This window comes from Pseudomonas sp. RGB (assembly GCF_007713445.1).
Lineage (GTDB): Bacteria > Pseudomonadota > Gammaproteobacteria > Pseudomonadales > Pseudomonadaceae > Aquipseudomonas.
Genome location: NZ_VMSH01000003.1, coordinates 460,767 through 516,675, shown reverse-complemented (window position 1 = coordinate 516,675; position 55,909 = coordinate 460,767). Strand labels below are relative to the sequence as shown.

The 55,909-nt window shown below is 61.1% G+C and carries 53 protein-coding genes and 2 pseudogenes (2 of these 55 only partly in view); 23 read left to right on the top strand and 32 right to left on the bottom strand.

Annotated elements, in window-relative coordinates; all coding sequences use genetic code 11:
- From urtD to ureC, 8 genes are all read left to right on the top strand, one after another.
- Nucleotides 1–813, top strand: the 3' portion of a protein-coding gene (urtD, locus tag FPT15_RS09370) for an urea ABC transporter ATP-binding protein UrtD (protein ID WP_145160253.1). Its footprint begins 48 nt before the window's first position; only the last 813 of its 861 coding nucleotides appear in the window; its start codon lies beyond the left edge, outside the window; its stop codon occupies nucleotides 811–813.
- 163 nt (nucleotides 814–976) lie between these two features.
- Nucleotides 977–1,675 (top strand): urea ABC transporter ATP-binding subunit UrtE, encoded by a 699-nt coding sequence (gene urtE / locus FPT15_RS09365; RefSeq protein WP_145160251.1) that lies wholly within the window; start codon nucleotides 977–979, stop codon nucleotides 1,673–1,675.
- Nucleotides 1,676–1,706: 31 nt separating this feature from the next.
- Nucleotides 1,707–2,546, top strand: a complete 840-nt coding sequence (locus tag FPT15_RS09360) for an urease accessory protein UreD (RefSeq protein WP_145160249.1) — start codon at nucleotides 1,707–1,709, stop codon at nucleotides 2,544–2,546.
- A 91-nt stretch (nucleotides 2,547–2,637) separates the two neighbouring features.
- A complete protein-coding gene (gene ureA / locus FPT15_RS09355; protein ID WP_003171437.1) occupies nucleotides 2,638–2,940 on the top strand; it encodes an urease subunit gamma in 303 nt (100 codons plus the stop codon).
- Between the two features lie 8 nt (nucleotides 2,941–2,948).
- Nucleotides 2,949–3,461, top strand: coding sequence for a GNAT family N-acetyltransferase (locus tag FPT15_RS09350; protein ID WP_145160247.1), 513 nt, complete (start codon nucleotides 2,949–2,951; stop codon nucleotides 3,459–3,461).
- A gap of 5 nt (nucleotides 3,462–3,466) precedes the next feature.
- Nucleotides 3,467–4,000 (top strand): GNAT family N-acetyltransferase, encoded by a 534-nt coding sequence (locus FPT15_RS09345; protein ID WP_145160245.1) that lies wholly within the window; start codon nucleotides 3,467–3,469, stop codon nucleotides 3,998–4,000.
- On the top strand, nucleotides 3,997–4,302 hold the full coding sequence (locus tag FPT15_RS09340; RefSeq protein ID WP_145160242.1) for an urease subunit beta: 306 nt from the start codon (nucleotides 3,997–3,999) through the stop codon (nucleotides 4,300–4,302). The genes FPT15_RS09345 and FPT15_RS09340 overlap by 4 nt, the downstream gene beginning before the upstream one ends.
- Before the next feature lie 117 nt (nucleotides 4,303–4,419).
- Nucleotides 4,420–6,120, top strand: coding sequence for an urease subunit alpha (gene ureC, locus FPT15_RS09335; protein WP_145160240.1), 1,701 nt, complete (start codon nucleotides 4,420–4,422; stop codon nucleotides 6,118–6,120).
- Between the two features lie 255 nt (nucleotides 6,121–6,375).
- Here the strand turns inward: ureC and FPT15_RS09330 are convergent, their stop codons facing one another.
- Entirely contained in the window at nucleotides 6,376–7,320 is a 945-nt protein-coding gene (locus tag FPT15_RS09330; RefSeq protein WP_145160238.1) for a DnaJ C-terminal domain-containing protein, read from the bottom strand.
- Nucleotides 7,321–7,558: 238 nt separating this feature from the next.
- Here FPT15_RS09330 and FPT15_RS09325 point away from each other — a divergent pair, with 238 nt between their 5' ends.
- Complete coding sequence (locus FPT15_RS09325; protein ID WP_145160236.1) at nucleotides 7,559–8,827, top strand: Hsp70 family protein; 1,269 nt, start codon at nucleotides 7,559–7,561, stop codon at nucleotides 8,825–8,827.
- 135 nt (nucleotides 8,828–8,962) lie between these two features.
- Here FPT15_RS09325 and FPT15_RS09320 read toward each other — a convergent pair whose 3' ends face one another.
- The 3 genes from FPT15_RS09320 to FPT15_RS09310 all read right to left on the bottom strand — a co-directional run bounded on the left by FPT15_RS09320 (nucleotide 8,963) and on the right by FPT15_RS09310 (nucleotide 11,350).
- Complete coding sequence (locus FPT15_RS09320) at nucleotides 8,963–9,976, bottom strand: AI-2E family transporter (protein WP_145160234.1); 1,014 nt, start codon at nucleotides 9,974–9,976, stop codon at nucleotides 8,963–8,965.
- 205 nt (nucleotides 9,977–10,181) lie between these two features.
- Nucleotides 10,182–10,490 (bottom strand): PsiF family protein, encoded by a 309-nt coding sequence (locus FPT15_RS09315; RefSeq protein WP_145160232.1) that lies wholly within the window; start codon nucleotides 10,488–10,490, stop codon nucleotides 10,182–10,184.
- A 71-nt stretch (nucleotides 10,491–10,561) separates the two neighbouring features.
- The gene (locus FPT15_RS09310; protein ID WP_145160230.1) at nucleotides 10,562–11,350 is read right to left on the bottom strand and encodes a helix-turn-helix transcriptional regulator; all 789 of its coding nucleotides are present in this window, start codon (nucleotides 11,348–11,350) and stop codon (nucleotides 10,562–10,564) included.
- A gap of 97 nt (nucleotides 11,351–11,447) precedes the next feature.
- Between FPT15_RS09310 and FPT15_RS09305 the strand changes: the two genes are divergently transcribed.
- Nucleotides 11,448–12,335, top strand: coding sequence for a DMT family transporter (locus tag FPT15_RS09305; RefSeq protein WP_145160227.1), 888 nt, complete (start codon nucleotides 11,448–11,450; stop codon nucleotides 12,333–12,335).
- Between the two features lie 113 nt (nucleotides 12,336–12,448).
- Here FPT15_RS09305 and FPT15_RS09300 read toward each other — a convergent pair whose 3' ends face one another.
- Together FPT15_RS09300 and FPT15_RS09295 are read right to left on the bottom strand one after the other, a co-directional pair.
- Nucleotides 12,449–13,339: a triacylglycerol lipase gene (locus FPT15_RS09300; protein WP_145160225.1), complete on the bottom strand. Its 891-nt coding sequence runs from the start codon at nucleotides 13,337–13,339 to the stop codon at nucleotides 12,449–12,451.
- 78 nt (nucleotides 13,340–13,417) lie between these two features.
- A pseudogene (locus FPT15_RS09295) lies at nucleotides 13,418–13,633 on the bottom strand (NAD(P)H-dependent oxidoreductase); the annotation flags it as partial.
- Here FPT15_RS09295 and FPT15_RS09290 point away from each other — a divergent pair.
- Nucleotides 13,622–13,882: pseudogene (locus FPT15_RS09290) on the top strand (LysR family transcriptional regulator); the annotation flags it as partial. The pseudogenes FPT15_RS09295 and FPT15_RS09290 sit on opposite strands and share 12 nt — an antisense overlap.
- 98 nt (nucleotides 13,883–13,980) lie before the next feature.
- Nucleotides 13,981–14,511 (top strand): bacterioferritin, encoded by a 531-nt coding sequence (locus FPT15_RS09285; protein WP_106577657.1) that lies wholly within the window; start codon nucleotides 13,981–13,983, stop codon nucleotides 14,509–14,511.
- Nucleotides 14,512–15,196: 685 nt separating this feature from the next.
- Here the strand turns inward: FPT15_RS09285 and FPT15_RS09280 are convergent.
- On the bottom strand, nucleotides 15,197–17,263 hold the full coding sequence (locus FPT15_RS09280; RefSeq protein WP_145160223.1) for an AsmA family protein: 2,067 nt from the start codon (nucleotides 17,261–17,263) through the stop codon (nucleotides 15,197–15,199).
- 368 nt (nucleotides 17,264–17,631) lie between these two features.
- Here FPT15_RS09280 and FPT15_RS09275 point away from each other — a divergent pair, with 368 nt between their 5' ends.
- Together FPT15_RS09275 and FPT15_RS09270 are read left to right on the top strand one after the other, a co-directional pair.
- On the top strand, nucleotides 17,632–18,003 hold the full coding sequence (locus tag FPT15_RS09275) for a hypothetical protein (RefSeq protein WP_106577655.1): 372 nt from the start codon (nucleotides 17,632–17,634) through the stop codon (nucleotides 18,001–18,003).
- A gap of 151 nt (nucleotides 18,004–18,154) precedes the next feature.
- Complete coding sequence (locus FPT15_RS09270) at nucleotides 18,155–18,787, top strand: TetR family transcriptional regulator (protein ID WP_145160221.1); 633 nt, start codon at nucleotides 18,155–18,157, stop codon at nucleotides 18,785–18,787.
- A 5-nt stretch (nucleotides 18,788–18,792) separates the two neighbouring features.
- Here FPT15_RS09270 and FPT15_RS09265 read toward each other — a convergent pair whose 3' ends face one another.
- The gene (locus FPT15_RS09265; protein ID WP_145160217.1) at nucleotides 18,793–19,263 is read right to left on the bottom strand and encodes a C40 family peptidase; all 471 of its coding nucleotides are present in this window, start codon (nucleotides 19,261–19,263) and stop codon (nucleotides 18,793–18,795) included.
- 339 nt (nucleotides 19,264–19,602) lie between these two features.
- Here FPT15_RS09265 and ureE point away from each other — a divergent pair, with 339 nt between their 5' ends.
- The 5 genes from ureE to FPT15_RS09240 all read left to right on the top strand — a co-directional run bounded on the left by ureE (nucleotide 19,603) and on the right by FPT15_RS09240 (nucleotide 23,316).
- Complete coding sequence (ureE, locus tag FPT15_RS09260) at nucleotides 19,603–20,103, top strand: urease accessory protein UreE (protein ID WP_145160215.1); 501 nt, start codon at nucleotides 19,603–19,605, stop codon at nucleotides 20,101–20,103.
- Nucleotides 20,100–20,774: an urease accessory protein UreF gene (locus tag FPT15_RS09255; RefSeq protein WP_145160213.1), complete on the top strand. Its 675-nt coding sequence runs from the start codon at nucleotides 20,100–20,102 to the stop codon at nucleotides 20,772–20,774. Before ureE ends, FPT15_RS09255 begins: the two co-directional genes overlap by 4 nt.
- A 26-nt stretch (nucleotides 20,775–20,800) precedes the next feature.
- Complete coding sequence (gene ureG / locus FPT15_RS09250) at nucleotides 20,801–21,415, top strand: urease accessory protein UreG (protein ID WP_017849719.1); 615 nt, start codon at nucleotides 20,801–20,803, stop codon at nucleotides 21,413–21,415.
- 25 nt (nucleotides 21,416–21,440) lie between these two features.
- Nucleotides 21,441–22,013, top strand: coding sequence for a HupE/UreJ family protein (locus tag FPT15_RS09245; protein ID WP_145160211.1), 573 nt, complete (start codon nucleotides 21,441–21,443; stop codon nucleotides 22,011–22,013).
- A gap of 181 nt (nucleotides 22,014–22,194) precedes the next feature.
- Entirely contained in the window at nucleotides 22,195–23,316 is a 1,122-nt protein-coding gene (locus tag FPT15_RS09240; protein ID WP_145160209.1) for an AGE family epimerase/isomerase, read from the top strand.
- Between the two features lie 111 nt (nucleotides 23,317–23,427).
- Here the strand turns inward: FPT15_RS09240 and FPT15_RS09235 are convergent, their stop codons facing one another.
- From FPT15_RS09235 to FPT15_RS09190, 9 genes are all read right to left on the bottom strand, one after another.
- Nucleotides 23,428–24,333 carry a cation diffusion facilitator family transporter gene (locus FPT15_RS09235; RefSeq protein ID WP_145160207.1) on the bottom strand — a complete coding sequence of 302 codons (906 nt, stop codon included), beginning with the start codon at nucleotides 24,331–24,333 and terminating at the stop codon, nucleotides 23,428–23,430.
- A 197-nt stretch (nucleotides 24,334–24,530) separates the two neighbouring features.
- Nucleotides 24,531–25,295 (bottom strand): SDR family oxidoreductase, encoded by a 765-nt coding sequence (locus tag FPT15_RS09230; protein ID WP_064450434.1) that lies wholly within the window; start codon nucleotides 25,293–25,295, stop codon nucleotides 24,531–24,533.
- Between the two features lie 824 nt (nucleotides 25,296–26,119).
- Complete coding sequence (locus FPT15_RS09220) at nucleotides 26,120–26,836, bottom strand: ABC transporter ATP-binding protein (protein ID WP_145160205.1); 717 nt, start codon at nucleotides 26,834–26,836, stop codon at nucleotides 26,120–26,122.
- Nucleotides 26,833–27,708 carry an ABC transporter ATP-binding protein gene (locus FPT15_RS09215; RefSeq protein WP_145160203.1) on the bottom strand — a complete coding sequence of 292 codons (876 nt, stop codon included), beginning with the start codon at nucleotides 27,706–27,708 and terminating at the stop codon, nucleotides 26,833–26,835. The genes FPT15_RS09220 and FPT15_RS09215 overlap by 4 nt, the downstream gene beginning before the upstream one ends.
- Nucleotides 27,705–28,982 carry a high-affinity branched-chain amino acid ABC transporter permease LivM gene (gene livM, locus FPT15_RS09210; RefSeq protein WP_145160201.1) on the bottom strand — a complete coding sequence of 426 codons (1,278 nt, stop codon included), beginning with the start codon at nucleotides 28,980–28,982 and terminating at the stop codon, nucleotides 27,705–27,707. The genes FPT15_RS09215 and livM overlap by 4 nt, the downstream gene beginning before the upstream one ends.
- Before the next feature lie 2 nt (nucleotides 28,983–28,984).
- Nucleotides 28,985–29,899, bottom strand: a complete 915-nt coding sequence (locus FPT15_RS09205) for a branched-chain amino acid ABC transporter permease (RefSeq protein ID WP_053254074.1) — start codon at nucleotides 29,897–29,899, stop codon at nucleotides 28,985–28,987.
- A gap of 232 nt (nucleotides 29,900–30,131) precedes the next feature.
- The gene (locus tag FPT15_RS09200) at nucleotides 30,132–31,268 is read right to left on the bottom strand and encodes a branched-chain amino acid ABC transporter substrate-binding protein (RefSeq protein ID WP_145160199.1); all 1,137 of its coding nucleotides are present in this window, start codon (nucleotides 31,266–31,268) and stop codon (nucleotides 30,132–30,134) included.
- A 386-nt stretch (nucleotides 31,269–31,654) separates the two neighbouring features.
- Nucleotides 31,655–32,938 (bottom strand): FAD-binding oxidoreductase, encoded by a 1,284-nt coding sequence (locus tag FPT15_RS09195; RefSeq protein ID WP_145160197.1) that lies wholly within the window; start codon nucleotides 32,936–32,938, stop codon nucleotides 31,655–31,657.
- A gap of 171 nt (nucleotides 32,939–33,109) precedes the next feature.
- Complete coding sequence (locus tag FPT15_RS09190; protein ID WP_145160195.1) at nucleotides 33,110–34,600, bottom strand: aldehyde dehydrogenase family protein; 1,491 nt, start codon at nucleotides 34,598–34,600, stop codon at nucleotides 33,110–33,112.
- 153 nt (nucleotides 34,601–34,753) lie between these two features.
- Here FPT15_RS09190 and FPT15_RS09185 point away from each other — a divergent pair, with 153 nt between their 5' ends.
- The 3 genes from FPT15_RS09185 to nadE all read left to right on the top strand — a co-directional run bounded on the left by FPT15_RS09185 (nucleotide 34,754) and on the right by nadE (nucleotide 37,901).
- Nucleotides 34,754–35,641 (top strand): LysR family transcriptional regulator, encoded by an 888-nt coding sequence (locus tag FPT15_RS09185; protein ID WP_145160193.1) that lies wholly within the window; start codon nucleotides 34,754–34,756, stop codon nucleotides 35,639–35,641.
- Nucleotides 35,642–35,855: 214 nt separating this feature from the next.
- Nucleotides 35,856–37,070, top strand: a complete 1,215-nt coding sequence (gene pncB / locus FPT15_RS09180; protein ID WP_065900159.1) for a nicotinate phosphoribosyltransferase — start codon at nucleotides 35,856–35,858, stop codon at nucleotides 37,068–37,070.
- 3 nt (nucleotides 37,071–37,073) lie between these two features.
- Nucleotides 37,074–37,901 (top strand): ammonia-dependent NAD(+) synthetase, encoded by an 828-nt coding sequence (gene nadE / locus FPT15_RS09175; RefSeq protein ID WP_145160191.1) that lies wholly within the window; start codon nucleotides 37,074–37,076, stop codon nucleotides 37,899–37,901.
- A gap of 239 nt (nucleotides 37,902–38,140) precedes the next feature.
- Here the strand turns inward: nadE and azu are convergent, their stop codons facing one another.
- Nucleotides 38,141–38,587: an azurin gene (gene azu / locus FPT15_RS09170; RefSeq protein ID WP_119737895.1), complete on the bottom strand. Its 447-nt coding sequence runs from the start codon at nucleotides 38,585–38,587 to the stop codon at nucleotides 38,141–38,143.
- Between the two features lie 331 nt (nucleotides 38,588–38,918).
- Between azu and FPT15_RS09160 the strand changes: the two genes are divergently transcribed.
- A complete protein-coding gene (locus FPT15_RS09160; protein WP_106577640.1) occupies nucleotides 38,919–39,101 on the top strand; it encodes a hypothetical protein in 183 nt (60 codons plus the stop codon).
- A 46-nt stretch (nucleotides 39,102–39,147) separates the two neighbouring features.
- On the opposite strand, the gene FPT15_RS09155 is transcribed toward FPT15_RS09160, so the two are convergent.
- From FPT15_RS09155 to rlmB, 14 genes are all read right to left on the bottom strand, one after another.
- A complete protein-coding gene (locus tag FPT15_RS09155; RefSeq protein ID WP_145160189.1) occupies nucleotides 39,148–40,038 on the bottom strand; it encodes a transglutaminase family protein in 891 nt (296 codons plus the stop codon).
- Nucleotides 40,038–42,524: a circularly permuted type 2 ATP-grasp protein gene (locus FPT15_RS09150; RefSeq protein ID WP_145160187.1), complete on the bottom strand. Its 2,487-nt coding sequence runs from the start codon at nucleotides 42,522–42,524 to the stop codon at nucleotides 40,038–40,040. Before FPT15_RS09150 ends, FPT15_RS09155 begins: the two co-directional genes overlap by 1 nt.
- 148 nt (nucleotides 42,525–42,672) lie before the next feature.
- Nucleotides 42,673–45,963, bottom strand: a complete 3,291-nt coding sequence (locus tag FPT15_RS09145; RefSeq protein ID WP_145160185.1) for a DUF2126 domain-containing protein — start codon at nucleotides 45,961–45,963, stop codon at nucleotides 42,673–42,675.
- A 188-nt stretch (nucleotides 45,964–46,151) separates the two neighbouring features.
- Nucleotides 46,152–46,589, bottom strand: coding sequence for a hypothetical protein (locus FPT15_RS09140; RefSeq protein WP_145160183.1), 438 nt, complete (start codon nucleotides 46,587–46,589; stop codon nucleotides 46,152–46,154).
- On the bottom strand, nucleotides 46,589–47,515 hold the full coding sequence (locus tag FPT15_RS09135; RefSeq protein WP_145160181.1) for an NAD synthetase: 927 nt from the start codon (nucleotides 47,513–47,515) through the stop codon (nucleotides 46,589–46,591). The genes FPT15_RS09140 and FPT15_RS09135 overlap by 1 nt, the downstream gene beginning before the upstream one ends.
- 369 nt (nucleotides 47,516–47,884) lie before the next feature.
- Entirely contained in the window at nucleotides 47,885–48,328 is a 444-nt protein-coding gene (locus FPT15_RS09130; protein ID WP_145160179.1) for a hypothetical protein, read from the bottom strand.
- Complete coding sequence (locus FPT15_RS09125; RefSeq protein ID WP_145160177.1) at nucleotides 48,328–49,245, bottom strand: NAD synthetase; 918 nt, start codon at nucleotides 49,243–49,245, stop codon at nucleotides 48,328–48,330. Before FPT15_RS09125 ends, FPT15_RS09130 begins: the two co-directional genes overlap by 1 nt.
- Before the next feature lie 222 nt (nucleotides 49,246–49,467).
- Nucleotides 49,468–51,771 carry a YgiQ family radical SAM protein gene (locus tag FPT15_RS09120; protein WP_145160175.1) on the bottom strand — a complete coding sequence of 768 codons (2,304 nt, stop codon included), beginning with the start codon at nucleotides 51,769–51,771 and terminating at the stop codon, nucleotides 49,468–49,470.
- Nucleotides 51,772–51,962: 191 nt separating this feature from the next.
- Nucleotides 51,963–53,360, bottom strand: a complete 1,398-nt coding sequence (gene dnaB, locus FPT15_RS09115; RefSeq protein WP_017526410.1) for a replicative DNA helicase — start codon at nucleotides 53,358–53,360, stop codon at nucleotides 51,963–51,965.
- A gap of 109 nt (nucleotides 53,361–53,469) precedes the next feature.
- Nucleotides 53,470–53,916: a 50S ribosomal protein L9 gene (gene rplI, locus FPT15_RS09110; RefSeq protein WP_003171376.1), complete on the bottom strand. Its 447-nt coding sequence runs from the start codon at nucleotides 53,914–53,916 to the stop codon at nucleotides 53,470–53,472.
- 18 nt (nucleotides 53,917–53,934) lie between these two features.
- Entirely contained in the window at nucleotides 53,935–54,828 is an 894-nt protein-coding gene (locus tag FPT15_RS09105) for a hypothetical protein (protein WP_145160173.1), read from the bottom strand.
- 36 nt (nucleotides 54,829–54,864) lie between these two features.
- Entirely contained in the window at nucleotides 54,865–55,095 is a 231-nt protein-coding gene (gene rpsR, locus FPT15_RS09100; protein ID WP_002551829.1) for a 30S ribosomal protein S18, read from the bottom strand.
- Between the two features lie 28 nt (nucleotides 55,096–55,123).
- Nucleotides 55,124–55,546 carry a 30S ribosomal protein S6 gene (gene rpsF / locus FPT15_RS09095; protein WP_003217491.1) on the bottom strand — a complete coding sequence of 141 codons (423 nt, stop codon included), beginning with the start codon at nucleotides 55,544–55,546 and terminating at the stop codon, nucleotides 55,124–55,126.
- Between the two features lie 307 nt (nucleotides 55,547–55,853).
- Nucleotides 55,854–55,909: the 3' end of a 23S rRNA (guanosine(2251)-2'-O)-methyltransferase RlmB gene (gene rlmB, locus FPT15_RS09090; protein ID WP_010213600.1), read on the bottom strand. 700 nt of this gene lie beyond the right edge of the window; 56 of the gene's 756 nt are visible here — the last part of the coding sequence; its start codon lies off the right edge, out of view; the stop codon is at nucleotides 55,854–55,856.

Here is a 55,909-nt window from a genome sequence, read left to right as displayed (position 1 = left end):
CCAAACAAAGACGCGGGCAGCAGCCGCGATGCAATCGGCCTCGGCCAGGCCGCCGGCAAGGGCCTGAACACCCGCCACGGCACCATCCTGACCCTGGAAGACATCAGCGTCAGCTTCGACGGTTTCAAGGCGCTCAACGACTTGAACCTGTACATCGGCGTCGGCGAGTTGCGCTGCATCATCGGCCCCAACGGCGCAGGCAAGACCACGCTGATGGACGTGATCACTGGCAAGACCCGCCCCAGCCACGGCAAGGCCTGGTTCGGCGAAACCCTCGACCTGACAGGCATGAGCGAAGTGCAGATCGCCCAGGCCGGCATCGGCCGCAAGTTCCAGAAACCCACGGTATTCGAAGCCCTCAGCGTGTTCGAAAACCTGGAGCTGGCGCAGAAAACCGATAAATCCGTGTGGGCCAGCCTGCGCGCCCGCTTGAGCGGCGAGCAAAAAGACCGCATCGATGAAGTGCTCGACACCCTCCGCCTGAGCGCCTCGGCGCAGCGCCCGGCGGGCTTGCTGTCACACGGGCAAAAGCAGTTCCTGGAAATCGGCATGCTGCTCATGCAAGACCCGCAGCTGTTGCTGCTGGATGAACCCGTGGCGGGCATGACCGACGCCGAAACCGAGTTCACCGCCGAACTGTTCAAGCGCCTGGCAGGCAAACATTCGCTGATGGTGGTGGAGCACGACATGGGCTTTGTCGGCTCGATTGCCGACCATGTCACCGTGCTGCACCAGGGCAGCGTGCTGGCTGAAGGCTCGCTGGCACAGGTGCAGGAAAACGAGCGGGTGATCGAGGTTTACCTCGGTCGCTGAGCCAGACAGAGCGCTTACTGTGGGAACCGAATCAATGTGGGAGCTGGCTTGCCTGCGATGGCATCACCTGGGTCCATCAGGCATACCGAGTTGTCTGCATCGCAGGCAAGCCAGCTCCCACAGTTGATCCGGTTCCTACAAGGGAATTGAGGAGAATTTGAACATGCTGCAAGTCGACACGCTGCATCAGTACTACGGCGGTAGCCACATCCTGCGCGGGCTGTCCTTTGACGTGAAGATCGGCGAAGTCACCTGCCTGCTCGGCCGTAACGGTGTGGGCAAGACCACGCTGCTCAAGTGCCTGATGGGCTTGCTGCCGGCCAAAGAGGGCGCGGTGAACTGGGAAGGCAAGGCCATCACCGGGTTCAAGCCACATCAACGCGTGCACGCAGGTATCGCCTATGTGCCTCAGGGCCGCGAGATTTTCGGGCGGCTCACCGTGGAAGAAAACCTGTTGATGGGGCTGTCGCGCTTTCCGGGCTCCGAGGCCAAGGAAGTGCCGGCATTTATCTACGAATTGTTCCCGGTCTTGCTGCAAATGAAACATCGGCGCGGCGGCGATTTGTCCGGTGGCCAGCAGCAACAGCTGGCAATCGGCCGCGCCCTGGCCAGCCGCCCACGCTTGTTGATTCTGGATGAACCCACCGAAGGCATCCAGCCGTCGGTGATCAAGGAAATCGGCATGGTGATCAAGAAGCTCGCCGCCCGCGGCGATATGGCGATCCTGCTGGTGGAGCAGTTCTATGACTTCGCCGCCGAGCTGGCGGATCAGTACCTGGTGATGTCACGCGGCGAAATCGTCCAGCAAGGCCGCGGTGAAAATATGGAAAGTGAAGGTGTACGCGGGCTGGTTACCATCTAATCTGTAGCGTCCTGACGATAAGCACTCAACCATGAACCTGCCCGTTTCCCCCGCCCTGTTCACCCCCAGCTGGCATGCCGAGCTGGACCTCGGCTACGCGCGTTTCGGCGACACCACGCGCCCGGTGATGCGCCGCCACCTCGGCCCGCTGCGCGTGCAAAAGCACCTGTACGCCGAAGGCCCCCAGGTGTGCCAGCACATCATCGTGCACCCGCCCGGCGGGATTGCCGGCGGTGATCGCCTGGACATCCGCGCCCATGTTGGCGCCGGTGCCTGGGCGCAATTGACCAGCCCCGGCGCAGCCAAATGGTACCGCGCCAGCGGCCCGGCCTTTCAACAGCTTGAATTGACCGTGGAAGCGGGCGCCACGCTGGAATGGCTGCCCCAGGAAACCATCGTGTTCAGCGCCGCCCAGGCCGAACTCACCACCCGCATTGACCTGCAAGGCGATGCCCGGCTGTTCTACTGGGATGTAGTCGCGCTCGGCCGACCCGCCAGTGGCGAGCGTTTTGACCTGGGCCACTTTCAGGCGCACCTGGATATCCGCCGCGACGGTCAGTTGCTCTGGCATGAGCGCCAGCGCATTGTAGGCGCCGACGGGTTGCTCGACTCGCCCATCGGGCTGGACGGGCAACCGGTGTTCGCCACGCTGTTGCTCACTGGCGATATCGAGCCTGAGTTACTGGAAAGCTGCCGCGCCCTGCCCCATGCGGTGCGCGGCGACCTGACCCAACTGCCCGGGCTGCTGGTGGCCCGCTGCCTGGCCAGTGAAGCACTGCTGGCACGGGGCTGGTTGATTGATTTATGGCGGTTGTTGCGCCCGGCGGTGCTGGGGCGAGAAGCTGTTTCACCGAGAATCTGGAGCACATGAAGATCTGAAGTGGAACCAGCTCCCACACAAGCCCTTTCCCACATTGATCTTCAGTGTTTTTAAGAATGTTGTTTATGAAGGACCTTGAACCATGGATTTGACCCCACGGGAAAAAGACAAACTGCTGATCTTCACCGCAGGCCTGGTCGCCGAACGTCGCCTGGCACGTGGCGTGAAGCTCAACTACCCGGAAACCATCGCCTACATTTCCGCCGCCTTGATGGAAGGCGCCCGCGATGGCCGCACCGTCGCCGATTTGATGCACTACGGCACCACCCTGCTCAGCCGTGAGCAAGTGATGGAAGGCATCCCGGAAATGATCCCGGATATCCAGGTTGAAGCCACCTTTCCCGACGGCACCAAGCTGGTCACCGTCCACCAGCCTATCGCGTGAGGCCGATCATGATTCGTGATGCAACCGAGCAAGACCTGCCGGCCATTCGAGCCATCTACAACGACGCGGTGCTCAACACCACCGCGATCTGGAACGAACAACCCGTCGACCTGGCCAACCGTCAGGCCTGGTTCACGGCGCGTCAGGCCCAGGCGTACCCGATTCTGGTGGCGGTGGAAAACGATGAAGTCACCGGCTACGCCTCGTTCGGCGACTGGCGACCCTTCGAAGGCTTTCGCTACAGCGTCGAGCACTCGGTGTATGTGCGCAATGACCAGCGCGGCAAAGGCCTCGGCCAGCGCCTGATGCAAGCGCTGATCGAGCGTGCCCGCAGCGCCGGCAAACACGTGATGGTCGCGGCCATCGAAAGCGGCAACCAGGCGTCTGTTCGCCTTCACGAGCGCCAGGGTTTCATCATCACCGGGCAAATGCCGCAAGTGGGCATCAAGTTCGGCCGCTGGCTGGACCTGACCTTTATGCAACTGACATTGAATCCGGGCGCTGAACCGCCCAAGGAGTGAGATCGATGAACACGGCTCAACTGCGTCGAGTGAATGCTGAAAGTTTTGCCCATTACCGCCTGGGCTTGATCGAGCTGTTGCTGGACGCGGTGAAGCATGGTGCGTCGGTCGGCTTCATGGCGGACTTCGACGAAGCCCAGGCCCGCGACTATCTGAAGGGCGTACAGGCCAGTATCGAAGACGCCAGCCTGCTGCTGTGGGTGGTGGTGCGCGATGAACAGGTGATCGCCAGCGTGCAATTGGCGCTGTGCCAGAAAGCCAATGGCCTCAACCGCGCCGAAGTGCAAAAACTGTTGGTACACAGCAGCGCCCGCCGCCATGGCCTGGGCCAGCAATTGATGAACACCCTGGAACTCGCCGCGCGCCAGCACAAGCGCGGCCTGCTGTACCTGGACACCGAAGCCGGCTCCGGTGCCGAAGCCTTCTACCAGTCGCTGCGCTACACCAAAATCGGTGAATTGCCCGACTACTGCCAAAGCCCGGACGGACGCTACAGCCCGACCGCCATCTACTTCAAGACCCTGGGGCAACCTGCATGATTCCTGGTGAATATCAGATCCAGCCTGGCGATATCGAACTGAATGTCGGCCGGCGTACCGTCACCCTCAGCGTGGCCAACAGCGGCGACCGGCCGATCCAGGTCGGCTCGCATTACCATTTTTTCGAGACTAATGACGCGCTGACGTTTGACCGCGCGGCGAGCCGTGGCATGCGCCTGAATATTCCGGCCGGGACGGCGGTGCGGTTTGAGCCGGGGCAGAGTCGCGACATCGAGTTGGTGGATTTGAGCGGCGGGCGGCGGGTGTTTGGGTTTGCCGGACGGATCATGGGCGACCTTTAGGGCCTCATCGGGGGCAAGCCCCCTCCCACATTTGAATGCGTTCACACATCAAAGGTGGGAGGGGGCTTGCCCCCGATAGCAATTTCACATTCAACACAAATATTTCAGGGCACACACATGAAAATCAGCCGCCAAGCCTACGCCGACATGTACGGCCCCACCGTCGGTGACAAGGTCCGCCTGGCGGACACCGAGCTGTTCGTCGAAGTCGAAAAAGACTTCACTGTTTATGGCGAGGAAGTGAAGTTCGGCGGCGGAAAAGTCATCCGCGACGGCCAGGGCCAGAGCCAGTTGCTCGCCCATGAGGTCGTGGACACGCTGATCACCAACGCGCTGATCATCGACCACTGGGGCATCGTCAAGGCCGACGTCGGCCTGAAGAATGGCCGCATTCACGCGATCGGCAAAGCCGGCAACCCGGATATCCAGCCGGGCGTGACCATGGCCATCGGCGCCAGCACCGAAGTGATCGCCGGTGAAGGCATGATCCTCACCGCCGGCGGCATCGACTCCCACGTGCATTTCATCTGCCCGCAGCAGATCGAAGAAGCACTGACCAGCGGCGTCACCACCATGATTGGCGGCGGCACCGGCCCGGCCACCGGCACCAACGCCACCACCTGTACGTCAGGGCCGTGGCACCTGGCGCGCATGCTTCAGGCCAGCGACTCGTTCCCGATGAACATTGGCTTCACCGGCAAGGGCAACGCCAGTTTGCCGCAGCCCTTGATCGAACAGGTCAAGGCCGGCGCCATCGGTTTGAAGCTGCACGAAGACTGGGGCACCACGCCTGCGAGCATTGATAACTGCCTGAGCGTGGCCGACGAGTATGACGTGCAGGTCGCCATCCACAGCGACACGCTCAATGAATCCGGCTTCGTCGAAACCACGCTCGCCGCGCTCAAGGGCCGCACCATTCACACCTACCACACCGAAGGCGCCGGAGGCGGCCATGCGCCAGACATCATCAAGGCCTGCGGCTTCCCGAATGTGCTGCCCAGTTCCACCAACCCGACCCGGCCGTTCACCCGCAATACCATCGACGAGCACCTGGACATGCTGATGGTCTGCCATCACCTGGACCCCAGCATTGCCGAAGACGTGGCCTTCGCCGAAAGCCGCATCCGCCGCGAGACCATCGCCGCCGAAGACATCCTGCACGACCTCGGCGCGTTCTCGATGATCAGCTCGGACAGCCAGGCCATGGGCCGCGTCGGTGAAGTCATCACGCGCACCTGGCAGACCGCCGACAAAATGAAAAAACAGCGCGGCCCGTTGCCGGGTGACGGCGAAGGCAACGACAACTTCCGCGCCAAGCGCTACATCGCCAAGTACACCATCAACCCGGCGATCACCCACGGCATCAGCCATATCGTCGGCTCTATCGAAGTCGGCAAGTGGGCCGACCTGGTGCTGTGGCGCCCCGCATTTTTTGGTATCAAACCGACCCTGATTCTCAAAGGCGGCGCGATTGCCTCAAGCCTGATGGGCGACGCCAATGCGTCAATTCCCACGCCGCAGCCGGTGCACTACCGCCCCATGTTCGCCAGCTTCGGCAGTTCGTTGCATGCCACCAGCCTGACCTTTATCAGCCAAGCCGCGCAGGCAGCCGGATTGCCCGAAGCCCTGGGCCTGAAAAAGCAGATTGCGGTGGTCAAGGGGTGTCGCGACGTGCAGAAAACCGACCTGATCCACAACGACTACCTGCCGGATATCGAAGTGGACCCACAGACCTATCAGGTCAAGGCCGACGGCGTTCTGCTGTGGTGCGAACCCGCCGACGTGCTGCCAATGGCGCAGCGTTACTTCCTGTTCTGATGCCTCGGCGGCCTAGTCATGGGGTTCTGCGTGGACGTCTGCCAGAGACGGGGGAATGACAGAGGACAGAAACGCGGATGCTGCCCCTGATTCCCCGGCAGCGCTAGCGCCGGGGGAAGGGTGATGTGAAGGCCCATGGTGGGTTCCCTTGGGCGGTGATAAAGCGCTGGAGCTTTTCACCACCCGCCATTGGCCGGGCCTATCTACGCAGTGCTGCCCTGCAGTGCTCGGCGCCTGAACGCGAGCGGCCCGGCGTCAGCTGTTCCAGTTTTCTCGCGGATCAAACGCGGCCTTTTTCGCCAGCTCCTGCCACAACGCCTTGACCTCATCGTCGCTGGTTTTCGGCATCACGGCCTTGAGCTGCACGAACAGGTAACCGCGCTGCCCGGCCTTGTTCAGCAGGCCATGGCCCTTGGCGCGCATGCGTTGGCCGTTCTGGCTGCCGGCCGGCACCTTGAGGTTGATCTTGCCGGTGAGGGTCGGTACGGCCACTTCCGTGCCCAAGGCCAATTCCCACGGCGCCAGGGGCAGGTTGATGATCAGGTTTTCGCCGTCCACTTCAAAGCGTGGGTGCGGCGCAAACTTGATGATCAGGTACAGATCGCCATTGGCACCGCCGCCAATGCCCGGCGCCCCCTGGCCCTTGAGGCGGATGCGCTCGCCGTCGGCCACGCCGGCGGGGATCTTCACGTTCAGGCTCTTGGTGGTGTTGCTGACGTGACGACCCGAGGCGTCGTATTGCGGCACCTGGAAGCTGATCTGCTTGGACTCGGTGGACAGCGTCTCTTCAAGGAATACCGACAGCTGCATTTCCACGTCCTGGCCCTTGCGCCCGGTTGGACGGCGCTGACCGCCGCCAAACGCGTCGCCGCGCGAGCCGAAGATCGAACTGAAGAAGTCCGAAAAGTCGCCCGCGTCCTGGCCGCCACCAAAGCCGCCACGGCTCTGCCAGCCCGGTGGCCCCTGGAACGGCTGGCCATGTTGGCCGTATTTGCGCAGTTCGTCGTATTCCGCGCGCTTATCGGCGCTTTTAAGCGCTTCATAGGCTTCGGACGCGTCCTTGAATTTCTCTTCGGCGTCTTTTTCCTTGCTCACGTCCGGGTGATATTTGCGTGCGAGCTTGCGATAGGCGGCCTTGATTTCCTTGTCATCGGCGCTCGGCTCGACACCCAGAATCTTGTAGTAGTCTTTGAAATCCATCGGCGGTTCACCATCCTTAATCGAGATCGCACAGCCCGGGGCACAACGTGCGCTGCATTGCACCTGTTGAATGATGTGGCCTGGGGGTGCGTCAAAGTGTTATCGGCACTAGCCGTATGCAACAGATGTGGGGGCAAATCCCGCACTTTCAAGCACGATTTAACGGATGGTCGGCCTACGCATCCGTGCCCGACTGGCATACACTGCGCGGCCGTTTTTCAACCGGAACCCGATAGACATGAAAAACCCATCCCCAGCCCGTGCCTGCGGTATCGACTTCGGCACGTCCAACTCCACCGTCGGCTGGATCCGCCCCGGCATGGAAACGCTTATTGCGCTGGAGGACGACAAGATCACGTTGCCGTCGGTGGTGTTCTTCAACTTCGAGGAGCGTCGCCCGGTGTACGGTCGCCTGGCCCTGCACGAGTACCTGGAAAACTACGAAGGCCGGCTGATGCGCTCGCTCAAGAGCCTGCTGGGTTCCAAGCTGATCAAGCACGACACCAGCGTACTCGGCACGGCGATGCCGTTCACCGACCTGCTGGCGCTGTTTATCGGCCAGCTCAAGAGCCGCGCCGAAACCAACGCCGGCCGTGAATTCGAAGAAGTGGTCCTGGGCCGCCCGGTGTTCTTCGTCGATGACGACCCGATGGCCGACCAGGAAGCGGAAAACACCCTGGTCGATGTGGCCCGCAAAATCGGTTTCAAGGATATCTCCTTTCAGTACGAACCGATTGCAGCGGCGTTCGACTATGAGTCCACCATTGAGAAGGAAGAGTTGGTACTGATCGTCGACATCGGCGGTGGTACGTCCGACTTCTCGCTGGTGCGCCTGTCACCGGATCGCCGTCACAATGACAACCGTCACGACGACATCCTTGCCACCGGCGGCGTGCACATCGGCGGTACCGACTTTGACAAACAGCTCAGCCTGCAAGGCATGATGCCGCTGTTCGGCTACGGCAGCCGCATGAAAAGCGGCGCCTACATGCCCACCAGCCACCACATGAACCTGGCCACCTGGCACACCATCAACTCGGTGTACTCGCAAAAATCCCAGCTGGCCCTGGGCAGCATGCGCTACGACATCGAAGACACCGGCGGCATCGACCGCCTGTTCAAGCTGATCGAACAGCGCGCCGGGCACTGGCTGGCCATGGAAGTGGAAGAAACCAAGATCCAGCTGACCCACGAGGACAGCCGCCACGTGCTGCTCGATCGCGTTGAGCCAGGGCTGAGCGTGGAGCTGAGCCGCGCGCTGTTCGAGTCGGCCATCGATGGCTTGCTCGAGCGCGTGCGCAACAGCGTCACGCAGCTGCTGACCGATGCGTCGGTCAGTGTCGCGCAGGTGGACACGGTGTTCTTTACCGGGGGTTCCAGCGGCATTCCGGCACTGCGCCAAAGCATTTCGGCGATGTTGCCGAATGCGCGGCACGTGGAAGGCAACATCTTCGGCAGTATCGGCAGCGGTTTGGCGATCGAGGCCAGCAAGCGTTACGGCAGCTGAGTTTCTGCCCGCCCCGCGTCGCGCCCATCGCGGGCAAGCCCGGCTCCCACATTCATGCGTGTTTTACCTTTGGGATACCTTTGAATGTGGCAGCGGGCGGGCTCGCGAAGGGGCCAGCCCAGGCACCCTCAAGCGCTAGACCATGCCCGCCAGCTTCAGCTCACTCTTCAAATACGCATAGTAGATCGGCCCCGCCACCACACCCGGCAGGCCGAATGCGGCTTCGAACACCAGCATCGCCAGCAACAATTCCCACGACTTGGCACTGATCTGCCCGCCGACGATGCGCGCGTTGAGGAAGTACTCGACCTTGTGGATCACGATCAAGTACCCCAGCGCCGCCACCGCGACCCAAATCGACAGCGACAGCGCGACGATGGTGATCAGCGTATTGGAGATCAGGTTGCCGATCACCGGCAGCAGGCCGACCAGGAAGGTCAGCACGATCAGGGTCTTGGTCAGCGGCAGGTGAATCCCGCACAGCGGCAGCACGATCCCGAGGAAGATCGCAGTGAACACGGTGTTGAGCGCGGCGATCTTGATCTGGGCGAAGACGATATTGCGAAACGCCTGGACCAGCAGGTGCAGGCGGTCGAACAGGGCGGCGGCCAGGGGTTTGCGTTTGGTCAGGTCGGGCACGCGCTGCAGGGCGATGATCGCGCCCAGCACCATACCGATGAGCAGGGTGACGAACATGTGGGCAGCGTCTTTGCCGACCAGTTGCAGTTCGCTCAGGTGCTTGCTCAGCCAGTCGCCGATGGCCACGCGAAACTCGGCGGCGCTGGCGGGCAGGTAGGCGTCGAGGAACGGCGGCAGCTGGCCGCGCGCGCGATCGACCACGCCCATGAATTTGTCGAGGGAGGCCCCGGGATTTTCCGCTTCGTGGAGCAGGAAACTGATGGCGCCGGCGAAGATCAGGGCCAGCACGCTGACGATCAAGGTGCCGAGCAACGCCACAGCGAGCCAGCGCGCGCGCCGACCTTCGATCAGCCGCTGCAACTGCGGGGTGAGCATGTTGACCAGTTCATAAACCAACAGGCCGGCCAGCAGGCTGGGCAGCAGCTTGAGCGGCAGGACCAGCAGTAATCCACCGAAAATGATGATGCAACTGACCAGCAACAACACGTGACGCTGAGAAAACGTTGGCATACAGCCTCAAAACGAACGGCGTTAAAGGATGGGCAGTCTGCCAGCCTTGAGGGAATCAAGCGAGAGGCCAGGGTGTGAATGCGATCAACTGTGGGAGCCGGGCTTGCCCGCGATGCAGGCGCCTCGGTGCAGCAAACTTACCGAGGTGATGCTATCGCAGGCAAGCCAGCTCCCACATTGAGCTCCAGCGTTGGCAAAATCGTGATCAGCCTTTGAGGCAAGTGCTCATAAAGGTCTTGCGTGCATCGCCGGTCAACGCCTTGGTTTTCGCCGTGGCATTGCAGTCTTTCATCTTCTGCTGCTGCGGCGTCAGGGTCTTGGCGTCGTTGGCTGCGGGAGCGGCCTTGAGGCAAGTGCTCATGAATGTTTTGCGCTCGTCGCCGGTCTTGCCTTTGGCTTCGGCGTTGCAGGTGGTCATTTTTTGTTGCTGGGCGGTCTGTGCGGCGGTGGCGGCAAACCCTTGGGAACACAACAGCAGGCCCATCATCAACAGCGGAATACGCAGCATCTTCATGGAGTTTTCTCCCTGTTGCCGTGCCGGGGGGCACGGCCTACGCAGCAGTGTAGTCAAAGCCCGTTACATCTTCATCGGCCACGGATATTAGTTCGACGATACTGCTCCGGCGTACAGCCGGCGTGGCGCTGGAACATCGCGATGAACGCCGAGGCGGTGCTGTAACCGAGGTCAAACGCCACGTGTTGCACGCTGCGCTGGCTGTCGAGGGCTTCGATGGCAGCGAGGTAGCGCAGGCGCTGGCGCCATTCGCCAAAGCTCATGCCCAACTCCCGCACAAATTGCCGCGCCAGGGTGCGTTCGCTCACATGCACGTGCTCGGCCCAGTGCGCCAACGGGCGATTGTCCCCGGGTTCGGCCTGCATGCCCTCAAGCACACCGAGCAGGCCGGGGTGGCGCGCATAGGGCAGGAAACAATCGTGAATCGGCGCTTGCTTGAGCTGGTCCACCAGCACCTGCGCCAGGCGCACGTCCGCTTCGGTCTGCGCAATATTGACGTCGCGCCGGGCAAAGTCGCTGAGAATCGCCTTGAGAATCTCGCTGATCGCCAGGGTGCACGGCGCCTGCGGCAGTTGCTCGCACAGCTGCGGGGCCAGGCCCACCGAGCGATAGACAATTGCCTGGGCGTTGTAGGAACTGTGCTCGGTATTTGGCGGGATCCATACTGCGTATTGCGGCGGCGACATAAAACGGCTGCCCGCCACCTCCATGCGCATGACACCACTCGCCGAATAGTCCAGCGAACCCCAGCCATGCCGGTGCGGCGTGCACTCGGTATCGGGGGCGAAATCGGAGTAACGGAAGTAGACGGGGCTTGGCTGGCTGGGGAAATCGGCCAGGCGTACGGTGTGTCTGGGCATATTGTCTGGATACAAAGGTCGGTTGTCTGGATCGCAGTATAGGCTTCGATCCAGACAGGGGATAATCCCGCCTCATCAACACACCTGGTTTCCTTCAATGCAATACGCGTATCCCCTGCTGGCCATCTTTATCTGGGCCGGTAATACCGTGGTCAATAAACTGGCCGTGGGCACCCTCTTTCCGGCAGAAATCGGCTTTTACCGCTGGTTGCTGGCGGCGCTGCTGTTTACCCCGTTCATGCTCAAGCCGGTGATCGCCAACTGGGCGCTGATCCGCCCGAACCTGGGCAAAATCTTCATCCTCGGCGTGTTGGGCATGGCGGTGTATCAAAGCCTGGCCTACTACGCCGCAGCACTGACCTCGGCGACCAACATGGGCATCATTCTCTCGCTGATGCCGTTGATGGCATTGACCGCCGCCATTATCAGCCTCGGCCAGCGCCTGACCTTTGGCGCGCTGACCGGTGCGGTCCTGTCGTTTGCCGGCGTGGTGGTGGTGGTGTCGGCCGGCAGTCTGGGCGCGTTGCTGCAACACGGGCTCAACTTGGGCGACGCGATGATGCTGATCGCCACCCTGGCCTATGCGGTCTACAGCACGCTGCTGAAAAAATGGCAGTTGCGCCTGCCGCCCCTGGTATTGCTGTATTTGCAGGTGCTGGTGGCGGTGGTGGTGCTGTTTCCATTGTTCCTGTTCTCGAACAAGGCTGGCCTGGGCTGGGCGAATATTCCGCTGGTGCTGTATGCCTGCCTGCTCGCCTCGATGCTCGCGCCGTTGGCGTGGATGCATTCGGTGAAGACCTTGGGGCCAAGCCGCACCACGCTGTTTTTCAACCTGTTGCCGTTGATTACCGCGATGATTGCGGCGGTGGTGCTCAAGGAAAAGTTGGCGATGTACCACTTGGTGGGTGGATTGCTGACGTTGGGCGGGGTGATTTTGTCGGAGCGCTGGACCACGCCGGTGCGCCAAGAGGTCAGTGTGGCCTGATTAACCGCTATCGCAGGCAAGCCAGCTCCCACAGTTGACCGTGTTCCACATTTGGAATGGGGGCGAATGTGGGAGCTGGCTTGCCGGCGATGAACGATAACGCGGTCCGCCTGCTAAACCCCCGCCGCCTTCAGCCGCTGCGCATGCTCCACAAACAACCGAATCGGCTCCGCCCCCTTGCCCACCAGCCCCATCGACTGGTTGACGATGTCAAAGTGGTCCAGCGGGTAGTCATCGCCAATCACCAGCCCCAGGTGTGAGCTGTAGCGCCCGACCATGCCGTCGCACTGGCCTTTTTCGCGCACAAAACTGCGCGCAAACAACCGACAACTGCGGTTCGTGCCGTCCAGCAGGTTACGTCCGCGATCGGTCTTGCCCGGCTGCAAGGTGCCGGACCACGAGTAATAACGCACGCCGTTGACCACCTCGGCGCCCTGCCCGCCCCACGTCGACGGCAAACCCTGGGGAAACTGACGGTTGAACAGCGCCACACCTTCGCAGGTCAGGGATTGGTGCGAGGCCTGCACATCCACCTTGAAGCGCGGCCCGCGATATCCGGTCTCAAGCACGCCCATCACCCAGGCCGCCACATGCAGCACCGCGCTCACGAGCCGGCCCTTCCAATGGTCTGCGGGGTAATGAACCTGGAAGTGGTCTGCCAATTCCGAGCCATGGTTAGGCCCGGCCACCGATGTCACCGACGCCACCCATTCCGGACGCCTGGCCGCCGCATAACGCGCCGTCAGCGAGCCCTGGCTGTGCCCGATCAGGTTGACCTTTTCGGCGCCTGTTTCCCGGCGAATGCGCTCGATCTGGGCCAGCAATTGCTCACCGCGCACCTCACTGGCGTTCAGCGGCGCCACCTGCACCGGGAACACCTGCGCGCCGCCCGCCCGCAGCGCCGGAACAATGCCATACCAGTAAGGGAACAGCCCCAGGCGCACAAAGCCCAGCATGCCGGGCACCAACACAAGCGGGTAACGCGTGGCGAGGGAGTCGTCCATGCAGCGGATATCCTGATCGGAGAGGCGATACGGTCATCCTAGACCACACGAGATGACCGCCCCATGACCGCTGGCGCTTTAGAAATGCCCCGCCAGGTCGCGCAGCTGGCGCTCGGCTTCCTCACAGGCACGCAGGAACACGCTTTTGTCCGACTCTTCACCTTCGGCAGCGATCACCCGAATGTCATCGATGCCGATGTAACCCAGGGCCGTGCGCAAGTGCGGGTCGGCATGGTTCATCGCCTCGTTTTCGCCACCGGGGCCAAACCCGTTGCCGCCGCGGCGGGTATCGATCTGGTGATTCGCTACAGCCTCGGCGACTACCCGAACCTTTACGGCCAGTGTCTGCTCGATGAGTGCTTTGCGGTGTATGGCGCGCCTGACGTGGTCGCGCGGGCCAGCGCCGACGTGCCGACGCTGATCAGCGTGCAAGGGGCCGGTTACAGTACGCTCTGCGTGCCGGGCCGTGAGCGGCATCCGCCGGAGCGCGCGTTTTTCCAGTGGGTGCAGGCGCAAGCGGAGCTGTCCGGCCAGGCACTTTAAAATCCGATAAAACTTTTTGCGTCGCGCAGCACTCACAACTTGGAGCGATCACGCCGGCAGAGCGTGGCGTAAAACCGGATTAGCACCAGGAGATTGAGATGACTGAAGCACATTTGACTGACGTTGCGACGCTGCGCTCACGCGCCCGCCAGAACGTCGAAAACGGCGCCGTCACCGAAGGCTACGACGCTGACCGCGAAGAAATCATTCGCCTGCTCAACGCGTCGCTGGCCACCGAGCTGGTGTGCGTGCTGCGCTACAAACGCCACTACTTCATGGCCACCGGCCTGAAAGCCAGCGTCGCGGCCGACGAGTTCCTGGAGCACGCCACCCAGGAAGCCGAGCACGCCGACAAACTGGCCGAGCGCATCGTGCAACTGGGCGGCGAGCCGGAATTCAACCCCGACCTGCTGTCGAAAAACTCCCACGCTCAATACGTGGCCGGCAACAACCTGAAGGAAATGGTCTACGAAGACCTGGTAGCCGAGCGCATTGCGGTGGACAGCTACCGCGAAATCATCCAATACATCGGCGACAAAGACCCGACCACGCGTCGCATCTTTGAAGAAATCCTGGCCCAGGAAGAAGAACACGCCGACGACATGGCGGATATTCTGCAGGACCTGTAACGCCATACCGCTGAACCCTTGTGGGAGCGGGCTTGCTTGCGATAGTGCTGTGTCAGTTGATGAAGATGTTGACTGACTTACCGCTATCGCAGGCAAGCCAGCTCCCACATTTGGTTTTGGGTCTTGGCAGTTACTTTTTCACTGTCTTCAGGGCCTGACGGGGCGGTTTTTTGCCAGCCCTGTAACCCGCCACACCGCCGAACACTGTGGGAGCGGGCTTGCCCGCGAAAGCGCTGTGTCAGTTGATGAAGATCTCGACTGATCTACAGCTATCGCAGGCAAGCCAGCTCCCACATTTTAGTTTTGTGTTTTGGCAGTTATTTTTTCACTGTCTTCAGGGCCTGGCAGGGCGAGTATTTGTCAGCCCTGTAACCCGCCACACCGCCGAACTCCTGTGGGAGCGGGCTTGCTCGCGAAAGCGCTGTGTCAGTTGATGAAGATATCGACTGACTTACCGCTATCGCAGGCAAGCCAGCTCCCACATTTGGTTTTGGGTTTTAGCAGTTACTTCTTCACAGTCTTCAGCGCCTGACGGGGCGGTTCTTTGCCAGCCCTGTAACCCGCCACACCGCCGCCCCCCTGTGGGAGCGGGCTTGCCCGCGAAAGCGGTGGACCAGTCAACAAAGATATCGACTCAACCACCGCCATCGCCGGCAACCCCGCTCCCACATTTGGGTTTCCTCAGCTACTTCACAGTTTTCGGTGCTTTGCCTTCCTTCATCTGCTGCAGCAACGGTGCGCACTGGTTCGGCTCATCGCCGCTCGGTGCTACCAATGCCAGCAACCCGGCGGCTGGGCCGGCGATGACGCCCAGTGCGACCATGCCGGCGCCGCGCAGGGCCAGAGGAATGGCTTTCACGCCCGCATTGGGCTTGATGAACGGCCCGTTGACGTACAGCGGTGAACGCAGGGAGAACAGGCGAAAGCCCTTCGACTCCGGCGTGATAGTGAGATCCAGCTGTTCGGTCGCCATGTTCGCAGTGCCGTCGATGTAGATGATCGCGTTTTCGGTATCGAACACAAACAAGCGAGTCGTGGCCAGGCCGGTCTTGATGCCGAAGTCTGCCGCCGCACAGTTGATCTTCACTTCCTTGTCGCCAAACAGGCGGCCCACCACGTAGTTGCCCACGTTAAGCCCGGCAATTTCCATCAGCCCACGGCTGATCGCGCCATCGTTAATGAGCATTTTCAGGTCGCCGTTGGACGTGCCCAGCAGCGCCGCCACGGAATTGCCGCGCCCGGAAATGTCCGCGTCGCCGTTGAGTTCACCGAAGCTGGTTTTCATCGGCTCGAAGGTTGGGAACAACTGCTTGAGCTTGAAGTTACGCGCGGTGAGTTTGGCGCGACCTTCCATCGGTACGGTGCGGCCGTTCAAGCGAATCTGCGCATCCAGCTTGCCGCCGGCGACGCCGAAACGCAGGGGTTCCAGGCTGAGTTCGCCGTCATTGAGCACCAAGTGGGTGTAGAGATCGGTGAACGGCAATTCGGCGCTGTGCACGATGCGCTTGCCGGTGAACTCCACGTCAGCGTCCATCTCGCGCCAGCGCTCGGTGCGGAACTCTTCCACCGGCAGCACTTTGGTGGCCGGTTGCTTGCTTTCACCACCGCGGGCTTTTTGCTTGGCGTTGGAGTCGGCGCCGATCAAGGGCGCAAGGTCCGCCATCAGCAGCTGGTTGGAAACCAACGCGCCACTGAGCTTGGGCCGTGGCTGGCTGGCGACGTAGGCCAGGTTGCCATGGATGTCGCTGTCGCCGATCTTGCCGTTGAAGTTCTCGTAGCGGAATGACGCGCCGCTGGCTTCATGCAGTTTGGCAATCAGGTGGCCGTCAGTGGAATAAGCCGGCGAGTCTGGCAGCGTCACGCCGGTCAGTGGGTACAGGTTGCCCAGGCTGCTGCCGGCGAGTTTCAGGCGCAGGTCCAGGGCGCCAAGGTTCAGCGGGTCGGTCAGGGTGCCGGCCAGCGCGATGCTGGTGTCGGCGATTTTCACCTGGGCTTGCAGCGGGAACGGCTTGGCCGCGTCCTGCAAGGCGAGCAGGCCGCCGATCTTGCCAGTGCCCTCGAGTTTCTGGCCGTGGTACTGGCCTTTGACCTTGAGGCCGAACGCGTAGTCCTGTGGCGCCGAACCTTTTTCCAGGGCCTTCTTGGCATCGGCGTCGCCGACGATTTCGCCGAAGGGAATCGGTTTACCCAGTGGGTCAATGATGACGTCCAACTGACTCTTGAGCGTCTGGTCGTCCAGGGTCACGTGGCCCTTGTCGAAGCCGATGGCACCGATGTCCACCACCCAGCTGGACGGCTCGGCGTTGGGGTCTTTGGGATCGAACTTGAAGGTCCAGTTGGCGCGACCGTCGGCCAGGCGCTGCAGGTCTGCACTCGGTTCGGTGAGGTCGATACGTGGAATCACCACACGCTGCGCCAGCAGCGCCAGCGGTGAAATGCGCAGTTCCACGCGTTTGAGCGTGACCATCTGCGGCTTTTCCGACCAGTCCGGGTTGCCCAGCGTCAGGTCTTCAGCGATCACGTGCGGCCATGGCACCCAGGCACGCCAGCCGCCTTCATCGGGCTCACGCGCCCACACCACCGCCAGGTTGCCATTGATGGCAAAGGGGCGATGCAGCTCTTCGGAGACCTTGGCATTGATCGGCGGTTTTAGGCGGTTCCAGTCAAAGAACACCAGCACCAAGACCACCACGGCGATTAACAGAACGAAGCTGGCGCAGCTCCAAGCGACGATTTTACGAGTGCGCGTCATTGCACAGGACTCCTGGTTACGACTGAGGGTGCGCGTTGCCACGCACCTTTTGACTACAGCTTATAAGGCTACGACTGACAAATGGCGTGGGGGTTTAGCCCAAGTACGAATTCCTAGCAAAAAAAGCGACTCCTCCTACAGCTCGAATCGACCAAACCATCAACAATGCACCGGTGTTACCCATGAACGGGTCGAAAATACCCACCACGGTGCAAAACCGCGGGCTTGAGAGGCGCGTTCTAGAGCCTCTGATGGGAACAATCAATTCTGTTGATTATTACCATTGTGTTTATGAACTTTTATATCGACTTATCGAGAGTAGCATTAGCCCTGTACCCACTTTATCGCCCTCCCAAGGAGCAACCCTCATGAAACGTCAAATACTCGCTACCGTTCTGCTGTCTGTCCTGGCTTCCAGCGCCTTTGCCCTGCCCGCCACTGAACAAGCCACCCCACAGAACAAAGCTCAAGCCGTTCAATCCAGCCAAACCCTGGCTCGCAGCGGTTCGCAAGAAGACGAAAACCGTGACTACGCCAAAGGCGCCGTTGCAGAAAATGGTTCGGAACACGCCAACAAACGTGCTTACACCGAAGGCGTTGCTGAAGGTGGCCGTGATCGCCTGGAACAGAAAGGTCTGGTAGAAGGCGGTGCTGAACAAGCCAACAAACGCGCCTACACCGATGGCGTTGCCGAAGGCGGTGCTGATCGTCTGCAAGAACTGCATCAAGCACAGAGCTAAGCCCGTGGTGGCCGAGAAAAAAGCCCGATCAGCCGATCGGGCTTTTGCTTTTTTATAGACTGCCTCACGCTTCACTCCCGCCAAGTTCGACGCCGACGAAGCTGTTTTGCTAGAGTGCGTCGCTGTACTTGCCGACAAAGTCCGCCCGCCGATGCTGCCCCGCGCTGAACAGAAGCAACAGACCCGCCTCGCCTTGATGGACGCAGCCCGCCATCTGATGGAGTGTGGCCGCGGGTTCGGCAGCCTGAGCCTGCGCGAAGTGGCCAAGACCGCCGGCATTGTGCCAACCGGCTTCTATCGCCATTTTGACGACATGGATCAGCTGGGCCTGGTGCTGGTAAGTGAAGTCGGCCAAACCTTCCGCGCCACGATTCGCCTGGTACGCCACAACGAGTTCGTGATGGGCGGCATCATTGATGCGTCCGTGCGGATTTTTCTGGATGTGGTGTCGGCCAACCGATCGCAATTCCTGTTCCTGGCCCGCGAGCAATACGGGGGCTGCCTGGCCGTGCGCCAAGCCATCGCCGCCTTGCGCGAAGACATCACCAGTGACCTGGCGGCTGACCTCACGCTGATGCCCAAGCTCCAGCACCTGGACGCCGAAGGCCTGCACGTGATGGCCGACCTGATCGTCAAAAGTGTATTCGCCACCCTGCCCGACATCATCGACCCGCCGGCCCATGCCCTGCCCGCCCACCTCACGCCCCAGGCGAAAATCACCCAGCAATTGCGCTTTATCTTCATCGGCCTCAAGCATTGGCAAGGCCTGGGCAGCACCGAGTAAGCCGATCAGCCCGCCGCGTGAAAGCGTTTGGCGGTGGTGTAGTGCTTTTTCCAATAGCGGCTGCTCAATGAATCGATGCGCACGCGTTTGCCGGTGCTGGGCGAATGGATAAATTTGCCTTTGCCCACATACAGGCCGACATGGCTGACCTGCCCGCTGCCATTGCCCTTGAAAAACACCGCATCGCCCGGCTTGAGCGCGGCTCTCTGAACCGTCGCGGCGCTTGATCGGTGCATCTGCGTTGTCGTGCGCGGCAGGCGGACATTGGCTTGGGTCTTGAACAAATAGACCAGCAAGCCGCTGCAATCGAACCCCTGGCCGACGCTGGTGCCGCTGCCGTTATAGGGTGTACCGAGCAACGCATGGGCGCGGTCAATAACACGCGTGATCGACGCGTCAGGCAGGGCATTGGCCGCAACCGAGTCTGCGGCGCACCACAGACCGAGAATGACCAGACACGTAAAGCCTTTGAACATGATCGACGCCGCGGTGGATTAAGGACGGCGAATATCCTAATGAAACAGCGACGAGCTTCTTGAACGCCATATCCGGCGTTCGTGTAGGTCAATTCCTGGAAAATTCCAGCACGAATCAGATGAAAGAAATTTCATGCGGCGCGCTGCGGATCTCAACGCAAAACGCCCACATCCGGTGCTATAAATCCAGCCACGCACCAATTGAAGGCACTGCCAGAATCGACTGACGCCCTATTCGGTGGCACGCCGCTGCTTGCCTACAAGGATTTCCCACGCGCGTGCGTGATTGGCAAGCACCTTGCTCTAGCACTCTTATCGCTCATAGCTGGAAGCCTCCTGATGCTGGTGATCCACCGCCGAATCGCACCTCAACCTCTCTGGGCCGCTGAGCTGCTGCTGAATTTCGAAGCACGCAGCAAAAGCCGGCTGCGCTGTTTCAGTGCCGACGGCGAAGACGTCGGCCTGTTTCTGGAGCGCGGTCAGCCGCCGTTGCATGATGGTGAGTGCCTACAGGCCGAAGACGGACGCGTCGTACGCGTGGTCGCGCGCCCTGAACAACTGCTGCACGTCACCTGCAGCAGTGCGTTTGAATTGACCCGCGCCGCTTACCACCTCGGCAACCGCCACGTCGCCCTGCAAGTCGGTGACGGCTGGCTACGCCTGCTGGATGACTACGTGCTCAAGGCCATGCTCGAACAGCTCGGCGCGCAGACCGAAACCCTCGAAGCGCCGTTCCAGCCGGAACACGGTGCCTACGGCGGCGGCCATCACCATTCGCGCCATGGCGACGAAGACTTCAACTACCCGCCCAAACTGCACCAGTTCGGCGTACGTCCATGAACCCAGCCTGGGCGCTGTTGCGTCTGGCCAGTCCGCAATTGCCGATTGGCGGCTACAGCTATTCCCAAGGCCTGGAAATGGCCGTGGAAAATGGCCGCGTCAATGATGCCGCCAGTGCCCGACGGTGGATCAGCGACCAGTTGCTGCTCAACCTGGCGCGCTTCGAAGCGCCCTTGCTGCTCGCCCATTGCCGCGCGGCGGCGGACCAGGACTGGCCGCGCCTGACACAGTTGTGCGAAGAACACCGCGCCAGCCGCGAAACCCGCGAGCTGTACCAGGAGAGCCGGCAAATGGGCTACTCCCTGCAGCAACTGCTCAATGGTTTGCCGGAACTGGACGCCGCCGCACGCGCATTTGTAGAAAGCTGCGCCGAACCGCACCTGGCCCTGGGCTGGGCGTTGGCGGCCCGCGCGTGGCAGATCAGCCCGGATGACGCCCTCGCCGCCTGGCTATGGAGCTGGCTGGAAAACCAGCTTGCTGTGCTGATGAAAACGTTGCCGTTGGGCCAGCAGGCCGCCCAGCGCCTGACCAGTGAGCTGCTGCCGTTGCTGCAGCAAGCCCAACAGGACGCCGGCCGCCTGGACTTCAACTCTTTTGGCAGCGCCGCGTTCGGCCTGTCCCTGGCGTGCATGGCCCACGAGCGCCAGTACAGCCGCCTGTTCCGTTCCTAAGCCCTTTTACTTCTGTGGAGAAGCACATGAACACACAACCTTTGCGCGTCGGCATCGGCGGCCCGGTGGGCTCCGGCAAGACGGCCCTGACCCTCGCGCTGTGCCTGGCGCTGCGTGATCGCTACAACCTGGCCGTGGTGACCAACGACATCTACACCCGCGAAGACGCCGACTTTCTGGTGCGCAACCAGGCCCTGGCGCCGGAGCGCATCATCGGCGTGGAAACCGGCGGCTGCCCGCACACGGCGATTCGTGAAGACGCCTCGATCAATCTTGAAGCGGTGGACCAGCTCAACCGCCGCTTTCCCGGCCTGGACCTGATTCTGGTGGAGTCCGGCGGCGACAACCTGTCGGCCACCTTCAGCCCTGAACTGTCAGACCTGACCATCTACGTGATCGATGTGTCGGCCGGCGACAAGCTGCCGCGCAAGGGCGGGCCCGGTATTTGCAAATCCGACCTGCTGGTGATCAACAAGATCGACCTGGCCCCGCTGGTCGGCGCCTCGCTGGAATTGATGAACAGTGACACTCAGCGTATGCGCAACGGTAAGCCCTTTGTGTTCAGCAACCAGAAAACCGGCGTCGGCCTGGATGAAATCGTCGCCTTTATCGAACGTCAGGGCTTGCTGACCGCAGCCTGATACCACCCTGAAAAGGAGCCTGTTCATGGGTCTCAACAAACTTCTCGCCACCGCAGCCTTGCTGCTCACCCCGGCCCTCGCCTTCGCTCACCCCGGGCATGGCGATAATGGGCTGGTCGCCGGCATCAGCCACCCACTGGGCGGCATCGATCACTTACTGGCCATGGTCGCCGTCGGCCTATGGGCGGCGCAGCAAAAAGGCAACGCACGCTGGGCGCTGCCTTGCGCCTTTGTCGGCACCATGCTGATTGGCGGCCTGCTGGGCTTTGAAGGCCTGGAGCTGCCGGCGCTGGAAAGCGGGATCGCGGCTTCGGTGCTGGCGCTGGGCCTGGCCGTGGCACTGGCGGTGCGGCCGCCACTGTTCGTCGCGGTGGCTGCAACAGCGTTGTTTGCCCTGTTCCATGGCGTGGCGCATGGCTTGGAGCTGCCGGACATGTCCAGCCCTTGGGCGTATGCCGCCGGTTTTGTCGGCGCGACGGCGGTGTTGCACGCGGCCGGGTACGCGGTGGTGCGTTTTCTGCCGACGGCGGCTGCGCCATTGGTGCGGGTGGCCGGGGCGGCTTCGGCGGCAACGGGGGTCTGGTTGCTGGCGGGCTGATTTGCGGCGCTGCTGAAGGCCTCTTCGCGAGCAAGCCCGCTCCCACATTCGACCGCATTCCAACGCCAGGACGCGGTTAAATGTGGGAGCGGGCTTGCCCGCGAAAGCGGTCTCAAAACCACCATCCATCCCAAGCCTGCTACCATGCGCGCCTACACCCCTGCCGTGACGACGCCAGCCGATGCCCACCGCTCCAAGTTCCGCCTCCCAGCCTTCGTTGAATGCCGTGCTCACGCACTTCCATGACCTGATCGTGCCGCTGTGGCAGGGCCCGGGCTGGAATGCCGAGCTGGCGTTGCCCTATGAGGCGCTGGACGCCAATCATCAGCCTTTGCCCCCGCAACGCTACCGGGCCATGGCCTGCGCGCGGCAGCTGTACCTGTTCGCCAGCCTGATCGGCGAGCCGCGGGCGGCGTTTGCCGAAGAGCGCGCGGCGGCGCTGTTTCGCTCCCTGCAAAGGCACTTTCACGACGCCGAGCACGGCGGCTGGTTCTACAGCATCGACGCGCACGGCAAGCCGCTGGATAAGCGCAAAGATCTCTACACCCACGCCTTCATCATCTTTGCCTGTGCCCACTACTGGGCCAAAGTGCGTGAGCCATTGGTGGAATCGGTGCTCAATGCGGCGCTGGCCGTGGTCGCCGAACGTTTCGCCACAGGCGACGGCCTGTACGAAGCGGTATTGGAACGCAACTGGTCATCCCTCAAGTCCGGCCCCCTGCAAAACCCGCTGATGCACTTGGCCGAAGGCTTTCTCGCCACCCTGGCCGTGCGTGAAGACGCCGTCACGCAAGACGCACTGCTGGACCTTGCCACGGCCATGCAGAAGCGCTTCATCGACCGCGAGCACGGCGTGATGATGGAGAAACCGCTGGGCGCTGTGGATAACTGGTTTGAGCCCGGCCATCAGTTCGAGTGGTTCTATTTGCTGGAGTCCTCAGACGTGCTTCGCGGCACCGCGCTGCATGCCTCGTTGACGCGGGCGTTTGCCTACGCCGAACTCAAGGGTGTGGATAAATCGAGCGGCGCGGTCAGCGGCATGCTCGCCCTGGACGGCACGGTGCGCGATGGCACTCAACGGATCTGGGCCCAGGCTGAATACCTGCGCGCGCTGACCTTGCGGCCCGCCAGCGAGGCAGTGCTGCAACGCCAATTGCTGGCGCTGCAACAGCACTTTTTGCATGACAAAGGCTGGCATGAATGCCTGGATGCCAAGGGTGTTGTGAGCCGACGGGACATGCCGTCGACCACGCCGTATCACTTGGCGACCTGCTATCAGGGTTTGATCCAGCATTTGGGCTGACTTTCAGGGGCGCATCGCGGGCAAGCCCGCTCCCACACTTGAATGGGTTCACACCTTCAACATGTGGGAGCTGGCTTGCCTGCGATGGCCTCACCTCGGTCTAGCTGACCGTCACGCGATCCACTTGCGATCCCCGGTAAAGCTGATCGTCAGCCAGCGCGCCGCATCCGGCGTGCCCAGCGCTGTGGATATCTCTTCGCGCAGCGCGTCGAGGGTCGCGACATTGCCCACCGGGTAATCCGCCGGCAGCACCACATGAATCTCGATAAACCGCGCCCGCCCGTGCTTTTGCACGTAGGACTCGTAGTCGTCGAAACCATGCTTGGCTTGCGCCGCCTCCATCACTTCGCGCACCTTGTCGTCCAAGTGATCCGGGGCAATCCCCAGCACTTCGCGCAAGGCCGGACGCAGGATCTTGAACGCCGGCGCCAGCATGCTCAGGGCCAACAGGATCAAGATCAGCGGGTCGACATACACCGCCCACTCGTCATACCCCTGAGACTTGAGCAACAGCGCGGCGAGAAAGCTGATCAGCAAACCCACCGAGAGCATCGCGTCCACCAGCCAACTGATGTTGTCGAACTGGATCAGCGAAGATTTCAGCGTGCGATTGCGGTAGCGCACGTAGAAGAAGTAGGCGAATTCGACGACGGTAAACACCGCCGCATAAACGATCACCAGCCCCAACTCGATCTCGCGCCCGCCATTGATAATGCCGAACACGCCGTTGAGAAACGCGTAGATGGCGATCAGCAGCAAAAAGCTGCCTTCGATCAGCAATACCATCGGCTCCAGGTGCCAATAGCCGAACTGGAAACGCTCGTTGCTTTTCTTGGCGATCAGCTTGGCCGTGATCAGCATCAACACCTTGATGGCGGTGGCGATCAGCGAGAAAAAGCCGTCGAACAGAATGGATTGGGCGCCAGATATCACACCCGTGACAATCCCGGCGATCGCTACCGCGAACATCAGGATGGTCGATTGTTTGAGCAGTGCCTGCTCACCTCGGTTACTCACATTTCCTCCCGTCAAAACCTTTAAACCGCACAGTGCGGAGGGGTTTTCAGGGGTGGAGTGTACCTTATGTCGTGTTTTGGCCGATTTGACGCCATCGGGGGCAAGCCCCCTCCCACACTCAACCGAGTTTCAACTTTGAAATGCGGTCAAATGTGGGAGGGGGCTTGCCCCCGATGGCAGCGACTCGGTCTTAAGCCTTACTTGGCCCCACGCTCAATCGCAAACCCAGCCCAGGTCTGGCTCACCGGCATCAGCTCCAAGCGGTTGATATTCACGTGCGCCGGGGTGTTCAGCACCCAGAAGATGGTGTCGGCGATGTCCTGCGGCTGGATCGGCTCAGCACCGGCGTAGGTCGCGTCGTAACGCGCCTGGTCGCCGCCGAAGCGTACCAGCGAGAATTCACTTTCGCACAGGCCTGGTTCGATGTTGGTCACGCGCACGCCGGTGCCTTGCAGGTCGCAACGCAGGTTTAGCGAGAACTGCTTCACGAACGCCTTGGAGCCGCCATACACGTGGCTGCCCGGGTACGGGTAGCTGCCGGCGATGGAGCCCAGGTTGATGATCCCGGCGCCACGGCCGTGAGCGATCAGGCGCGGCAGCAGCAGGCTGGTGGTGGTCAGCAAGCCTTTGATGTTGGTGTCGACCATGGTTTCCCAATCGTCGAGGCTGCACTTGGGCGCAGGGTCAGTGCCCACGGCCAGGCCGGCGTTGTTGATCAGCCCGCGCAGCTTGGCGAACGAAGGCGGCAGGTTGGCGATGGCGTCTTCCATGCCCTTGCGGTCACGTACGTCCACGACCAGCCCGTGCACTTCGGTCTGCTTGGAAAGCTCTTCGACCAGTGCATTCAAACGGTCGGCACGACGGCCGGTGAGCACCAGTTTCCAACCGGCGTCGGCAAAACGGCGGGCGCAGGCTTCGCCGAAACCTGAGGTTGCGCCAGTAATAAACAGCGTGTCGGACATGGTGTTCTCCTTGCGGGCATCTGGGAAAAAAGTTGCCAGCAGAATGCCCTTACGCCGCGATTGCGGCAACCGCTGTGCACACACCTTCATGTACAGCTGGTCAATTTTTAACCATCGCGAGCGAGGCCTTATAAACCGTGGTCTGCAGCCATATGCGCGCAGGTTATCCACAACTGCGCCCACAGTCTTTGGGGGCAAGTGCAAAAAGCCAAAAGCCGCTGTGTACAAGGCCTGCAGGCAGTTTTAGAAAGTTTTTTGCTTGACCTTGGACGGGCCGTATGTAGGCCCGGTTGACAGATGCAAATTCGAACGATGGCTCCAGGCCAGTCATTCCGGCCTCTGCGGCCGTCTTTCCAGAGTTTAGTCACAGACTTATCCACAGGCCCAGACGACATAAATCGGTCATATACCTGTGTCTTTAAACAGGTTGACAAAGCGCTCGACGGGTCCCGAAAAAACCGCTGATCAATAAACAACCACCGCGCTGCAAGCCACGGTTTTAAAGGCGTTCAGCCAGCTACTCCCACGTTACCCACAGCCGGTTCCACAGCGGATGGGGACAAGTCAAAACTGTGACAAAACAGGGATTTGCGGCGGCTATATGTCGCGCTTTGGAAGGTGGCTGGATTTGTTTTCCACAATTTGGCGGGAAGCCTGTGGACACCCCAAAAACAAATGTGGGAACCGCCTTTATGTAGGAGCCTGGCTTGCCCGCGATAGCATCACCTCGGTTTGCCTGACAGACCGAGGTGTTCGTATCGCAGGCAAGCCAGCTCCCACATTAAAGCCGGTTCCCACATGGGTGATTGCATCAAGCCTTCAGATCAGTGCCCACCGAGGTAGGCATTGCGCACTTCCTCGTTCACCAGCAACTCCTTCCCAGTGCCGGTCAGGCGAATCTCGCCGTTGACCATCACATACGCCCGGTCCGACAAGCGCAGCGCATGGTTGGCGTTCTGCTCCACCAGGAAGATGGTCATCCCGGTCGCCGCCAGCTCACGCAAGGTCGCGAAGATCTGCTTCACCACAATCGGCGCCAGGCCCAGGCTCGGTTCGTCGAGCAGCAACAGCTTGGGTCGGCTCATCAGCGCGCGGGCGATGGCGAGCATTTGCTGCTCGCCGCCGGACATGGTCATGGCGCGCTGGGTGCGCCGCTCCTTGAGCCGCGGGAACAACTCGAACATGCGCTGCATGTCTTCCTGCGCGTATTTGTCGCCAATCGGGATGGTGCCCATCAGCAGGTTTTCCTCGACGGTCATGTCGGGGAACACCCGCCGCCCTTCCGGCGACTGCGCAATGCCGTTGGAGGCGATGTAGTGGGACGACTTATGGGTAATGTCGACGCCGTTGTAGAGGATCTGCCCGGACTCGGCACGCGGCTGGCCGAAAATCGACATCAGCAGCGTGGATTTACCCGCGCCGTTGGAGCCGATCAGGCTGACGGTTTCGCCTTCGTTGATGTGCAGCGAGACTTTTTTCAGGGCCTGGATCGGGCCGTAAAACACGTCCAGCTCCTTCATTTCGAGGATAGGTGCACTCATACCAGCTCCTCTTCGTCGGCGCCCAGGTAGGCGGCAATCACTTTCGGGTCGTTGCGGATCGCGTCCGGGCCGCCTTCGGCGATCACGTTGCCGTGGTCGAGCACCACAATGTGGTCGGAAATACTCATCACCATGCCCATGTCGTGTTCGATCAGCACCACCGTGAGGTCGTGTTCGTCGCGCAGCAGGCGAATCATCGCGCTGAGCGCTTCGGTTTCCTGCGGGTTAAGGCCGGCTGCCGGTTCGTCCAGGCAGATAATCTGCGGCCGGGTGCACATGGCACGGGCGATTTCCAGGCGGCGCTGCTGGCCGTAGGAAAGCTCGCCGGCCAGGCGGTTGGCGCAGTCCACCAGGTCGACCACTTCCAGCCAGTAGAAGGCGTGGTCGAGCGCATCGCTTTCGGCCTTGCGGTAGCCCTTGGTGTTGAGGATGCCGGCGAGCATGTTGCGGTTGACCCACATGTGCTGGGCCACCAGCAGGTTCTCCAGCACCGACATTTCCTTGAACAGGCGAATGTTCTGGAAGGTGCGCGCCAGCCCGGCACGGTTGACCAGGTGAGTGCCGCCAAACATCTTGTAGTAAACACGGCTGAAAAAGCTTTTCGGCGACACAAAGTCGGTGACCTTGAAGCGCTCGCCCAACAACTGGATCACGTTGGTCTGCTTGCCGCGGATGTTGAGTTGGATCTTGCCGCCGCTGGCCTTATAGAAACCGGTCAGGCAGTTGAACACCGTGGTCTTACCGGCGCCGTTGGGGCCGATCAGGGCGAAGATCGAGTTGCGTTCGACCTTGAGGCTCACATCGCTCAAGGCCTTGATGCCACCGAAGTGCATCATCAAATGTTCCACGGACAGGACGACTTCCTTGCTCATGGCGCCACTCCTTTACGTGGGGTCACACCGGTACGGCTGATGCGAATCAGGCCGCGCGGCCGCCAGATCATCATCACCACCATCAACACGCCAAACAGCAGCACGCGATACTCCGAGAAGCTGCGCAGCAACTCGGGCGCGACGGTCAATACGAACGCCGCAATCACCACGCCGACCGTCGAGCCCATGCCGCCCAACACCACGATGGCCAGGATCAGCGCCGACTCGAAGAAGGTGAACGAAGACGGGTTGACGAAACCCTGGTAGCTGGCGAAAAACACCCCGGCCAGACCGGCCGTGGACGCGCCGATGGTGAACGCCGAGAGCTTGACCAGCACGTGGTTCAGGCCCATGGAGCGGCAGGCGATTTCATCTTCGCGCAAGGCTTCCCAGGCGCGGCCGACCGGCATGCGGGTCAGGCGATGCTTGATGTACAGCACGGCCAGCACCACCAGGAACAGCACGATGTAGATGAACATGAACTTGATGTTGGGGTTGTAATCGATGCCGAAGAACTCATGGAAAGGTATTCCACCGTCCTTCGCCTTGCGCCCGAATTCCAGGCCGAGGAAGGTCGGCGAAGGCACCGGCATGCCGTTCGGGCCGCCAGTGAACGACAGCCAGTTATTGAGCACCAGGCGAATGATTTCACCGAAGCCCAAGGTCACGATGGCCAAGTAGTCGCCGTGCATTCGCAGCACCGGGAACCCGAGTATGCACCCCGCCAGCGCCGCACAGATGGCCGCCAAGGGCAGCACCGTCCAGAAGCCGAGGCCCAGGTATTGATAACCCAGCGCCAGGCCGTAGGCACCGATGGCGTAGAACGCCACGTAACCCAGGTCGAGCAGCCCGGCCAGGCCCACCACGATGTTCAGGCCCAGGCCGAGCAACACATAAATCAACCCGAGGATGACCACCGTGAGCAGGTACTTGTTGGCGAAGATCGGGAACACGATGGCGATCACGATCAGCGCCGGGATGATCCAGCGCAGGCGTGATTTGTAGTCGGGCGGCAACACGTGCACGCCGGAGCCACTGCTCTCGAAACCCTGCAGAATCTTCAGGCCCTTGGGGGTTTGCAGGAACAGGCTGAGGGCAAAACGCCCGGCCATCACAATGGCAACCAAGACGGCCACGCGCGCCGGTTGCAGGTTGAAGCTGTAGCCGTCGAGGACCACGCCGACGATCGGACCGAACACGATCAACGAAATCAGCCCGGCGAGGACCGTATCGACCACACTTTTTTTGATATCAATCGATTTGGCAGCAGACATGTTTACACCTTCGCCACGAGCGGACGACCAAGCAGGCCCTGAGGACGGAAAATCAGAATCACCACCAGCAGGGAGAAACTGAACACGTCTTTGTAGTCAGAGTTGATCAACCCCGAGAACAGCGACTCGGAGATACCCAGGATGATCCCGCCGAGCATGGCCCCAGGCAGGGAGCCGATGCCGCCGAGTACCGCTGCGGTAAACGCCTTGATGCCGATGATGAAGCCGGCGTAGAAGTCGAACGTGCCGTAGTTGAGGGTAATCAGCACGCCGGCCAGCGCCGCCATCGCTGCACCAATCACGAACACATAAGAGATCACTCGGTCGGTGTTGATGCCCAGGATCGAGGCCATCTTGCGGTCTTGCTGGGTCGCGCGGCACATGCGACCGAGCTTGGTGTACTTGATGATGTAGGTCAGCAGCCCCATGCCCAGAAACGCGGCTACCAGGATGAACACCTTGGTGTAGGTCAGCTGCACGAAACCGCTGCCGATATCGACGCGCCAGGCGCCGGCCAGCAGGGTTGGAATGCCTTGTTGTTTCGCGCCCTGAGCGATCTGCGCATAGTTTTGCAGGATCAGGGAGATACCGATGGCGCTGATCAGCGGTGCCAGTCGGGTGGAGTTGCGCAGCGGTTTGTAGGCGACACGCTCGATGACCCAACCGTAAACGCCGGTGACGACCACGGTGAATATCAGGGTGCCGAGAATGAGCAGCGGGAAGGATTCGATGCCGAAGTAAGCCAGCAGTGCCAGACTGATCGCCGCGAGGTAAGCGGAAATCATATAAACCTCGCCGTGGGCGAAGTTGATCATGCCAATGATGCCGTAGACCATTGTGTAGCCGATGGCGATCAGGCCATAGACCGACCCGAGGGTCAGGCCATTGACCAGTTGCTGCAGGAAAATACCATCCATAACGCAATCTCACGCGGTGAGCACCTGCACACCGGTGGGCGTGCGGCGCTTCTGGAGGAAAAGACAGACTTGTCGCCTGACACGATGGTGCGAGCAACCGCGCCCACTGTGGGAGGCGGGCTTGCCCGCGATGACGGACTGACAACCAACACCTGTGTTGCATGTGAAACCGCTATCGCAGGCAAGCCAGCTCCCACAGGGGATCGAGGCGCTTAAACGATCGTGTTTGTTCTTACTTCTGCTTTTCCAGCTGGTGGTATTTGCCGTCTTTATCCCACTGGTAAACCACGTAGTCGGAGATCTTCAGGTCGCCCTTGGCGTCCCAGTTTTTCTCGCCCATCACGGTTTTGACCGGGTGCGATTTCAGCCACTTGGCGGCGTCTTCGCCTTTATTGGACTTGGCGCCGTTGAAACCGGCGGCCAGGGCCTGGATCGAGGCATAGGCGTACAGGGTGTAGCCTTCAGGCTCGGTGCCGTTTTTGCGGAACTCTTCCACGACGGTCTTGCTGTCTGGCAGCAGGCGCGGGTCGGCGCCGAAGGTCATGTAAACGCCGTCTACGTATTGCGCGCCGCCCGCGGTGGCGACCAGTTCGTCGGTCACGATGCCGTCATCGGACATGAACTTGACGTCCTTGAGGCCCGCTTCACGGATCTGGCGCACCAGTGGACCGGCTTCAGGGTGCAGGCCGCCGAAGTACACCACATCAGCACCGGTGGAGCGGATTTTGGTGACCAGGGCGCTGAAGTCTTTCTCGCCACGGGTCAGGCCTTCTTCCAGCACCGGCTTGACGCCACGTTTGGTCAACTGCTGAGCGGTGGCGTCAGCCAGACCTTTGCCGTAGGTGTCTTTGTCGTTGATCACCGCGACTTTCTTGCCCTTGAGCACATCGACAATGTAGTCGCCGGCGACGATGCCTTGCTGGTCGTCACGCCCGCACATACGGAACACCGCGCCCAGGCCACGTTCGGTCACCTGTGGGTTGGTGGAACCCGGGGTGATCATGATGATGCCGGCTTCGTCGTACACCTCGGAGGCCGGGATGGTGTTGGAGGAGCAGAAGTGCCCGACCACGCCGATCACTTTGTCCTGGTCTGCCAGACGGTTGGCGACGGCCACCGCCTGCTTCGGCTCACAGGCGTCATCGCCGGCCACCAGCTTGAGTTGCTCGCCGTTGATCCCGCCGGCCTTGTTGATCACATCGGCTGCCGCTTGGGCACCCTTCATGTACTGCTCACCGAAAGCTGCGTTGGCGCCCGTCATCGGCCCCGCTACGCCAATCTTCACATCAGCTTGAACAAACGCAGAAACACCCAGCGCCGCTGCAACGGCGAGGGCCAGAAAACCTTTCTTGTAAAACGTCTGGGACATGAGTGGTGCTCCGAGGTTTTTGTTTATTGGCACTACGATTTCACTGCGAACCTTCAACTGAAACTTTCAGGGAAAGCCCAGAGCAAGCCGCGTGCCATTACTTTTTTATTCTTCAAAAAGACACGGTGTCATTGTTATTACAGGCGTTTCGACTCCTTTTGCCAGCACGTGCAACCGTCTAGCACCGAGAGGTGCAACCGATGGAGCAAAAAAGTACAACCCTGGCAGGTCGCACCTGCAACCAGACGGATAAACGACAGTTCCTACGCCTGTAACAATGTGCGTAACGGAACTGCACATTTACAGTGCGTGATTGCTACGACTTGCACCAATACAGATTAGTAGCCTGCTAAGAAAATGCAGGCTTCTGACAGGTATTTCGCTGATCAGATCACGATCCGCAGGCATTGGCCCGCGTGATACAGCGAAAATCCGGCTTCGTACAGGCAACTGCGCAAGCCCACCCCGGCCAGCGGTTGCATCGGTGCGAAGGGAATCGGCAAGGCCTGGGCATTCTGGTGACACAAATAGTCGGCAAATGCCTTGCCCACCACGCTGCCGGTGGTCACGCCGCGCCCGTTATAGCCGGTCACCGCCACCAGGCCCGGCGCGGGTTCGAACAGACGCATCAGGTGATCAGGGGTAAAAGCGATGCAGCCGGTCCAGGTGTATTCCCACTGCACCGATTTGAGGTACGGGAAGTAATGCTGCTGCACCCGATCGGCCCACGCCTTGAGGAACCAGGCGGGTTTCTGACTACCGTTGCCCAGGCTGCCGAGCAACAGGCGGCCGTCTGCATCGCGGCGGATGCTGCTCAACACCTGGCGTGTGTCCCACGAGCCCTGCCCGCCAGGCAGGATCTGTTGGGCAGCGTCGTCCGTCAGCGGCGCCGAGGCGACCTGGTAGTAATAGCCTGGGAAGAAATTGCGCCGCAGCTCAGTCCATTCGCCTTCGGTGTAGGCATTGGAAGCTATCACCACTTGTGCAGCCTGCACCGAGCCCTGCGCGGTTTGCACCGACCAGGTTGCGCCCTGGCGCTCCAGCCGGGTGACCGGGGAATGGTCGAAAAGCTGCCCGCCCAGGCCAACCGCCGCATTCGCCAAACCACTGGTGTAGGCCATCGGGTTCAAGGTGCCCGCGCGCCGATCCAGCAGTGCGGCGGCGATCTTTTTAGTGCCGGTGGCGTGTTCGCAGGCTTGCCCGGTCAGCAATTCAACCGGCGCGCCACGGCGCTTCCATTGTGCTTCACGACTGCGTAAATCCGCCTCGCCACGGGCGTTGTGCGCCATGTGCAAGGTGCCCTCGCGGCGCAGTTGGCAATCGATGCCGTACTTGTCGATCAGGCTGAACACCAGTGACGGCGCTGCGCCCAACATGCGGTTGAGCTGGCTGCCCACCGCCTCGCCGAAACCGGCTTCGATCTCGTCCGGGGGAATCCACATACCGGCATTCACCAGCCCGACGTTACGCCCCGAACCGCCATGGCCGGTGCGATGGGCCTCCAGCACGGCGACGCTTTTACCTTGCTCCAGCAAATGCACGGCTGCCGACAACCCGGTGATCCCGGCGCCGATCACGCACACATCGACCTTGACCTCGCCCTTGAGCGCGGCCCGGTCCGGGCGGCCAGGGGTAAGGTGTTCCCACAAACATGCTTCGCGTAATGCCATTGCCAGACTCCGATGAGACCTAACAAACCACTTTTCCGAACTGCAAATGAGGTCAAATGTGGGAGCGGGCTTGCTCGCGAAAGCGGTGTGTCAGTCAACAGATATACAGCTGATCCACCGCATTCGCGAGCAAGCCCGCTCCCACATTTTTAACCGCGTTTCGACAGGGATTTAGTCGAAGGTAATGCCCTGCGCCAGCGGCAATTCCAGCGAGTAATTCACGGTATTGGTCTGGCGACGCATGTAGCCGCGCCACGCATCCGAACCCGACTCGCGCCCGCCGCCAGTCTCTTTCTCACCGCCAAACGCGCCACCAATCTCCGCGCCACTGGGGCCGATGTTGACGTTGGCAATGCCGCAGTCGCTGCCCACCGCCGACATGAACTGCTCGGCTTCACGCACATCGGTAGTGAAGATGCACGACGACAGGCCTTGCGGCACGGCGTTGTTCAAACGCAGGGCTTCGGCAAAGTCGCTGTAGCCGATCACATACAGAATCGGTGCGAAGGTTTCGGTGAACACCACATCGCTTTGCTCAGGCATTTCCACAATCGCGGGCGACACGTAGTAGGCATTCGGGAATTTATCTTCCAGCTGTCGCTTGCCGCCGAACACCTTGCCGCCTTCGCTCAAGGCCTGCTCCAGGGCGTCCTGCATGTTTTCGAAGCCGTGTTTGTCGATCAGCGGACCGATCAGGTTGCCTTCCAGCGGGTGGCCGATGCGCACCTTGGAATAGGCCGCCTTGAGGCGGGTGACGATTTCTTCTTTGACCGATTCATGCGCGATCAGGCGGCGCAGGCTGGTGCAACGCTGGCCGGCGGTGCCGACGGCGCTGAACAGGATGGCGCGTACGGCCATGTCCAGGTCGGCGCTTGGGCCGAGGATCATTGCGTTGTTGCCGCCCAGTTCGAGAATGCTGCGGGCAAAACGCGCGGCGACTTTGGGCGCCACTTCGCGGCCCATGCGGGTGCTGCCGGTGGCGCTGATCAGTGCCACGCGCGGGTCATCGACCAGCGCGGCGCCAGCGTCGCGGCCGCCGATGATCACCTGGCTCAGGTACTCGGGCGCATCGGTGAATGTTTTCAGCACACGCTCGAACAGCGCCTGGCACGCCAGCGCGGTGAGCGGGGTCTTTTCCGACGGTTTCCAGATCACGGCGTTACCGCACACCAGCGCCAGCGTGGTGTTCCACGCCCACACGGCCACCGGGAAGTTGAAGGCGCTGATCACGCCGACCACGCCCAGCGGGTGCCAGGTTTCACGCATATGGTGGCCCGGGCGCTCAGAGGCGATGGTCAAGCCGTACAACTGGCGGGACAGGCCGACGGCGAAGTCGCAGATGTCGATCATTTCCTGCACTTCACCCAAGCCTTCCTGGGTGATCTTGCCGGCTTCCCAGGACACCAGCTCGCCGAGGTCTGCCTTGTATTCGCGCAATACGTCGCCGAACTGGCGCACCAGCTCGCCACGACGCGGTGCCGGCACCTTGCGCCAAGCCTCGAATGCATGCTCGGCGCGACTGACCTGTTGCTCCACCTCGGCGGCGCCTTCCCAGTGCACACTGCCGATACGGCTGCCGTCGATCGGCGAATGCACGGGTTGTTTACCCGACTGGTATAGCGCCGGGCTCACCCCGAGACGATCAAGCAATGCGGCAACCATGGGTCACTCCTTCAATTTCAAACAGAAAATTCGCGCCGCCACAGACACGGCGATCCAGGCCTTATTTGTAGCTGGCCCAAGACTTGCCAACAAACGACGATTAGGCGAGATATCATTCCGTTTATTCATGCAAAGAATAAAAAGAGGCGTGCCGTGCTGAACAAAAGACATTTGCCCTCGATCACCGCCCTGCAGTGTTTCGAAGCCGCCACCCGCCACCTGAGCTTCACCCGCGCCGCCGAGGAACTGAACCTCACGCAAAGCGCGGTGAGCAAACAGGTCGCGCAGTTGGAAGAGTTGCTGCAACACCTGCTGTTTCGCCGGGTGCGCCGCCGCTTGCAGATGACCCCGGCGGGCGATTTGTACTTGGTGGAAGTGCGAAAAATCCTCACACAGGTGGAGATGTCCACCCATTACCTGCGCTCCTACGGCGGCGAGACCGAAGTGCTGCGGGTGTCCACGCCCTACACCTTCGGCGCGCGCTGGCTGGTGCCGCGCCTCAAGGGCTGGCGTTTGCGCCATCCGCACATCCATTTGGACCTGTGCAACGAGCAGGAGCCGGACGAATTGCTGCAAGGCAAGGCCGACATGGCCTTCTACTTCGGCCAGGGCTCACGGCCCGGCACCGAGAGCCTGAAATTGTTCAGCGAAGAACTGGTGCCGGTGTGCGCGCCGGAAAGCCTCCCTGCGCAGCCGTTCACTGACCCCACGCAACTCAGCGACCTGGTGCTGCTGCAGAACGCCTCGCGGCCCCAAGGCTGGCATGACTGGTTCGCCAGCCAGGGTTTCCACACCGAACACAGCTACCACGGCCCGCGTTTCGACACCTTCTATATGTGTATTCGTGCGGCGCAGGTGGGCTGTGGCGTGGCGCTGCTGCCACGTTTTCTGGTGGAAGAAGAATTGGCGGAAGGCAAGCTGGTGATTCCCTGGCAGCATGCGTTGCCCAGCCAGGATGCGTATTACCTGGCGTATCCGGAGCATTCGGCGGAGGTGCCCAAGGTGCGCGATTTTGTGAAGTGGATGATGGAACAGGGTTAGCGCTTTTTTGGCTGCACCACCGCCATCGCAGGCAAGCCAGCTCCCACATTTGGAATGCATTTCAAGTGTGGGAGCTGGCTTGCCTGCGATAGGGCCAGTGACCATTCCGAAAAAATCACTGGCAAAACCCCACGGGTCTATGCGCCACTAGCGCCATTCCTTAATAGTGCGTAAAGGTCGGCGCCCATCGTCGACCCGTCTGGAGATTCCCGTTATGAGCGAGAGTGTGTTTGCCGATCGCATCGTGCAGAACTTGCTCGACACCGACTTCTACAAGCTGACCATGATGCAGGCGGTGCTGCACAACTACCCGAATGTGGAAGTTGAATGGGAGTTCCGTTGCCGCAACAGCGAAGACCTGCGCCCGTACCTGGCGGAAATCCGCTACCAGATCGAGCGCCTCGCCGAGCTGAGCCTGAGCCCGGATCAATTGGGCTTTCTGGAGCGCATCAGCTTCATGAAGCCGGACTTTTTGCGCTTCCTGGGGCTGTTCCGCTTCAACCTGCGCTATGTACAAACCGGCATCGAAAACGGCGAGCTATTCATTCGCCTGCGCGGGCCGTGGCTGCATGTGATCCTGTTTGAAGTGCCGATGCTGGCCATCGTCAGCGAAGTGCGTAACCGCTACCGCTACCAGACCGTGATCCTCGAACAGGCCCGCGAGCAGCTGTATCGCAAATTCGACTGGTTGACCGCCAACGCCAGCAGCGACGAGCTGTCGGAGCTGCAGGTGGCCGACTTCGGCACGCGCCGGCGCTTCTCGTACCGGGTACAGGAAGAAGTGGTCAGCGTGCTCAAGCACGACTTCCCAGGCCGCTTCGTCGGCACCAGCAACGTGCACCTGGCTCGCGAATTCGACATGAAGCCGCTCGGCACCATGGCCCACGAATGGATCATGGCCCACCAGCAACTCGGCCCGCGCCTGATCGACAGCCAGATCGCCGCGCTCGACTGCTGGGTCCGCGAATACCGGGGCCTGCTGGGCATCGCGCTGACCGATTGCATCACCACCGATGCCTTCCTCGGCGACTTCGACTTGTACTTCGCCAAGCTGTTCGACGGCTTGCGCCACGACTCCGGTGACCCGGTGCAGTGGGCAGAAAAGGCCATCGCCCATTACCACAAGCTCGGCATCGAGCCGATGAGCAAGACGCTGGTGTTCTCTGACAGCCTGTCGCTGCCCAAGGCCCTGGAGATTTTCCGCGCGTTGCGCGGTCGCATTAATGTCAGCTTCGGCATCGGCACCAACCTGACCTGTGACATTCCAGGGGTTGAGCCGATGAGCATCGTGCTTAAAATGACGGCCTGCAATGGCCAGCCCGTCGCGAAAATCTCCGATGAAGCGGGCAAGACCCACTGCACCGATCCGAATTTCGTCGCCTATTTGCGTCACGTTTTCAAAGTACCTGCCCTTTCCAGCAAGGAGTGAATCATGCAAGCCGTACAGCGTGAGATTGCGCAGCAGCTCAAGGTCCAAGCCCCGTTCAAGGACCAGGCCGCCCTGGAGGCCGAAGTTGCCCGCCGCGTGACCTTTATCCAGGATTGCCTGCGCAATTCCGGGCTAAAAACCTTGGTGCTGGGCATCAGCGGTGGCGTCGACTCCCTGACCGCAGGCCTGCTGGCCCAACGTGCGATGCACGAACTGCGTGCCAGCAGCGGCGACGCGGCCTACCGTTTCATCGCCGTGCGCCTGCCTTACGAAACCCAGTTCGACGAAATCGACGCTCAGGCTTCGGTGGACTTCATCGAACCGGACGAGCGCCACACCGTGAACATCGGCCCGGCGGTCAAATCCCTGGCCAATGAAGTGGCGGCCTTTGAAGGCAAGGCGGCGGTGTCGCGTGATTTTGTACTGGGCAACACCAAGGCGCGCATGCGCATGGTGGCGCAGTACACCATCGCTGGCGCGGCCGGTGGCCTGGTGATCGGCACCGACCATGCGGCGGAAGCGGTCATGGGCTTTTTCACCAAGTTTGGTGACGGTGCCTGCGACCTGGCGCCGCTGAGCGGGCTGGTGAAAAACCAGGTACGTGCGATTGCTCGACACTTTGGCGCGCCGGAATCGCTGGTGGAGAAGGTCCCGACGGCCGACCTCGAAGACTTGTCGCCCGGCAAGCCGGACGAAGCATCCCACGGCGTGACGTACGCCGAGATTGATGCCTTCCTGCACGGCGAGCCAGTGCGTGAAGAAGCGTTCAAGATCATTTGCGACACGTATCGCAAAACCGAGCACAAGCGGGTCATGCCCTTCGCGCCGTGATACGTATTTTTTTGGCGAGCAGGCCTGTTGTGGCGAGCGGGCTTGTTGTGGCGAGCGGGCTTGCCCCGCGTTGGGCTGCGCAGCAGCCCCAGTAAGCCAACCGCGGTGATTCAGTAACACTGAGTTGCAGGTTTTGGGGCCGCTGCGCAGCCCAACGCGGGGCAAGCCCGCTCGCTACAAGGTATTCAACGCCCACAAAAAAGCGCCCCGCAAGGCGCTTTTTTTCGACCAGGGTCGGCTTACTTGACGGTCACAGTGCCTTTCATCATCGAGATGTGGCCTGGGAACGAGCAGAAGAACGCGTAATCCGTACCCGCGGCCAGTTTCGACACATCGAAGGTCACGGCATCTTTCTCGCCAGCACCAATGATCTTGGTGTGGGCGATGATGCGCGTGTCGCCGTCTTTGAGGTAATTCTTTTCGATACCGGCGGCCATGCCGTCGCTGGCGATGCCAGGCATGTCGGCGGCGGAGCTCAACACCCAGTTATGGCCCATGACGTTCTTCGGCAAGCTGCCGGAGTGTTCCAGGTTTACGGTGAACGTCTTGCAGCTCTTGTCGATGGTGATTTCTTTGGTGTTGAAGGACATCTGGTCGGTGGAATCAACAGTGACCGCGCACTCTGCAGCAAGCAACTGGCCGCTCGCCAGTGTCAGCAGGGAAACAGCAACGATTTTGGCAAACATGTGAATCTCCATGGCAGGGTTTAAAAAACGCGTATTGCGACAAGGGTGCCTCAAGCAGGCCTGAATTCTTATGATCTGAATCAACAGATTGTATACAACTTTAGGCTATCAGACTGATCAACACAATCTACCAGCCAAAGTTCGACCACCTGCTTATGATCGGCTCATCCCCCCTGGAGCCCGCGCCATGCATCTGAATCAACTGTTCAACGGCTTGCTGGCCGCGTATGCCTGCGGTAAGTGAAGGCCAACCGCGCCGCTAAGCTGCTACCATAGCGACCCAAGGCAGCTGCGCGCCGCCACCCTCACCTTCGACCCTAGAGGATCGCCCATGGCCAAACCTAATTACTCCTTCGCCAAACGTCAGAGAGACTTGGCCAAGGAGCAGAAGAAAGAGGAAAAGCTGCAACGCAAGAAAGCCGCTGCAGATGAAGAAGCAAGTGCACTGAACCCGGATGCCGAAGGTGAAGTGGCAACCGACGAAACCGAGACACCGAAAGACCCGGCTGAATAAATTCTGTTGAGGTGAGCAGGCTTTCCCTGCTCGCCTCAATCCACTGCTATTGCAGCGGCATCACCGTCACCCGCACCTCCGGGTCATGGTTCCCTCCTCCCAGAATCACCCCCCGCAACGGCGACACATCCGAGAAATCCCGGCCCCAGGCCAAGGTGATGTGCTCCAGTGCCGGCTGCACATTGTTGGTCGGATCAAAATCCACCCAGCCCGACACCGGGCAATACACCGAAACCCACGCGTGCGACGCATCGGCGCCGATCAGCCGTGGCTGGCCGGGCGGTGGCTGCGTCAGCAGATAGCCACTGATGTACCGCGCTGCAAGGCCACGCGAGCGCAGGCAGGCGAGCATCAAGTGGGCGAAGTCCTGGCACACGCCGCGTCGGCGTTCCAGCACTTCCACCAGCGGCGTGGCGACCTGGGTGGCTTCGGCATCGAAGGTGAACTCGCTGAAAATCTTCTCCATCAACGCCTGCACGCCGAGCAGCAACGGCTCGCCGGGCGGAAAGCAGCTTTCGGAAAACTCGACGAAGGTTTTTTTCAGGTGCACGTAGGGCGATTCGAAGCGATAGCGGCAGGCTTCGATCAATTCGGCTGACAGCGGCTGGCTGCTGTAAGTCAGGCTGTCGCGGGTTTGATCCCAGGCCGGCGACTGCTGAAAATCCAGCGCAGGCCGCGCCAGCACTTCGACGGTCAGCCCTGCATTCACCAGCAACTCATCATGGGGCCGTTCGAACGCCAGCCGAGTGATCGGGTTGCCGAACACGTCCAGCTCATCGCGACGCGCCGTCGGCTCCGGGCTGATTTCCAGTTGCTGCGAACTGCAACGCTGCCACGCGCACGGCCGTGGCCACAAGTGCGCCAGCTGCTGCGCCAGCGACACCGGGCTGTCGTAGTGGTAGTGGGTATCGTGAAAAATCTGGTAGCGCGCACTCATCACACCGACACCGTCTGCTGGCTGACATCATCCACATGGGCAAAATGACGCAACGCCAGGCGATCCGACACTTGCCCACTCTCATCGGCCACCGCTTGCAGCAGGTCAGCCAGGCCGCCCAACGCGGCACGCACGCTGGACTCGCCGAACAGCGGGTTCTCCAGGCAACCGAGGTCGAAACGTGCCAGGCGCTCCACCAACGGCGCCAGCCCGGTTTCCCGAGGCACACCGAAGTCATCGTTGAGACGACGTAACGTGCGGCTGACCAGCTTCAGCTGGAACAGCACCGCATGCGGGTTTTGCTCATCCAGCAACAACAGGTCAAGCACCGGGATCAACTGCGGCACCGCCAGGTAACGCGAGCGATAGGTGATGCTGCTGTTACCCAACTCCAGCAACCACTCCAGCCCGGCCTGATCAAACACCGCCACGCCACGCAGGAACGCTGCCAGGCTGCTGCTCAGAAACTGCAGACGCTCGATGCGCCGGCCCATCATCAAGAAGCGCCAGCCTTCATCGCGGGTCATGTCATCCAGGGCAAAGCCGGACAGCGCCGCCAGGGACATCACCAGGCGGTTGAGGAAATCCAGCAGTTCGCCGAAGTCCGGGGTCTCGCTTTCCAGCTCCAAGGCTTCGCGCTGCAGCTCGACCAAGGCCTGCCAGTTTTCCCGCGACAGCTTGCCGCGCACCTGAGACGCCGCCCACTGCAGACGCTGCAGGTTGGCGCGCAGGCTTGATGGCCAGTCATCGCCAAGCAAGGCGGCAAGCAGCCGCTCGGGCAATTCCCCTTCTTCGGGCAGCAAGCGCAGGGTCTCGCCCAGCTCGACCGCCGCCTGCAAGGCCAACGGATCGTCACCGTCCACATACCGCGCCAGCACAATCCGCAGCCAGCGCGCACTGTCATCACAGCGCTCGCAGTAACGGCCAAACCAAAACAGGTTTTCCACCACGCGTGACGGCAGGTAGGGGTCGCGGCGCACCAGATCGTGGGCGCCAATTGGCCGCTGCGCGCGCCACTGTTCGCCACCCGCCGTACGCTCGCCCAGCACCCACGTGTCTTTGCTCGCGCCGCCGCGTTGCATCGATACCACATCGGCGTCGGCCTCGGCCGCCACACGGGTCAGGCCCCCGGGCAGCACGCGGTAGCCCTCGTCGCTGGCCACCGCGTACACGCGCATGCCGATGGCGCGGTGTTGCAAATGGTCATCCACGGTATGCCACACCGGTGCCTGGGACAGTTGCGCCAACTCCTGGGCGACATACGCATAAGGCCGCGCACGCATGCGTTCGGCCAGCGCCTGGCGTTGTTCGTCGCTCAAGTCGCGGCCAAATACCGGGGAGAAACTTTGCGATGGAAACGCCGGCTTGATCAGCAGCTCGGGCAGTTTCTCCAGGGCCTCGGCGAGCACCGGCGCCTCACCGCACCACCAGGTGGCGATCGACGGCAGGATCAATTCTTCACCAAACAGGAACTGGTTGATCTTCGGCAAAAAGCCGAGCAAGCCCGGCGACTCCAGCACGCCACTGCCCAGGGCATTGGCCACCAACACATTGCCTTGGCGCACGGCATCCAGCAGGCCGGGCACGCCCAGGGCAGAGTCGGTGCGCAGTTCCAGCGGGTCGCAGAAGTCGTCGTCCAGGCGACGCATGATCGCGTGCACCCGGCGCAGGCCGCTGAGGGTTTTCAGGAACACGGTGCTGTCGCGCACGGTGAGGTCGCCGCCTTCCACCAACGGGTAGCCAAGCTGTCGCGCCAGGTACAGGTGTTCGAAATAGCTCTCGTTGAAACGCCCCGGCGTCAGCAACACGATCAGCGGCGACTGGTCGTCACAGGAAGCCTGGCGGGCCAGGGTTTCCTGCAGCGTGCGGAAGAAACCGGTGAGGTGCTGAACCTGCAGGTCGCGGTACAAATCCGGAAAGGCGCGGGACACGATGGTGCGGTTTTCCAGCGCATAACCGGCGCCCGAAGGCGCCTGGGTACGGTCGGCGGTGACCCACCAGCGGCCATCCGGGGTGCGCGCCAGGTCCACGGCGTACAGGTGCAGAAACGTACCGTCCGGCGGCTGGATGCCCTGGCACGGCCAGAGGAAGTTGTTATGCCCGAACACCAGCTCAGCCGGCAGCAGGCCTTCTTTGATCAGAAGCTGCGGGCCATACAGGTCGGCCAACACGGCATTGAGCAGGCGCGCACGCTGGGCGATACCGGCCGACAGGTGCCGCCACTCATCGGCGGCCAGCACATGCGGGAGTAAATCCAGCTCCCACGGGCGATCGGCGCCCTTGGGGTCGGCGTAGACGTTGTAGGTCACGCCGTTTTCCTGGATCTGCCGGGTCAGCAGCGCCTGGCGCTGGGCCAATTGCGCGGGCGCGCTGCGTTGCAGGTGATCAAGCAAGCGCTGCCAATGGGCACGCACCGCGCCGCTGTCGTCCAGCAGTTCGTGGTAAGTGCCCGCGGTCAGCGGGTAACGGTCGAGCAAGTCGGACATGGAACGCTCGGCAGAGGCAAGGGAAGTCAAAGTCACCACAGTCTAATGTGGGAGCGGGCTTGCTCGCGAATACGGCGGGTCAATCAACTCATATATCGACTGATTCACCGCTTTCGCGAGCAAGCCCGCTCTCACATTTGAACAGCATTCAGTCATTTTTATTGGGGAAACGCCGCAAATCCAAGGTCATCGGTAGTTCATCATTGATAACCAAAGGAGGCACGGGCAACTTGCCTGGGCTATGCCCCAAGCGGAAAAACCGCGCCATGCGCCGGCTCTCTGCCTCATTGGCGTTCACCGGCAAGCTGTCGTAATTGCGCCCTCCCGGGTGGGCGACGTGGTACTGGCAGCCGCCCAGCGAACGTTGCATCCAGGTGTCGAGCAGGTCGAACACCAGCGGCGCGTGCACCGCGATGGTCGGCTGCAGGCAGTTGGCCGGTCGCCAGGCGCGGTAGCGCACGCCGGCGACAAACTCACCCACACGCCCGGTGGGCTGCAGGGGCACCGGAATGCCATTGCACGTCAGCAAATAGCGTTGTGGTGGCAGCCCGCTCAGCTTCACCTGCAAGCGCTCAAGCGACGAATCCACATAACGCACCGTGCCGCCCACCGCGCCCTCCTCGCCCAGTACGTGCCAAGGCTCCAGAGCCTGGCGCAGCTCCAGTTCGATGCCGCTGACGGCGTAGTCGCCAACCTTGGGGAAACGGAATTCCAGGTGCGCAGCAAACCATTCGGCGCGCAGCGGGTAACCGGCGGCGTTCAGTTCGACGATCACGTCGGCGAAATCCTGCTCGATGAAGTGCGGCAACAGGAAGCGGTCATGCAGCTCGGTGCCCCAGCGCGCCAGTTTCGGCGGCGCGTACGGCTCACGCCAGAAGCGCGCGACCAAGGCGCGCAGCAGCAATTGCTGGGTCAGGCTCATGCGCGCATGCGGTGGCATTTCAAACGCGCGCAGTTCCAGCAAACCCAGGCGGCCAGTGGCGCCGTCCGGCGAGTAGAGCTTGTCGATGCAGAATTCGGCGCGGTGGGTGTTGCCCGTCACGTCGATCAGCAGGTTACGCAACAGGCGGTCGACCAGCCACGGCGGGCATTCTTCGCCGGGCTCGGGCATTTGTGCGAAGGCAATTTCCAGCTCGTACAGCGCGTCATTACGCGCCTCATCCACCCGTGGTGCCTGGGAGGTCGGGCCGATAAACAGCCCGGAAAACAGGTACGACAGCGAAGGGTGGTTATGCCAGTAACTGATCAAACTGCGCAGCAAGTCCGGGCGGCGCAGGAACGGCGAATCCTTGGGCGTCGCGCCGCCGAGCACAAAGTGGTTACCACCGCCGGTGCCGGTGTGGCGGCCGTCGATCATGAATTTTTCCGTGGTGAGGCGGGTTTGCCGCGCCTCTTCGTAGAGAAATTCGGTGCGCTCGACCAACTCGTCCCACGTGGCGGACGGCTGCACGTTGACCTCGATCACACCTGGGTCCGGCGTGACCCGGAAGTTGCTCAAGCGCGTGTCGAACGGCGGCTCGTAGCCTTCCAGCAACACCGGGCAGTGCAGTTCTTCGGCGGTGGCTTCAATGGCGGCCACCAGCTCCAGGTAATCCTCGACGCGCTCCAGCGGCGGCATGAACAGGTAGAGGCGCCCTTCCCGCGCTTCGGCGCACAAGGCGGTGCGGGTCAGCCAGTCGGCGGATTCGTCGACTTTCGGCACGCGCTCATCGCTCGTCGCGGGTTCACCGTGGCTTTGCAACTGCGCGGTGGTCGGCAGCTCCGGCTGATCCTGGTTCGGGTCGGTCGGATGCACGAACGGGTATTCCGCGGCGGTCACCCAAGGCTGCGAGGCCAACGGCAGGCGATAACCCAGCGGCGAATCGCCCGGCACCAGGCGGCAGTGGTTGTCGCGCAGGTACCAGCGCCCACTCTGCCAGCGGTCATTGGCGGCCGTGCGCGCCAGCGGCAGCACTTGGCCGATGACCTTATCCAGGCCCTGACTGAAGACTTTGCGCAGGCGTTCACGCTCCAGGTCGTCGCTCAGACGCGGGTCCTGGGCGGTGACGTTTTGTGGCAACGCACCTTCGCGCCACAGGTAGTAGAAGTTGTCTTCGAAGGCTGGAAACACAAAGCGCGCGGGCAACTTCAGGCGCTCGGCGACGCAGGCCAGGAAGCGCCCGGCCATCACGCCGTCGGCGCCGTAATCTTCCTGTTCATCGGCGATCAGCGCGCTGTTGTGCCAGATCGGCACACCGTCGCGGCGCCAATAGCAATTGAGCGACCAGCGCGGCAGTTGCTCGCCGGGGTACCACTTGCCCTGGCCGAAGTGCACCAGCCCCGTGGGCGCGTAGTGTTTGCGCATGCGCTGGAACAACTCGGCAGACAGGCGACGCTTGTCCGGCCCCAGCGCAGCGGTGTTCCACTCGGCACCATCGGGGTCGTCGATCGAGACGAAGGTCGGCTCGCCGCCCATGGTCAGGCGTACATCGTCCTTGAGCAGGTCGCCGTCGATCTGCCGGCCCAGTGCCTGGATCGCCAGCCACTGCTCTTCGGTGTAGGGCTTGGTAACCCGAGGCGCTTCCCAGATGCGTTCAACCGACATCTCGTGGGTAAATTCGCACTCGCAAGGCTCCACCAGCCCACTGATCGGCGCGGCGGACGATGGATCGGGACTACAGGCCAACGGAATATGACCTTCACCGGCGAACAGCCCGGAGGTCGCATCCAGGCCGATCCAGCCGGCGCCGGGCAAATACACTTCGCACCAGGCGTGCAAGTCGGTGAAGTCGACGTCGGTGCCGGACGGGCCGTCGAGGGCTTTGACGTCGGCGGTCAGTTGGATCAGGTAGCCCGACACAAAACGCGCCGCCAACCCCAGATTGCGCAGCAACTGCACCAACAGCCAGGCCGAATCGCGGCAGGAGCCAGAAGCGTTTTCCAGGGTGAACTCCGGGGTTTGCACACCGGGTTCCATGCGGATCAGGTAGCCGATATCAGCCGCCAGGCGTTGGTTGAGGCCGACCAGAAAGTCCACGGCCGGCAAGGGCGTGCGGTCGATGCCGGCCAGGTAGGCGGCAAACTTTGGCGTCAGCGGCAGGGTTTCCAGGTACGGCGCCAGCTCGCGCTGCTCATCGGCGGCGTAGCTGAAAGGGATCTTTTCGGCGTAGGGCTCAAGGAAAAAGTCGAACGGATTGAATACCGCCATCTCGGCGACCAGGTCGACTTCAATGCGCAGCTGGTCAGTCTTTTCCGGGAACACCAGGCGCGCCAGGTAGTTGCCCTGCGGGTCCTGCTGCCAGTTGATGAAGTGCTGCTCCGGCAGCACTTTGAGTGCGTAGGACAAAATCCGCGTGCGGCTATGGGCAGCCGGGCGTAAACGCACGATCTGTGGGCCGAGTTCGACAGCGCGGTCGTAGCGGTAATGCGTAACGTGGTGCAACGCGACATGAATCGACACGGCGGCCTCCTGCGAGCCAGGGCATGGACACAACGCGCGCAAGACTTATGCCAGAGCGGCAGTCATTGCGCTTTATCGTAAGACCCGCTGCAGTACAGCACCAAAACGGCGCCGTCGTCAGTGCATTGGTGCATGTGCTGCACATATTTGTGGCGTGTGTGCGCGGTTGGGGTGGTGAATCTACCCAGTCAAGCAGCCTTGGACGCCTTGCGCAGGCGCCGTACCTCAACCAATTTCCTGACCATCGCCCGATAGCCCTTGCTGTTGATCAGCAACAAACCGAGCAATGGCCAGAACAGGCTTTCGCTGTAGATAAACCAGTGAGGGTGAAACTGCAGCGTCGGAAGCACCACCAGCAAGCACACCACAAAAAAGCCGACCATGCCCCGCACCGCCCAAGCGTGCCCGCGCACGACCAGGAAGTTGCTGTTGACCACAAACAAGGCCGCGAAGATCACCACGAACCACGAGACGGTGGCATTGGTGGCCATGGGCACGTCGGCAAAATAGGTGGCGGCCGCCAGGGAAATTGCGCCGGAACCGCCAAGGCAACCGGCGAGAATCACGCCGATGAACGAGGGAAAATGTTCTAGCAAAAAGGGTTTCAATGACGGGACGCCATTCATTATTCAAGCTCCTCGTACAACCCTATCGCCAAGGTTTTGAGCTGTTTGGGGTTGTCCGAGCGCGCCAGCCCCCAAACGCTCAGCCCTGCACTGAAAGCGTCGCCGAGCTGGACGATGGTGGCGTGCTTGAGCTGAGTGTGGGTAAAGCGCTTGGGCAAATCGCCGCGCAATTGCAGCAGCTTGCGCATCTTGGTCGACATCTGTGGGTCGGCGATTTTCAGCAGCTCTTTTGTCAGCTTTTCCCGCTCCTGACCGTTCAGGCCTTTGAGCACTTGGCGCAGGGTTTTGCCGGTGGATGCACGGGCCACATTGACCAATTTGACCGTGGTCAGCGCAGACGCGCCCACGCCCACAAAGGCGGCGCCATCCATGATCTTGGTAGCGGTCTGGTACCACTCCTCGTTATCCAGATAATCATTCATGCCAGGGTTGACGATCTCATTGCGGGTGCGAAAGGCCCCCATCAAACAGGACGCCGTACTGGCGGTTGCGCTGGTGTAGCCAATGACGGTGATGACCGAGCTGGCGCCACCGCTGAACGGCACCGCGATGGTGCCGCTTAACATCACCAGCCAACCCAGCACCGCGCCGCCGCAGGACAAGGTGGTGTTGAAGGCTTCGCTGATCAACCGCGACTCGCGCGCGTTATTCATCACTTGGTCAGCAAACTGCGCTGGCGCGACGTATTTCTGCGCCTCACGCACAATGATGCGCTTGGGCTGAATGCTGCAGATGGGCTTGAACTCACGCAGGGTGACGACATTGAAGTCGGCGTCGATATACACCACGCCTGCACCAACGATGTTGGGGTCGGCGTCGATGGCGGCAAATATCCGCGGCAGGTTGAGTTCGCTTTCGATGCGCTGGCGCGCCATGAATTGGGAGCGGTTGGAGTCCATGCCAATGTTGAGCAAGGGGTTGCTCATGGGGTGATCTTCCTTGATATAGGTGGTGACTGAACTGGCGCTTTCGCGGGCAAGCCCGCTCCCACATTCGACCGCATTCCAAATGGAGAATGCGGTCGAATGTGGGAGCGGGCTTGCTCGCGAAGGCGATTCAATGCGCGCCACCTTAACAAACAGACTACCCACCGACTAGAAAGCAAAACGCCAGCACGAGGCTGGCGTTTTGCATATTCAGGCTGCGATCAACGCGGCAAGACCGGGTTGCTGCCGTCGCGGCCACGTGGCGGCGGGCCGGCGTCGAGTCCCAAACGGCGCCGTCGTCAGTCCAATGGTGCACGCGCTGCACATATTGATGGCGAGCGTGCGAGGCTGGGTGGCGCACCTACCCAGTCAGCGGGCCTTGTGCTTTGCGCTCATGGCTTCGCGCAGGTGGCGGATTTCTCGTAGCTGACGGCGCATTTCCCGATGACGCTTACTGTTGAGCAACAACAGTCCCAGCATCGGAAACAGCAACCCAATGGCATAGGCAGCCATATGGGGCCGATAGCCATAGGTCGGTAATACGATCAAAAAACACACCACGTAGAAGGCGACGATGGCCCAAACGCCCCAGGTTCTGCCCCTGATCATAACAAAGTGGCTGACTGCCAAGAACAGCCCCAGGACAACCGCTGCTACAAAGGAGTAACGCGCTCGCTCTGGTTCACCGCGAAAAAAGGTACTGGATGCCAACGAAATGGCAGCGGACAGGGAAAAACAGGCAAGGAAAAATGCACAAATAAACGCAGGGAAATACTCAGCCAAAAAAGCTTTTAACGAGACTTGGCGCACCATCACTCAAGCTCCTCGTACAACCCCACTGCAATGGTTCGAATGTTGCCGGACAAGGCACTCCCGGTGAAACCAATGGCGGCACCGAGGGAATCCCTGATCTGCGTAACGGTAGCGTGATTGATCTCGGTCGCCGAATAGCGCTTCACCAACTCACCGGAGCGCTGGCGCAACTTCAACAGTTTATTGCTCAGGCTTGGGTCTTTCAGGCTTAGCAACTCTTTGGTGAGCGCCTTACGTTGCTGGCGGGTCAAACCCTTGGACAACTCGTACCAGCTTCTACCGGTCGTTGCTTTTCGAGCCTGCAACAGTCGCACAGTCGTCAGGGTAGAGGCGCCGGCGCCCAACAGCGAGGCCGCGTCCAAGACCGGCATTGCATAGCGATACCATTCCTCGTTGTCCATATCGTCGTTGGCGGTCGGGTCGTTGAGTTCGTTGAACGTTCTCATGCCTCCCACCACGCACTGCGCGGTACTGGCCGCCGCCGCAGTGGCGCCCAGGCCCGCCACCACCAGGCTCGCGCCACCTGTGAACGGTACGGCGACAGTACCGCTGAACACCACAATCCAACCCAGAATTGCGCCGGCACAAGACAACGTCGTATTGACGGCCTCCCCCACGAGCCGAGACTCACGCGGATTGTTGGTCACCTGATCGGCAAACTGCGCGGGGGCGATGTACTTCTGCGCCTCACGCAAAATGATGCGCTTGGGCTTGATGCTGCAGATGGGCTTGAATTCGCGCAGTGTGACGACATTGAAGTCGGCGTCGATGTACACGACGCCCGCGCCGACAATGCCGGGGTCTGCATCGATGGCCGCAAACAGCCGTGGCAGGTTGATCTGGCTTTCGATGCGCTGGCGCGCCATGAACTGGGAGCGGCTGGAGTCCATGCCGATGTTGAGCAAGGGGTTGCTCATGGGGTGATCTTCCTTGATATAGGTGGTGACTGAACTGGCGCTTTCGCGGGCAAGCCCGGCTCCCACATTTGACCGCATTCCAAATGGAGAGCGCGTTCAAATGTGGGAGCAGGCTTGCTCGCGAAGGCGATTCAATGCGCGCCACCTTAACAAACAGACTACCCACCGACTAGAAAGCAAAACGCCAGCACGAGGCTGGCGTTTTGCATATTCAGGCTGTGATCAACGCGGCACGACCGGCTTGCGCGCAGGCTTGCCGCCCTTGCCCTTGGCCGCGTCGGCGCGTTCCTTGGCCGCCTGCTTGTTGCGCGCCATGGCCGCAGCCTTGGCTTGTTCGCGCTTGTCCCACGGGTTGCTGCCGTCGCTGCCACGTGGCGGCAGGCCGGTGTGCTGGGTAAGGATCCTGGTGGTGGTTTCCTTGGCGACCTTGTGGCTGCCGGCCGGCGTCGAGTTCTTGCGACGCGCGCTCTGGTAGCTGTCGGTGGCCGGCTGGTGCAGTGGAATCAACTGGTCCTTGCCCGGCCCGATCAGGTCGGCACGGCCCATGCGGGTCAATGCTTCACGCAGCATCGGCCAGCCTTTCGGGTCGTGGTAGCGCAAGAAGGCCTTGTGCAGACGGCGCTGCTCCTCGCTCTTGACGATGGTTACCGCGTCGCTCTTGTAGGTGACCTTGCGTAGCGGGTTCTTGCCCGAGTGGTACATCGCGGTGGCGGTGGCCATTGGCGAGGGGTAGAACGCCTGCACCTGGTCGGCGCGGAAGCCGTTGCCCTTGAGCCACAGCGCCAGGTTCATCATGTCTTCATCGGTGGTGCCCGGGTGGGCGGCGATGAAGTAAGGAATCAGGTACTGCTCCTTGCCCGCTTCCTTGGTGTACTTCTCGAACATGCGCTTGAACTTGTCATAGCTGCCAATGCCCGGCTTCATCATCTGGTTGAGCGGACCTTCCTCGGTGTGTTCCGGGGCGATCTTCAGGTAACCACCGACGTGGTGGGTCACCAGCTCTTTGACGTATTCCGGCGACTCGACCGCGAGGTCGTAGCGCAGGCCGGAAGCAATCAGAATCTTCTTCACACCCGGCAGCGCACGGGCGCTGCGGTACAGCTGGATCAACGACGAGTGGTCGGTGTTCAGGTTCGGGCAGATGCCTGGGAACACGCACGACGGCTTGCGGCACGCGGATTCGATTTCCGGGCTCTTGCAGGCGATGCGGTACATGTTCGCGGTCGGGCCGCCGAGGTCGGAAATCACCCCGGTGAAGCCTGGCACTTTGTCGCGGATCTCTTCGATCTCGCGAATGATCGACTCTTCGGAACGGTTCTGGATGATGCGGCCTTCGTGCTCGGTGATCGAGCAGAAGGTGCAGCCACCGAAGCAGCCACGCATGATGTTCACCGAGAAGCGGATCATGTCGTAGGCCGGGATCTTTTCCTTGCCGTACACAGGGTGCGGAACACGTGCGTAAGGCATGCCAAACACGTAGTCCATTTCTTCGGTGGTCATCGGAATGGGCGGCGGGTTGAACCACACGTCCACTTCACCGTGCTTCTGCACCAGGGCGCGGGCGTTGCCTGGGTTGGTTTCCAGGTGCAACACGCGGTTGGCGTGGGCATAGAGCACCGCGTCGCCGCGGACTTTTTCCACCGATGGCAGGCGGATGACGGTCTTGTCGCGGGTCATCTTCGGGCTGGCGAGGATCTGCACGACTTTGGCTTCTTCCGGGTCATCCACCGGGCCTTTCTCTTGCTCGATGGCGCAGGCCTGGGTGTCCTGGGTGTTCACGTACGGGTTGATGATCTTGTCGATCTTGCCCGGACGGTCGATACGCGTGGAGTCCACTTCGTACCAGCCCACCGGCGTGTCACGGCGAATGAACGCAGTGCCGCGCACATCGGTGATGTCTTCGATTTTGTGGCCCCACGACAGCCGCTGGGCGACTTCGACGATGGCCCGCTCGGCGTTGCCGTACAGCAGGATATCGGCAGTGGCGTCGATCAGGATCGAGTTGCGCACACGGTCCTGCCAGTAGTCGTAGTGGGCGATGCGGCGCAGGGAAGCCTCGATGCCGCCGAGCACGATCGGCACGTTCTTGTAGGCTTCCTTGCAACGCTGGCTATACACCAGGCTTGCGCGGTCCGGGCGTTTGCCGGCCATGCCGCCTGGGGTGTAGGCGTCGTCGGAGCGGATTTTCTTGTCGGCGGTGTAGCGGTTGATCATCGAGTCCATGTTGCCGGCCGCGACGCCGAAGAACAGGTTCGGCTCGCCGAGCTTCATGAAGTCGTCTTTGGACTGCCAGTTCGGCTGGGCGATGATCCCGACGCGAAAGCCCTGGGACTCCAGCAGCCGGCCGATGATGGCCATGCCGAACGACGGGTGATCCACGTACGCATCACCGGTGACGATGATGATGTCGCAGGAATCCCAGCCAAGCTGATCCATCTCCTCCCTGCTCATCGGCAGGAATGGCGCAGGACCGAAACATTCGGCCCAGTACTTGGGATAGTCAAATAACGGCTTGGCTGTTTGCATGACGGTGACCGGTGTTGAGATGAAAAATCGCGGGCGCGGAATATAGCACAAAATTTGACCAATTCCGACGGTAATGGTCGGAATTGTGGTGACGCTATCGCGGGCAAGCCCGCTCCCCCTTTTGAAGGTATTCACCGTTCAAGTGTGGGAGCGGGCTTGCCCGCGATGAGGCCTCTACAGGCGCTGGAGAATTATTCGTCGTCGTCGAAGTTGTAACTGCCCGGCGCGAGGTTCTCGAAGCGCGTGTACTTACCGATGAATGCCAGGCGGATAAAGCCGATCGGCCCGTTCCGCTGCTTGCCGATGATGATCTCGGCAATGCCTTTGTGCTCGGTCTCGGGGTGGTACACCTCGTCGCGGTACACAAACATGATCACGTCAGCATCCTGCTCGATCGCTCCGGATTCGCGCAAGTCGGAGTTCACCGGGCGCTTGTTGGGACGTTGTTCCAGGGAACGGTTGAGCTGCGACAGCGCCACCACCGGGCAGTTGAATTCCTTGGCCAGGGCTTTGAGGGACCGGGAGATTTCGGAAATCTCGTTGGTCCGGTTGTCGCCACTGGAACCCGGGATCTGCATCAGCTGCAGGTAGTCGATCATGATCAGGGCGATGTCACCGTGTTCACGCACCAGGCGGCGAGTACGCGCACGCATCTCCGAGGGGCTGATGCCCGCAGTGTCATCGATGAACAGCTTGCGGTCATTGAGCAGGTTGACCGCCGAGGTCAGGCGCGGCCAATCATCGTCTTCCAGGCGACCGGCACGGACTTTGGTCTGGTCGATCCGGCCGAGCGAGGAAAGCATACGCATGATCAGCGATTCGCCTGGCATCTCGAGGGAGTACACCAGCACGGTCTTGTCGCTGCGCAACACGGCGTTTTCCACTAGGTTCATCGCAAAGGTGGTTTTACCCATGGATGGACGGCCGGCGACGATGATCAAGTCGGACGGCTGCAGGCCGCTGGTCTTCTCGTCGAGGTCGGTGTAGCCGGTGGAGATACCGGTGATGGCGTTGTCGGTGTTGAACAGCGTATCGATCCGGTCGATGGCCTTGGTCAACAGGTCGTTGACGCTGACCGGGCCGCCGGTTTTAGGCCGCGCCTCGGCGATCTGGAAGATCTGGCGTTCGGCTTCGTCGAGGATCTCGGCGGCGGTGCGGCCCTCGGGGTTGAAGGCGCTGTCGGCGATTTCAGTGCTGATGCCGATCAACTGGCGCAGGGTGGCGCGCTCGCGAACGATCTGGGCATACGCCTTGATGTTGGCGACGGACGGCGTGTTTTTCGCCAGTTCGCCCAGGTAACCCAGGCCGCCGACTTGGGAGGTCTGGCCTTCCTTGTCCAGCTGCTCGGCCAGGGTCACCACGTCGATCGGTGAGTTCTGGTCGGCCAGCTTGGCGATGGCGCGGAAGATCAGCCGGTGGTCATGGCGATAAAAATCACCGTCCGAGACTTGATCCAGCACGCGTTCCCAGGCGTTGTTGTCCAGCATCAAGCCACCGAGCACGGCCTGTTCGGCCTCGATGGAATGCGGCGGCACCTTCAGGGCAGCGGTTTGCAGATCGTATTGCTCAGGAGCTGAAATATCGTTCATGGCCACTTGGAATTAGGGGATTGTAGAAAAACAAAAGGCACGACCTGTAAACAGGATCGTGCCCGATGTTAACCGCCTGGCACACGGGGTGCCAGTCAGTTAGCTTGCTTTAAGCTGCTACCACGACAACGCGTACGGTGGCTTCAACTTCGGCGTGCAGATGCACGGCTACGTCGAATTCGCCTACGTTGCGGATGGTGCCGTTCGGCAGACGAACTTCGCTCTTCTGCACTTCAACGCCGGAGGCGGTCAGTGCATCAGCGATGTCGTGGGTGCCGATCGAACCGAACAGCTTGCCTTCGTCACCGGCGGTGGCAGTGATAGTCACTTCCAGCTCAGCCAGTTGGGCAGCGCGAGTTTCGGCCGAAGCTTTTTTGTCTGCTGCTGCTTTTTCCAGCTCAGCACGACGCTCTTCAAACGCAGCCAGGTTGGCAGCGGTTGCAGCGGTGGCTTTGCCGTATGGCAGCAGGTAGTTACGACCGTAGCCGGCCTTAACGTTCACTTTGTCGCCCAGGTTGCCCAGGTTGGCGACTTTTTCCAGAAGGATCAGTTGCATGTGAAAATCCTCTAACTTTTAACCTTCACCGTTCGCGTTATCAGCGTCTTTCGACGCCAGACGACCGCGAAAATCAATCAGGCCGTCGACAATGGCCAAAACCACGAGTAACGGATAGATCAGCTGCATGAACAGCAGCAGCGTCACGTACAACCCCACCAGCCAAAACTTGGCCAGGCGCTTTCGCGCAACCAGCCCATGAATCAGGGCCAGTCCGGCAAACACCAGCGGTACGCTGCAAATCGGCGCCAGCAAGGCCATCTGTGGACCAAAGTTCGGTCCGACAACCATGCACGCCAGCAGCAACATCGCCGGCCCCGCGGGAATTCTGATACTGCGAAACTCGCGACCAAAACCACCCGGGTTGTACAACAACGCCTGCCAATAACGCCCAAGAATCAGGCTCAGCACGCTGACGACCTGCAACAATGCCGCAATCAGGCCGGTCAGGACCGGAGCAATCAGTGACACAAACCGCGCTCGCTCATCTACCGACAAATGCTGGTAGAGATCCCCGAGGGCCAACGGCAGGATCTTGACGATTTCCTGCGACAGCGCCTCGATTTGCGGGCGGAAAGCCGCGCCAAGCATCACTGAGTACACCAACCCCAATGCCACGCTGACCAGCAGCGTGCGGACCCAGGACTCACTTGCGCGTAAAACCAACGCAAGGCTCGATGACCCCAGCAGTACCAGAAGTACCCGTGGATCACCCATTTGCAGCCACCAAATCAAGGCCGGCAACAAACCCAGGGCAAGAACGCCAAGGGCGTCCTTCAAACCGCGCCGCAGGAGCACAAGGCAACCTGCGGCAGCACCCAACCAATAAAGCAACGGCAATGCCGCACATCCAGCCACTACCAGAGTGGCCTGCACGCGACCGCGCATGATGAACTCAGCTAAGGCGCGCATGCATTCAATCCCTTACTACTTGTCGACTGCCCGGTCTCAGCGGCCGTGGCTGTCGGTGTAGGCCAGCAGGGCCAGGAAGCGGGCACGCTTGATAGCGGTGGCCAGCTGACGCTGATAACGTGCTTTGGTACCGGTGATGCGGCTTGGAACGATTTTGCCGGTCTCGGATACGTAAGCTTTCAGAGTGTTGAGATCTTTGTAATCGATCTCTTTCACGTCTTCAGCGGTGAAGCGGCAGAATTTACGACGACGGAAGAAACGTGCCATTTGATAGGCTCCTTAAAAGGTCCGTGGATTACTCGTCAGCGTTATCGCTGTTGTCGCTGTCATCACTATCAGCGCTTTCGGCGCCTTCGTGCTCAGGACGGTCGCGACGCTCACGGCGCTCACTGCGGTTTTCTTCAGCCTTGAGCATCTCGGATTGGCCGGTAACGGCTTCTTCGCGACGGATGACCAGGTTACGGATCACTGCATCGTTGTAGCGGAAGTTGTCTTCCAGCTCGGCCAGGGCCTTGCCAGTGCACTCAACGTTCAGCATCACGTAGTGAGCCTTGTGAACATTGTTGATTGCGTAGGCCAGTTGACGACGGCCCCAATCTTCCAGACGGTGGATTTTGCCGCCGTCTTCTTCGATCAGCTTGGTGTAACGCTCAACCATGCCGCCGACTTGCTCGCTTTGATCCGGGTGGACCAAAAAGATGATTTCGTAATGACGCATGAATGCTCCTTACGGGTTGTAGCCTGCCGCTCAAAAACGGTCAGACAAGGAGTGAATGACACTTATGGATCTTGCCGCAGGGAGGCACATAAATGCCTGCCAGGAAGGCAAGGGGCGCAATTGTAGAGAAGGGTGAGAAACGGCGCAAGGTGATTGGTGATTATTTGAACAATCTCCAATACACCAAAACAAAAGTGGGCGCTGGCTTGCCTGCGATGACAATGGCACAGTCAACCTCTCTGCTGACTGACACACCGCCATCGCGGGCAAGCCCGGCTCCCACAGGGTCTTGCGTCGCTCTTAAGCCTTATTTCTTGGCTTTGGCCTTCGCGCCGCGCTGGCGCTGGGCTTCGAACAGGCAGA

What these genes read in the sequence shown, in the direction of transcription:
- FPT15_RS09350 (WP_145160247.1), top strand. Translation starts at nt 2,949, where the DNA reads ATGATTCGTGATGCAACCGAGCAAGACCTGCCGGCCATTCGAGCCATC.
- FPT15_RS09140 (WP_145160183.1), bottom strand. Translation starts at nt 46,589, where the DNA reads ATGAATGGCGTCCCGTCATTGAAACCCTTTTTGCTAGAACATTTTCCC.
- FPT15_RS09215 (WP_145160203.1), bottom strand. Translation starts at nt 27,708, where the DNA reads ATGAGCAAGGAAGTCGTCCTGTCCGTGGAACATTTGATGATGCACTTC.
- FPT15_RS09360 (WP_145160249.1), top strand. Translation starts at nt 1,707, where the DNA reads ATGAACCTGCCCGTTTCCCCCGCCCTGTTCACCCCCAGCTGGCATGCC.
- FPT15_RS09280 (WP_145160223.1), bottom strand. Translation starts at nt 17,263, where the DNA reads ATGACGCGCACTCGTAAAATCGTCGCTTGGAGCTGCGCCAGCTTCGTT.
- nadE (WP_145160191.1), top strand. Translation starts at nt 37,074, where the DNA reads ATGCAAGCCGTACAGCGTGAGATTGCGCAGCAGCTCAAGGTCCAAGCC.
- FPT15_RS09340 (WP_145160242.1), top strand. Translation starts at nt 3,997, where the DNA reads ATGATTCCTGGTGAATATCAGATCCAGCCTGGCGATATCGAACTGAAT.
- FPT15_RS09345 (WP_145160245.1), top strand. Translation starts at nt 3,467, where the DNA reads ATGAACACGGCTCAACTGCGTCGAGTGAATGCTGAAAGTTTTGCCCAT.
- FPT15_RS09230 (WP_064450434.1), bottom strand. Translation starts at nt 25,295, where the DNA reads ATGTCCGACACGCTGTTTATTACTGGCGCAACCTCAGGTTTCGGCGAA.
- rpsR (WP_002551829.1), bottom strand. Translation starts at nt 55,095, where the DNA reads ATGGCACGTTTCTTCCGTCGTCGTAAATTCTGCCGCTTCACCGCTGAA.
- FPT15_RS09120 (WP_145160175.1), bottom strand. Translation starts at nt 51,771, where the DNA reads ATGCAAACAGCCAAGCCGTTATTTGACTATCCCAAGTACTGGGCCGAA.
- FPT15_RS09130 (WP_145160179.1), bottom strand. Translation starts at nt 48,328, where the DNA reads ATGGTGCGCCAAGTCTCGTTAAAAGCTTTTTTGGCTGAGTATTTCCCT.
- ureA (WP_003171437.1), top strand. Translation starts at nt 2,638, where the DNA reads ATGGATTTGACCCCACGGGAAAAAGACAAACTGCTGATCTTCACCGCA.
- rplI (WP_003171376.1), bottom strand. Translation starts at nt 53,916, where the DNA reads ATGCAACTGATCCTTCTGGAAAAAGTCGCCAACCTGGGCAACCTGGGC.
- FPT15_RS09315 (WP_145160232.1), bottom strand. Translation starts at nt 10,490, where the DNA reads ATGAAGATGCTGCGTATTCCGCTGTTGATGATGGGCCTGCTGTTGTGT.
- FPT15_RS09125 (WP_145160177.1), bottom strand. Translation starts at nt 49,245, where the DNA reads ATGAGCAACCCCTTGCTCAACATCGGCATGGACTCCAGCCGCTCCCAG.
- FPT15_RS09300 (WP_145160225.1), bottom strand. Translation starts at nt 13,339, where the DNA reads ATGGACGACTCCCTCGCCACGCGTTACCCGCTTGTGTTGGTGCCCGGC.
- FPT15_RS09270 (WP_145160221.1), top strand. Translation starts at nt 18,155, where the DNA reads ATGCTGCCCCGCGCTGAACAGAAGCAACAGACCCGCCTCGCCTTGATG.
- FPT15_RS09220 (WP_145160205.1), bottom strand. Translation starts at nt 26,836, where the DNA reads ATGAGTGCACCTATCCTCGAAATGAAGGAGCTGGACGTGTTTTACGGC.
- FPT15_RS09265 (WP_145160217.1), bottom strand. Translation starts at nt 19,263, where the DNA reads ATGTTCAAAGGCTTTACGTGTCTGGTCATTCTCGGTCTGTGGTGCGCC.
- FPT15_RS09285 (WP_106577657.1), top strand. Translation starts at nt 13,981, where the DNA reads ATGACTGAAGCACATTTGACTGACGTTGCGACGCTGCGCTCACGCGCC.
- FPT15_RS09305 (WP_145160227.1), top strand. Translation starts at nt 11,448, where the DNA reads ATGCAATACGCGTATCCCCTGCTGGCCATCTTTATCTGGGCCGGTAAT.
- FPT15_RS09155 (WP_145160189.1), bottom strand. Translation starts at nt 40,038, where the DNA reads ATGAGTGCGCGCTACCAGATTTTTCACGATACCCACTACCACTACGAC.
- azu (WP_119737895.1), bottom strand. Translation starts at nt 38,587, where the DNA reads ATGTTTGCCAAAATCGTTGCTGTTTCCCTGCTGACACTGGCGAGCGGC.
- FPT15_RS09325 (WP_145160236.1), top strand. Translation starts at nt 7,559, where the DNA reads ATGAAAAACCCATCCCCAGCCCGTGCCTGCGGTATCGACTTCGGCACG.
- FPT15_RS09190 (WP_145160195.1), bottom strand. Translation starts at nt 34,600, where the DNA reads ATGGTTGCCGCATTGCTTGATCGTCTCGGGGTGAGCCCGGCGCTATAC.
- FPT15_RS09255 (WP_145160213.1), top strand. Translation starts at nt 20,100, where the DNA reads ATGAACCCAGCCTGGGCGCTGTTGCGTCTGGCCAGTCCGCAATTGCCG.
- FPT15_RS09135 (WP_145160181.1), bottom strand. Translation starts at nt 47,515, where the DNA reads ATGAGCAACCCCTTGCTCAACATTGGCATGGACTCCAACCGCTCCCAA.
- FPT15_RS09245 (WP_145160211.1), top strand. Translation starts at nt 21,441, where the DNA reads ATGGGTCTCAACAAACTTCTCGCCACCGCAGCCTTGCTGCTCACCCCG.
- FPT15_RS09320 (WP_145160234.1), bottom strand. Translation starts at nt 9,976, where the DNA reads ATGCCAACGTTTTCTCAGCGTCACGTGTTGTTGCTGGTCAGTTGCATC.
- ureG (WP_017849719.1), top strand. Translation starts at nt 20,801, where the DNA reads ATGAACACACAACCTTTGCGCGTCGGCATCGGCGGCCCGGTGGGCTCC.
- FPT15_RS09105 (WP_145160173.1), bottom strand. Translation starts at nt 54,828, where the DNA reads ATGCGCGCCTTAGCTGAGTTCATCATGCGCGGTCGCGTGCAGGCCACT.
- pncB (WP_065900159.1), top strand. Translation starts at nt 35,856, where the DNA reads ATGAGCGAGAGTGTGTTTGCCGATCGCATCGTGCAGAACTTGCTCGAC.
- FPT15_RS09150 (WP_145160187.1), bottom strand. Translation starts at nt 42,524, where the DNA reads ATGTCCGACTTGCTCGACCGTTACCCGCTGACCGCGGGCACTTACCAC.
- ureE (WP_145160215.1), top strand. Translation starts at nt 19,603, where the DNA reads ATGCTGGTGATCCACCGCCGAATCGCACCTCAACCTCTCTGGGCCGCT.
- FPT15_RS09310 (WP_145160230.1), bottom strand. Translation starts at nt 11,350, where the DNA reads ATGCCCAGACACACCGTACGCCTGGCCGATTTCCCCAGCCAGCCAAGC.
- FPT15_RS09200 (WP_145160199.1), bottom strand. Translation starts at nt 31,268, where the DNA reads ATGTCCCAGACGTTTTACAAGAAAGGTTTTCTGGCCCTCGCCGTTGCA.
- urtE (WP_145160251.1), top strand. Translation starts at nt 977, where the DNA reads ATGCTGCAAGTCGACACGCTGCATCAGTACTACGGCGGTAGCCACATC.
- livM (WP_145160201.1), bottom strand. Translation starts at nt 28,982, where the DNA reads ATGTCTGCTGCCAAATCGATTGATATCAAAAAAAGTGTGGTCGATACG.
- FPT15_RS09160 (WP_106577640.1), top strand. Translation starts at nt 38,919, where the DNA reads ATGGCCAAACCTAATTACTCCTTCGCCAAACGTCAGAGAGACTTGGCC.
- FPT15_RS09240 (WP_145160209.1), top strand. Translation starts at nt 22,195, where the DNA reads ATGCCCACCGCTCCAAGTTCCGCCTCCCAGCCTTCGTTGAATGCCGTG.
- dnaB (WP_017526410.1), bottom strand. Translation starts at nt 53,360, where the DNA reads ATGAACGATATTTCAGCTCCTGAGCAATACGATCTGCAAACCGCTGCC.
- rpsF (WP_003217491.1), bottom strand. Translation starts at nt 55,546, where the DNA reads ATGCGTCATTACGAAATCATCTTTTTGGTCCACCCGGATCAAAGCGAG.
- FPT15_RS09275 (WP_106577655.1), top strand. Translation starts at nt 17,632, where the DNA reads ATGAAACGTCAAATACTCGCTACCGTTCTGCTGTCTGTCCTGGCTTCC.
- FPT15_RS09205 (WP_053254074.1), bottom strand. Translation starts at nt 29,899, where the DNA reads ATGGATGGTATTTTCCTGCAGCAACTGGTCAATGGCCTGACCCTCGGG.
- FPT15_RS09195 (WP_145160197.1), bottom strand. Translation starts at nt 32,938, where the DNA reads ATGGCATTACGCGAAGCATGTTTGTGGGAACACCTTACCCCTGGCCGC.
- FPT15_RS09330 (WP_145160238.1), bottom strand. Translation starts at nt 7,320, where the DNA reads ATGGATTTCAAAGACTACTACAAGATTCTGGGTGTCGAGCCGAGCGCC.
- ureC (WP_145160240.1), top strand. Translation starts at nt 4,420, where the DNA reads ATGAAAATCAGCCGCCAAGCCTACGCCGACATGTACGGCCCCACCGTC.